Origin of the sequence: Flavilitoribacter nigricans DSM 23189 = NBRC 102662, from assembly GCF_002646595.1 — a bacterium.
GTDB classification, from domain to species: Bacteria; Bacteroidota; Bacteroidia; order Chitinophagales; family Saprospiraceae; genus Flavilitoribacter; species Flavilitoribacter nigricans.
On sequence record NZ_PDUD01000032.1, the window covers coordinates 57,672 to 115,342 of the forward strand.

Sequence of the window (57,671 nt, forward strand, 5' to 3'; positions counted from 1 at the left end):
ATATGTTGCCCAAGCCACCTTCCGGCCGGGCCTCCTGGTTTAGTCAGCCCTACGATGATCTGCTGGAACTGGAAGTCTGTGCGAGATCCGGGTTCCGGCCGGTAGAGGGATGCCCGGTGGATACGGTCTGGGCTACCGCCAATGGCCGCCGGGTACCGCCCTGCCCATACCATAAGACCATTCATCTGGATCCCGGCCGGCAGTGGCGGGTGAATGCTTCCTGCATCAATCCGGCCGATATCGTGCACGTGCCCTGGCTGGTGTTGCCGCCGCTGGAAGGGCATTACTACCGCTCCAAACATCCCGACTTTAGTCCACTGCCGCCATTCCGGCCGGATTGTCGCAGCACCGATGAGGGGCAACCCATGCAATTGATCTATCCCAAACAACCTACCCGGATCTACGTTCCCGTGGATCTGGACGGATCGCTTTCCCGGACGGTTTTTGCCGTTGCGCACAATGATCCGGGGGCAACCATCCACTGGCATATCGACGAACAATTCATGGGGAGTACGGAAAACTTCCACAGCCTGGAACTCAAACCCGCTCCCGGCCCCCATCTGCTGACGCTGGTGGACGAACGGGGCAATCGGCTGGAACAGCCCTTTGAGATCATCGGCAGGGAAGAATAGGGGAGAGGCTCCGGTTATTCAGGCTTGCAGGGATTCCCCGGGAGGTTTTCTTAATGGCAATGTCAATTGCAATTATAACATGAATCATGCGAATTAGGGGTTAAAAGTCCCCTAGGAGCGAGAGATAGGTAGCCCGTCCTATAATTTGGGAGGTTCAGCGTGCCGTAGGTACGCAATATGGTTTTACATGGCGTACCTACGGCACGCTAAGCCGGGAAATGGTCATTTTGCTACCTACATCTTGTGCCTAAAGGCACATTGATTCCTGATTCGCATGATTCACCCCGAATTTTATAGAAGGCGGCGTATGACCTCAGAGAGAGGTCAAATATTCGTATAATTTAGCTGGATTAGCGTTTTCCGACCTCATCGAGGTCGCACATTTACCACATTGCTCCATGTTGTGCGACCTCCCTGAGGTCGAAACCAGCATTTCGACTATTTTTCTACGAATGTTTAACCTCTACGAGGTCATTTTTGAATCCTGAAAAAATTCAGGATGAACTCATATCTTAATGGCAATGTCAATTGCAATTACAATAGCAAGGTAAAGGTCGCGAACTGGTTCCTTTTCCCAATTTTGAATCATTGAAATGGCCATTGGAATTGAAATTGCTATTTCCCAAAACGCTATTCCAGTTTTCTGAAATCCACGTAACGATCCCCGTTAATCCGGATCTCACCGTAGCCGTATGCTACCGTTGTCACTCCGGTAGTATCCAGGTGGGCGATCGGTTCGTTATCCCGGAGGAAGGATTCGAGCGTAGCGATAGAATAGCCCTTTGACCGGCGAACGACCTTGAGCCGCTGGCCCTGGTTGGGAGCGATCGGGATGGAACCACAGTAAATGAAATTTTTGTCTTTGGCGTACGGGTAACCGATCTCTTCAAAAGTAGCCGGATCGGCCTGACCGATGGGAAGGTGCAGGAAATAAATCCGGTCCTTGTCGGCCGTAAAGATCCCGCTCGGGAGCAGGCGGTAGCTGGGTGCATCAACGCCGGGCAGTACCAGGCCCTGATAAAAGACCTGATCTTTGTCTTTGGCGAATGCCCGCTGGCTGAGGATCTCGAAGGTTTCCGGATCTACCTCCAACGGTTGAACACGGCGGCCGTGCCCTTCATCGATGGTGACGTAAGACCACTGACCATCCACTTGCCGGTAGCCGTTCTCGCAGCTCATCAGGGACAAAATGGTCAACAGGAATAAAACGGATTGCAGGAGGGGTTTCATAAGTAAATTTTTAGGATCGCAAAGCCCGAATGCCTTTAGCAAATGGGCGGTGTATAAAAACGTGTTGCCACAGTGCATAGTGTACCCATGCCCGCAGGGAGAAAGAGCCGCAATAGTCTGTTTTAAACCCCGTCCTGGGGCCTAAATGTTCTGATAAGGTCTTAAGGAAAATTTACCCGGCAGCGTAGGCTGCCGGGTGCCGGTCTATTCTTTACTGTTGATGTATTCGATAAATTCGGTGAAAATGGTCTCGAATTCCGCCTCGGTCTTGGTGGAGGTGTAATAGACGGATTGATCATTATTGAGATCAATATGGCCATTCTCGTCAAAAGGGCCGATACAGCCCAGGTAATAAGCTCCTTCTTCTTCGGAAGCGCATTTCATAAAGACCATATTCCCGGGCTTCACCTCATTGGCCAAAATTTCCCGGACGAGTGTACAGTCTTCACACCAGTAATCGTAATTGCTGAAGAAGTGGTATTTCATCACCGCTTCGGCCACTTTCTCTTTGTCATTCCAGCGATCCGGTAATTCCCGGTCGAAAGTCGACAGTCCTTTCAGGATCCAGTAGCGGTAGTAGGAGCTTTCCATGACCGTATCCATCAGCGCCTGGGGAAGTGGTTCGTCTTTGGCGATGCGATTGTAGATCACCCGGTACTTGCCGAATATATCGGTAGATCCGGAGATCACTTCGTACAGCTTTTCGGCGGTTTCCCGGTCGCCTTTCTCCCGGATGTAGTCCATCAGGTAGCCGTCAATGCTGGCGGTGGAATCGGCCTCCAGCGTAACGTAGAAGCTGTCGATACGGGCGTACATGCGGGGGTGGTACCAGGCCAGGTCATTTTCCAGGAATGGATAGTTTGTTTCCTGTTCCAGCCAGTGGGCGATCAGGGCCAGTACTTCGGAGGTACCGATATCCTTTTCCGCCAGTTTTTTCAATTGTGGATAATATTGCTGCATCAGTTCCAGGGAATCGGCGAAGGGTTTGAACAGATCGGAGGAGAGTTGCTGGGGTGACTCCATCTGTTTCATCAGACCGATCATTTTGGGCATACTGGTTGGCGAACTTCGCTGCCCCAGGCTCTCGAGGATGATGGCTTTGACGTTGCCGTTGTCGGTAGCGCTGTAGTATTTTACGAGTTCGTCCTCTACTTCTTCCGATTCAAAATTGTGCAGCATGGCCACCAGAATATATTTGGCGTTGTATTCATCAATCTCATTCAGCAGAGGTTTCCAAAGCAAAGGGTAGACCAGGGGGAGGTCCGCCTCCGTAAAGTTTTCGTAGTTATTGAAGGCCTGCAGGGCATTGCTAAAGGTCAGGCTGTCCTTGGATTCCAGGTCCTGCAGAATGAGGGGCGCTTTCCGGCTCGTCAGGGAAGTACCGGAATCCTCATCCAGTTCGAAGCGGATGGTCCCCAGCAGATCGTCTACATAGGAAGAAGTCTGTAATGGCTGGGGCGCAACCAGTTCCAGGGAGGTAAAGGTGTGATTGCAGAAGATACCCATTACGGTGCGGTAGTAGAAGGTGGAGTCGTTCTGGTACCGGACGATGTAAGCGGGGCAAACATCACCGTATTTAAAGGTTTTAAATTCCAGGATGGTATCCGTCAGTTCGCGGTCTACTGCATTATCGAGCGTAAAAATGGAGTCGGACAGATTGAGTTCCTGGTATTTGCCGTAAGGCTCAAATTCGAGCATCAGGGTGACGCCGGAACCGGTATAATTAAAATCAAAATTTTCCACCCTTTGCTCCTCTTCGGTAGTTTGGTACTGATAATTTGCCGCGGGAGCTTTCATGGAAAAGCGGGCGTCCGGAAAAGTGAAAGTATTCGGTACGTTATATTTTGGTTCCGAAAAAGCGATGTTCTCGAAAAAATCCTCATTGACCTCGTGACTGGGAGATTTCTGCACCCAGATATAAAGCATGGCTCCCCGAATGATCTCCCGCACGTAAAAGTGGTTATCAAAGCGATCCACGAGTATGGCATCCATCCCGAGATGCTCATCCTTAGTGATGAATTTCTCTTCACTCACTTTGGCGTTGTAGATCGACCCCAGACTTTCCATGGTGGCCCGGAGATCAGAATAAGGCTCAACGTAGGTGATCCCCGGCGGCATACAGTGGTACCGGACCATATATTCATCCTCCGTCTGCGGATCTTCGTAGACCTTATACCGCAGCAGGATGTCTCCCCGCTCGGCGTAATGCTCATTGGTGACCGGATTATCGGAAAATGCGATGTCATCGGGGAAATAATATTCAAACGCGCCATCTGCGCTAAATTGTCGGTTCCACTTTTTCTCCACCGGTTTTTCCTGCGGGTAAATGACCAGCCCGTTCAGGTAGCGCTCTACGTTGGGATGATCGAAAGCGGAAATGGAAAGCCCCAGGATCATCTGCAGGGAGAAAGCATCCTCCGTGATCTGGAGACGCGCCCGGTAGGCATTCTTTTCGGAGAAATTTTCAATATCGTAACGGGTGAGGGTATCGCCTAATTCGGTTTTTATCAGGTTGAGATTGAGGGTATCCGGAAAGACGGCCGCTTTTGCGTACTCCAGGAAGGCCGTTTCGTCTTCAAGCAGGGCGATTGGAAAGATCATGGTCATATAAATCAGACCTTTGTCAAACTCCGTTGCCATGTGGACTTCCCCCTGATCGTAGAGCGGGACCAGTTCGTTGTTGAGGCTGGATTGCAGGCTAAAACGGAGCAGGGAACCGTCCAGCTGGTACCAGTCCTGCGCCTGGTGCAGAAGATAAGTGCGGTCGATGCGGTCGGTGGATTGCCCGAAATTCACCCGTCGTACCCGGTAGCCGGCTGCAGCCAGTTGGTCGAGCACATTATCCTTGCCGAATAGGTGGGCCGCGCCGACCACCGCGAAGGTGCCGGCCCGCTTCGCCAGCGCTTCAAAGGAAGTAGCCTGTATCAGATTGCGTTCGGACATCCGGTAAACATCCGCTTCGTCGTATACCTTGGGCTCGGTCATTTCCCTTAATTTATCGACATCTCCCCGGGCGTAGGTATTGATGAATTCTTCGTACCAGGGATCATCGATCTTGAACTTCTCCTCTTTTTCGGGAATACCGTCGAGAATGCTGACATGTTCACTCATATCCTCGAGCCCGTGACTGGACAAGCCCAGGTTCATAGCCGTTCGGAAAAGGTAACAATCCACTACGGTCGGCTTGCCGTACATATCCATCTCATCGAAAATGTTGCTGTCTTCCGAGGACGCATTTTCCTCAGTAGTATCCGTTTCTGCTTCGTCTTCTCCCTCCACGCCGGCCATGAAGGACTTGGCCAGGATCTTGATCAGGAAGGTATCTATTTGCTGAAAGTTGATCTCTCCGGCAAACTGCTCACAGGAGCTGAGTGCGAAATAGAGGGAATCGCCGAAATCGAAAATGCGCCGGTCATTGAGGTGAGCGGAACCGTAGAGGTAGGAGTTGGCGGGCAGTCCGTTACCGGAGATCTCCCAGAGCATGCTTTGCCGCTCACCGGCATTCTGGGAATAGATACTAGCGATAAAGGCAAACTGGAGCAGGATCAGAGACAGGTATTTCATTGATGTTTGGGATTTGGAATGATATTCAGGACAAATTTACACACTCCGCCGCATTGGATCGGGCAGATATTTGAGTTTTGGTCCGTCGACGCTCCTTTTTGGTCTAAAAGCTATACATCCGATCCGGTGCGCACCAATTGTCGGTGCAGCCCGGGAGGATCGATACGGCCTGGCAGTAGACTATTTGCAAACTACTCCTGCAAAGAAGGTCGGTCCTTACGGTGATTTTCGAACATCTCCACTGCACTTTTAACCATGCCCATGAATCCAATGCCCAGAACGATCAGGCCGAAGGACAATTCCTGCAGCACTTCGTGGGGAGAGGCGAGGTAGCCGATCAAACCGAGCACAATGAATACGAGGGTGGCGACGGACATAAAGGTCAAAAAGGTTTTTCCTTTTTTGGGATTTTCCCAGATCCGGCGCGAAGCTTCATTTTGAACTTTGGTGGTATCCTGGAGGGTGGAAAAGCTGATGCCCAGGCCCATGAAGATGAGTAAATTATTGAGGTTGTCCCACAGGGTATCGAAACCGACGATATAGGGCAGGACGGCGTAGTACAACCCAATGAGCATGAGGGGATACTGGAGATAGCTGATCTTGTGGAACAAATCTTTGGCGTTGATCATAGGTTCACCTGGTTTAATGCTGAAGTGATGCGGGAGCGCGAGGCTAAAGTTACAAAACGCATCTTTGGCCGGCAAGTCGCTATGGGATTTAGAGTCTATCCAAAAACCATCTATGGAACCTCATTTCCTCCTTCCGTAGTGCTGCTACGAAACTCGAAAGTGACTTCGTGAGCACCCAACTCTGGTCATTGCCGACAGCAAAAACGGTTTCTGGACAGGCGCTTAACCCATTCACGACAAATACGGGGCCATTCACGAAAATGCGGACGGCAGACCGGCTTTTTAAGTGCACCTTCCATTATTTCGAAGGGAAAAAGAGCATTATGAAAAGAAAGGTATTTCTGAAAAGAGCCTGGTCGACCCTGGCCGGTGGAATGTTGTTCTCCCCGGCACTGGTTGCCGCCAACCGGGCCAATGAAATTTTTGAAGCCGCTGAGATCAAGGAATTTGTGCGGACGGCCCACGTAGACTTCAATGCCTGCAAAAAGATCATCGAGGCCAAACCTTTATTACTGAATTGTACCAATCAGAATAAGAAAGGCGACTTCGAAACGCCACTGGGCGGAGCGGCACACATGGGCCGGAAGGATATCGCCGATCTCCTGCTGAGCAAAGGGGCCCGAATGGACCTGTTTATCCACGCTTTTCTGGGGCACGCCGATCTGGTCCGGAAAATGATCGGTGAGTATCCGCATCTGCTCCGGGCTCCCGGGCCGCACGGTTTTACCCTGCTGCACCACGCCCAGGCCGGCGAGCACCAGGAACTGGCCGACTGGATCACCGAAGCCGGGCTGACGGAGACCTTTTTTAAAGGCGCATTCTAGCGCTCCGGTAAAGGGGAGATCTTCCAATGTGCCCAGGTAAGTGCAGCGCACCGGACTATGTTCAAACCCATTGGATGAAAACAACCCAGAGCTACAGCGTAGCGATCTGATGGATCGACAGGGATAATCAGCAGAACGGTGCGCTGTACCTGAAAACATCGATCCGGTGCTGTTGCCTGGTGCCGATTGGAAAAAACGCGTTCAACGACGGACTCCGTGGATCCGGCGGAAAATGAATATCTTTAGAAAATGAAAGAGATCACTACCACTCTGATGGCGGAAAGGAAGTACTTCGTTTTCAGCCTGCTCTACCTGCTGGTCATCGGAGTGGTGATGATGGCTCAGAATTACATTCGTTACGGCTGGCACGATACCTATAATCCCTGGCCGACTGTAGTGTTCCTGAGTATTGGGCTGATCCTGTTCATTGCCGTTGCCCCCATTTATTATCTGGGAATAGAATGGATCCGGGAAAAATACCCCCACCGTTTCTGGCTGCCGGCGACCGCCTGGATCCTCCTGACCGTTTTGATCTTTTATGCTTTTTCCAGCCTCCTGCTATACCTGACCACCCTGGCGGAAGTGCCCTTCAAAGGGAGTTACGCCCGTTTCTATTTTGGCCGGGCCGTCGTCTTTCATCTGTTGTACTTACTGGTAACGGCTTTTTATTTACTACGAAAAGAGCGGGGCACAGAGCCCAAACACATCTCCGGTACACTAGGCCGGAAAAAAGTGACCATCAAAGCGGATCAGGCCAAATGGATTGAAGCGGATGATCATTATCTCAAGGTCCACCTCGCCGAAGGCGTGATCCTGACCCGCTCCACCCTGGATCAGATGACCGAAACGCTGAATCCGGACTTCATCCGCATTCACCGCAAGTACCTCGTCAACCGGCAGCAGGTGATCGGTAAGGAAAAGAATAAGCGCGATGAGTACCTGATCCTGTCCACCGGAGAACGACTGAAGGTAGGCCGCTCGTACCTGCCGCTTGATCTGCAGTACGCCATAGATTAGAATGCCAGATCATATAGAGGCTGTCCCCGCTAGCGGATCAGCGCCACATCTCCCTGGAAGACTTCCGTCTGCCCGTCCACAAACCGTATCTGGGCCACGTACACGTACACCCCGCTGCTCAGGTCCTGACCGTTGAGCGTACCGTCCCAACTGCGGATCGGATCATTGGGCAGCAGATCATTATCCTGATAGACCAGATGCCCGTCGCGGCTGAAAACCCGCAGGGATTCGATGGCCACAATGTCATTATCGCCGTAGATAAAGAAGTAATCGTTATTGCCGTCCATATTCGGACTAAAGGCATTCGGGATATACACCCGCCGGCGCTTGTTCACCTGTACAAAGACTACCGCTTCCGCCCGGCACAGGGTTTCGGTATCTTCTACCCGAACGCGGTAATAGCTACTGATCTGCGGAGAGACCGTGGTATTGGAACCCGCCAGGGTATTGTCGTGATCCCACTGGTAAAGTACGTTGGCACTGCTGCTGAGGGCTGCTAGTTCGATGCTGTCTCCAAGATCCAGTTCGATGGTTTCGCTGCCGAGGCTGACGGTCAGTTCCGGCGGCGTCTGGATGGTAACGGGAAATTGCTGTTCACAGCCACCGCCGTCCTGTACGATCAGTACATAATCTCCGCCGGGCAGGTTGCTGATTGCCGGGGTCCGGAAAAACCGGTCGCCATCAACGGAGAAAAGATAATCGCCCAGTCCGCCGTTTACTTCATCTACGTAAATGATCCCGCTTTCCGGAGCATCGAGGCAACTGATATCGCGAGTACTCAGACTGGCGGTGATCACGGGCGGCTCTTCCAGTTGGAAGGTATCCGAAGTGATGCAATCTCTTTCGTTGCGGATCTGGAGCGTATAGGTGCCGGCACCGAGCTGGTTGATGCCGCTGGTGGTGGCGCCGTTGCTCCACTGGTAATAAAGATCCTGATAGGGCCCTTCCACCAGCGCCTGCAACTGTCCGTCCGTTTCACCACCACAACTGACGGGAGCGATCTGCCGGATCTCCAGTTCCAGAGGCGCTGCCGGTTCGGTGATCTCAATTTCCGTGACCGATTCGCAGAATAGGTCGCTGGTAACGGTCAGCTGGTAGAAACCGGCCGGCAGTCCGGACTGGCTGGACGTAGTGGCGCCGTTACTCCAAAAATAATCCGCCGCCTTACCGTTCTCGATCCTGACCCCGACCTGACCATTGCTGCCCTGATAGCAGGAAACTTCCTGGAGCAATTCGGCCGTGGCCGTAAAGGGTAGCGGCTCTTCCAGGGTGGCGGAGAGCGTGGTCTCGCATCCGTTGGCGTCCGTTACGGTGAGCGTATAGGTGCCGGCGCAGAGGTCCTGCAGCTGCTCGCTGCGGGCTCCGTCGTTCCAGCTCAGGTCGTAGGGCGGCGTACCGCCGGTAACTTCCACCGTAAGGCTGCCGCTACAATCTCCGGTGCAGGTGATCTCCTGCTGATCCAGTAATCGGGCCTGCAATTGGGGCGGTTCGTTGACATTGACGGTAAAGGTGCTGTCCCGATAACTGTCGCGGATCGTGAAGGTGTATGCCCCCGCCGGTAGATCCGCGATCCGGATCTCCTGGAAATTGGTATCGATCACGCCGTTGCCGGATAAGGCTCCGTCGGCGCTGCTCCAGTCAAAAGTATAGGGTGGCAAGCCACGGGCGGCACTGAGGGTGATCACGCCGTTCTCATCTCCAAAACAGGCCACACTGGTATCCTGGTAAATGGGGGACACCCCGGTAATGTATTCAATTTCAAAACAGGCTTCGTACTGGCAGCCGATGGAATCGACAACGCTTACACAACACTGGCTGCCGCCTATTAATCCGGTAGCTGTATCGCCGGTCTGGCCGTCACACCAGGTGATGGTTGGTGTACCGATACCACCGCTGACGGTGACCCGGGCTTCCGCATCCGCCATACCTTCGCCGAAAGCGTAGCGGGTTTGCTGGAAGTCGATTGACAGGGGTTCGGCCACGGTGAGATTGGTGTAGACAATACTATCACAGCCTTCCCGTACCCGGAGCGTATCGATATAATTGCCGCTGGTATCGTAAGTTTTAAAACCAACGCGGATGCTTTCTCCCGCACAGATCATGGTATCTACCTGGACTACCGGCGTAATATCGCCCGCATCGGAAACCGACAGTTTGAAGATCCCGCGGGCCTGATAACCGGAACCATCGACCAGGATGAAATACCGACGCCCACCGAAAAGGCAGCTTACTTCCATCGATTCGTCGTAGTCTCCGGGCTGGTATTGACTTTTGATGTGCCGTAATCCGCCATTGCAAACGCCGCTCACCGCCTGGTAAACCGCCAATTGCGCATCCAGCGGTTGAATGAGCTGATCGCTCAGCGCGTCGATCCGGACGTGGCCGGAAGCCGGTGCTATAAAGCTGTACCAGACTGAGTGCTGACTGACAAAAGCAGACACGTAGGGATCTGCGAAATCCGAAGCGCAGAGGTTGGAGCGAAAACCATCAGTTTCGACAATGCCGTTTTCGGGAACAACACCAAGATCCTCAAAATCACAGCGCAGGTCGCCGCCTTCTTGTACCCCGGGATCAATGATCCGCAGGCTGAAGGGACCTTCGATGGATTCATTACCGAAGGTGCCGCCGTCGACCAGCAAATAATACCGGGTATTCGGCTGGATACAGGTAGGTCGGAGCTGGACGTTGAAACTGCTGTTATCCGAATTGGTGGCCAGCAGGGTAGGAGTGGCCGTACAATCTCCACCGGGAAACTCGTACAGGGCAGCCTGGGCGTCGAATTCGTCACCTGTATTTAAGGGATCACTGCGTACGTCGATCAGTAGAATATTGCTGGCGACACTATCGGTGGTAAAGCTGAACCAGACGCCCCGATCATTGATGAAAACGCCGGCAGCCACCACGTCGAAGGGATTCGGCTCGTCGACATTGGTCGCGCAGTAGTTATTGTAAACGGGATTAATGAGGTTGCCGATCGAATTGTTGAACCGCACCGTACCCAGATCGATGGCATCACAGATCAGGTCATTGGTGGCGGGCGGATTGAGGCTTTCTACGGCCATCGTGAAATTCAGGGTACCGGTCACATCACCACCGGCGGGCAGGGCCAGGGAAAGGGACTGGGGCTGGCCGGGAGCCGGCACGGTAAAATTCTGGCAAATGGTGGCTTCACAATCCGGATTGATCTCACAGCTCGCCGGTGCCGGAATGAGCGGATCGTTCTCGAAGCCGTGAAAGCAAACTTCGATCTCCGTGGGAAGATCGGCCGGGCAGGAGACGGTCTCGATGTATTGCTGATTGGGCAGCGGCGAAAAGCAGGCGCCGTTTTGTGGGTAATACTGGTAAGGCTGTCCGTTTACCTGCACACCCCACATCGGTTCGGGGTTGCCGAACAGGTCACCGCAGGTCAGGTCGATGGTGGCACTGTCCACCTGCAGCACGAGGCCGGTTTGGGCACTCATCCGAAAAACAGAGAGGCAGACAATACTCAGGATTGACAGAGCAATAAACGTACTTCGCATCATGAACTTTGGTTCGTCAGTTATAAACTACTATCCGGCAAAGCAAAACACCGATCTATCTACCTAATGGGCCGTAATGCCGGAGGAAGCCGTTTGTCCGGGTACGGCGATTATCGATCAACGTCTAGTCATTTCTTTATACAACGTCAAACACTTAGACGTCTCTGAAAATTTACCGGGTTGGGTATAGGGCGGGCACGTGTGCGAAGGGAAGTTGAATATAAAAGTACGACGGACACGAAAATGAAAGCGGTACAGAAAATCCGAACGGACTATTATCTTCAGCTTTTCCGTGCAGCATTCATTTTCATGCCGGAGTCAAGTTGCTATGGTTATTAACGAAGAATGGCCTGGCTGTATTACAATACCGCTTTAAACTGCTCCAAAAAGCGTACATCATTCTCGAACAGCAGGCGGATATCATTGATCTGGTACAACAGCATGGCCTGGCGTTCGATTCCCATACCGAAGGCAAAGCCGGAGTATTTCTCCGGATCGATACCGCAGTTGATCAGCACCTGTGGGTCCACCATTCCGCAGCCCAGGATCTCTACCCAGCCGGTATATTTACACACATTACATCCTTTCGCATTGCAGATAAAGCAGGTTACATCCATTTCCGCACTCGGTTCGGTGAACGGGAAATAAGATGGGCGCAGCCGGATATCGGTTTGCGGTCCGTACATTTCACGGGCGAAATACAGGAGGGTTTGTTTGAGGTCGGCGAAGGATACTTTCTCGTCGATGTACAAACCTTCCACCTGGTGGAACTGCGCGTGGGCGCGGGCCGAAATGGTCTCATTCCGGTAGACCCGGCCCGGAGCGATGATCCGGATGGGCGGCTGCTGGTTTTTCATGACCCTGGCCTGTACCGAAGAAGTATGGGTACGCAGCAGCATACTGGTACTGTCCTTGAGGTAGTAGGTATCCTGCATGTCGCGGGCCGGGTGATCTTCGGGCGTATTCATGGCCGTGAAATTGTGCCAGTCGTCCTCGATCTCCCGCTCTTCCGCCACCACAAAGCCGATGCGTTCGAAAATGCGTACGATACGGTTCCAGGTAGCTGAGATCGGATGGCGGGCGCCGAGTACCAGCGGATCACCGGGAGCGGTGAGGTCCAGTTGCTGGGCGCTGGCCTGTTCGGCGGCGGATTCCAGTTCGATCTTCAAAGCGGCGTATTTACTTTCCGCTACCTGCTTGGCTTTATTGACCAGCTGGCCGTAATCGCGTTTCTGCTCGTTCGGCACATTGCGGATCTCTCCCATCAGGGGTTTCAGAATATTTTTGGAACCCAGGTACTTGATCCGGAACTGCTCCAGCTCGTCCATATTGGCGGGCTGGCTGTTTTCCATATCGGCGATCAGGCCGTTCACTTTATCGAATACTTCCATGTCTGTCTGATTGAAGCGCAAAAGTAAATAATTTTTTGGGATTCGGTGCGCCTGGTCCGGGCTTCGATAGAACGGAAAAACGGATGGCTTCCGACCTTACGGCCGGGCTTCCCCGGAATTAACCAGATTGGTGTACAAAAGATTCCGATGATCGGCTACCGGCCTGCGTAGTAAGTATCCAGTTCCGGTTTCGGATAATTGAAACGGAAATAGAATCCAGCCAGCACCCCGAAGACGAAACCGCCGATATGAGCCCACCAGGCAACTCCCTCACTCTGCACTGTTTCGACGTTCAATGCGGCCGTTCCGGCCAGCCACTGCTGGGTGATCCAAAACCCCAGAAAAAGGATAGCGGGCACCCGGAACACAAAGAACAGGAGCAGCATTTTGATCTTGGAAGTCGGGAACATCACCAGATAAGCACCCATGATGCCGGAGATGGCCCCACTGGCCCCGACGGTCGGTATCTGGCTGTTCCAGTTGAAATAAATATGGGCTGCGTGGGCGGCCAAACCGGCCATCAGGTAGAAAATGAAGAAGTGAAAATTGCCGATCGTCGCTTCGATATTATCGGCAAAGACCCAAAGGAAAAGCATATTCCCGATCAAATGCGCCCAACCGCCGTGCAGGAACATACTGGTGAACAGCGTATATAGGTCCTGACCGCTGGTCGTTTCTTCCGGAATGGAGCCGTATTCATAAATAAAGGACTGCAACTGCGCCGGAGGCAGGGAATTCTGAAATAAAAATACAATGATATTCAGGGCGATAAACCCATAACTGAAAATGGGAAAATAGCCTCCTTTTACTTGATCATCTCCAATTGGAAATAGCATGAGCGGGTATGTTTGTTCGCAATTTAAGTTAACGAGTCGTTTGTGCCAAGTTTATGGGGGGACAAATGTTGGGGGATGGTTGATGGTTGAGGGTCGAAGGTTGACGGTCGATGGTCGATGGTCGACGGTCGACGGTTGATGGTCGACGGTACGGTTGACGGTTGATGGCGATTATTGAGATGCCAACCTCAACACATCCCACTTCAACACCGCAACACCTTCCTCCCCTGACATCTGAATCCTCGCACCTGACACCTCCGACCTGACCCCTGACCCCTCCAACCTGACCCCTGATCCCTCCAACCTAATCCCACATAAATTGTCCACCCATCCTCCCGGATTTAGGATAAAATGTGCATTTTTGAGCCTGATTATTGATCACAACTCTCGATGCATGTACGCCCAAGCGGAACAAAAAAGACTCTACGAACAATCCAAACAATATCTGGACGGAGAAAGTGCTGTACACCAGCAATCCGATGACCTAAAAGTGGAAAATCTGCGCCAGCTGATCATCTACCACGAATGGCGTTATTATCTGCTGAATGATCCGGTGGTCAGTGATTATGAGTACGATCTGCTGTACAAACAGCTGGAAGCCATCGAGGCCGAGCATCCGGAAATGATCACGCCCGATTCGCCGACCCAGCGGGTATCGGCGGACCTGACGGCCGACTTCCCTTCCGTGGAGCATCTGACGCCCATGTTATCGCTGGCCAACTCCTACAATGCGGAAGATCTGAATGAGTTCGACCAGCAGATCAAACGTTTTCTCAATCTCCCCGAAGACGAGGACATCCTTTACGCGGTGGAGCCGAAATTTGACGGTGGGTCGATTGCGCTGGTGTACGAAAATGATCTGCTGGTGCGGGCGGCTACCCGGGGCAACGGTACCCTGGGAGAGGAAATGACCGCCAACGCCCGGGCCATTCGCTCCATCCCGCTGAGTGCGAAATTCTCAAAATATCAGCTCGGTAAAGTGGAACTGCGCGGGGAGGTCATTATCCGGAAGGATGTGTTTACCAAAATGAACAAAGCGCGGGGAGAAGCGGGGTTGACCCTCTTTGCCAATGCCCGGAATACCGCTACCGGCGGCCTGCGCATGAAAGATCCGAAAGAGGTAGCACAGCGGGGATTGGAAGCCTTTATCTATACCCTGGGCTACGGGACCGATGCGGAGGGAAATAATCAACTGGATCGTTTCGATACCCACTACGAGAGTCTGGATATGCTGGCCGATCTTGGCTTTAAGGTGCCGAAGGACGGCGATGAACGCAAATTGTGTAAGAACATCGGCGAAGTGGTGGCGTTCTGCAAATCCTGGGAAGCGCGCCGGGAGGGATATCCCTACGAGATCGACGGAATGGTGGTCAAGGTAAATGACCGGATATTGCAGGAACGCACGGGCTCTACCAGCCATCATCCGCGCTGGGCGATCGCCTACAAGTTCGCGGCCAAGCAAGCTACCTCCCGTTTGCTGAAGGTAGACTACCAGGTAGGTAAGATCGGGACCATCACCCCGGTGGCAAAAGTGGAACCCGTGGCGCTGGCCGGAGTGACGATCTCTTCCATTTCCCTGCACAACGAAGATTTTATCAAAGAAAAAGATCTGCATCTCGGGGATACCGTGCTGATCGAGCGGGCCGGGGATGTGATCCCTTATATCGTTAAAGCCATGCCCGAATTGCGGGACGGCAGCGAAACACCCATAGAATTTCCACGCTTCTGCCCGATCAATGATACCGATCAGCCGGTGGAACTGGAACGAACCGAAGGAGAAGCGGCCTGGCGTTGCCCCAATTGTGTGTGCGGTGCCCAGGATCTGCAACGCATCATCTTTCACGTTTCCAAACCGGCCATGGATATCGACGGCTTTGGGAAGCAGATCGTGGAACGGTTTTACGATCAGGGCTGGATTAGGACCATGGCCGATGTATACCGCCTGGATTACGAGCAGATTGCTCAACTGGAAGGTTTCGGCGAGCGCTCCGCGGAGAACCTGCGGCAGGCTATTGACCAGGCCAAACAAAATCCGATCTACCGGCTCCTGCACAGCCTGAGCATTCACCACCTGGGCAAAAAAGTCTCCAAACTACTGGCGGCAGAGATCGACCACGTGCTGGATCTGCAGGAGTGGACCGAAGAAAATTATACCCACATCAAGGACGTCGGGCCCAAAGTTGCCCAAAACGTGATGGCCTATTTCTCCGTACCGCGCAATATCGAGATCCTGCGCGAAATGGAAAGTCTGGGCGTCAACCTGAGCCAGACCGAAGACGATCAGCCGAAAGCGGCCGTGAGTGAAGGGCCTTTTGTCGGAAAAACGATCCTGTTTACGGGGACGCTGCAAAACATGAGCCGTAAGGAAGCCCAACAGAAGGCCGAAGCGGCCGGTGCCAAAAATATCAGCGCCGTGAGCGGCAACCTGGATATTTTGGTGGTGGGCGAAAAAGCTGGTTCCAAATTAAAGAAGGCCCAGGCGCTGGGGACCGTGGAAATCATGACGGAGGAAGAATTCCTCGCCCGCGTATAGTACAGGACGCAGCGAGAAAGTTGATCGGAGGTATTGCCTTATCTTGGCAAGAGATCAAAAGCCATTCGATATGCGCTATCCTTTCCTGTTTCTGCCATCTGCTCTGCTTTTTTTATCTGCCTGCGGTGATCCGGGTATCGAATCCGGGACAGGGACGGCCGTCGGCACCTATACGAATCCCGTCGGTGACAGCATCCGTATGGGAGATCCTTATGTGCTGCTGCACGAGGGTACCTATTACCTTTACGGCACGGCTGGGAAGGACGGATTCAAATGCTGGTCTTCCGGTAATCTGCGCGACTGGACCTACGAAGGGTACGCCTTTAAAGAAACCACGACTTCTTTCGGTCAGTCCAACTACTGGGCGCCTGAAGTCATTCATTACCGGGACAAATTCTATCTCACCTACAGCTGTAAACCAAAGGATACGGGCGCCTACCCGGATATGATGCTGGTCTGTCTGGCCGAAAGCGATTCGCCGACCGGACCCTTCACGGACAAATACGCGCCCTGGATCGATCAGGGCTACAGTTGTATTGATGCCCATATCTTCGTAGACGAAGAGCAGCCCTACGTTTATTTTGACCGGGTCGGCTACGTCGGCGACTGGCCGGACGGCTATATGTTCGGGATCATCTACGCCATGCAACTGGATCGGGACAATCTGCAACCGAGCGGCGATACCGTCAGGGTCAGCGAAGCGGAACAGGACTGGGAAAACCCGGATAGCGATTTTTCCAGATGCAATGAGGGCGCTTACGTTTTTAAGGAGCGGGATACCTATTACCTCACCTATTCGGCCAACCACTGGGCCGATCCGGACTACGGCATCGGCTACGCTACGGCGCCGACACCGATGGGTCCCTGGACCAAAGCTCCGGACAATCCGTTGATCGGAAAGGATTCACTACGTGGGATCTTCGGACCGGGCCATAATTCCTTTACCAGTTCTCCGGATGGAAAGGAGACATTTATGGTCTACCATACTCACGGATCCTTCGAGGATAAGGAGCGCACTGTAAATATCGACCGGATAAAAATAGACGATGCGGGAGCGCTGAGGATCCTGGGGCCAACCCGGACGCCCCAACCGCTTCCTTCGGGTATTCGCTAAACGTGTGCAAGCCCTGGGCTTTGGTCTAAAATAATATCGGGCCGGTAGTTGGAACCGTATCTTGGCAACATACGGCAAAAATATCATCATGACACCGGATAAGTTTACCGACCAATTGATCGAGGCCTTCTTACGAGAATTTGACGGTCGGCTGGCGGCAGTCGCGCTTTACGGCTCCAAAGTGGAACCGGAATTCACCGATCGCTGGTCCGACACCGATCTGATCTTGGTTTTCCGACCGGAGGAGCAACCGAAATTGCGGGCATTAAACGAGCTGGTCAGTAGGTTGGGTAGGATACTGGGCCGGGAAGTCCACCACCAGACGGGAAAGCTCGTTGCCCGGTATGTTATACAATCCGGGCCGACCATCGAAGCGCTTGATCTGAGTGTTTTCGGCTACGATCAATGGTTGGCGGAAAAGACGGTTTCGCCCGGTCCGCACCGGCTGCTTTGGGGAAAGTTTCCGGAGAGAAAAGGAGCGCTTGATGCCGATGGATCTCCGGCACCTTATTCGGCAGCGGCCATCGACGCCAACTGGTTTTTGTATTACGAGTGTGTGAAGAAACTAAAGCGGCGCGATAATCTGATCGGACTGCACCTCCTGCTGAAGCTGATGCAGGAAAATCTGGTGCTGGAAATGATAGCGCGGGATGAAGAAACCGGGACCAATATCCACCGCTTCGGGGGAAATGAACCGGTGCGCTGGCTGAGCGGTTTGCACAAATTAGAAGCGGACAACACCGCCCTGCTCCTGGAAAATCTTCGACAGTTGAGTGCCTGGTACGATCAGCAGCTACTGAACCGGATCCCGGATTACGAAAGCCGGTTCAGCGCCTTTGTGGAGTATCTTGAGGTAGAATAAAAAAGCGCTATTCTTTCTCCTGACAATTCTCTTTCTTCCGCGTATCCGTGATCTGGAGGATCTTCCAGCCGTCCTCGGTTTTGGCTACCTGAAAGGCATTGACCCCACAGTGCGACATTCTTTCTCCGAGATAAAAAGTGTAGGGCGTCCAGACGGTGGCCAGATTGTCTTCGATCATCACCTCGTAACCCCAGATCTGCTCGTCGTACACCTGCTCGTGGGGCGTACCGATGTTGGTGATGAATTTTTCCAGATCGGCCGTTTGGATCTGCGGTTTCCCCTCCTTATCGGTAAAAGTAGTTTGTAAGCGGGCGGTAGGATGAAAAGCGGCCCGAACCATGCTACTGTCGCCGGCCCGCATTCCGTCAAATAATTTATGGATCGGCGCGAGTACGGCTTCTTCCGTTTCGGATTGTGCGCTTAGAGTGAAATTGGCTACGATGAAGAGCGCTAAAGTGATGAGTATGGTTTTGAAATTCATTTCGGTATTGATTTGGTCCTTTAAAGGTAAGCTAATCCCTCTTCCTAATCAGACAATTGCGGCCGGGTATAGACAAAACCCGGTCTGAAACCGCTCTAGTTATAAATTTTCCGGATATCCTATAGGAAAGAAAGGTGCCCTAACTTCTTAACTTTCCATTGGCTGCAACAAAAACCTGGGCCGGATTCACATTGAGGTGAATCCGGCCCGGTTATCTTAAGGTACTCTACAAATGATCCTGACCTCGGTATTATCTGGCTACAGTCTCAGATCCACTATCTTTTACGATGATCTTCCAGATAAACTTATCATCCCGCATTCCGGTAGGGATTTGTTTGGATTCCTCCACCCCAATAGCACCACTTTCCAGGGTAGTCAGGTACTTTTTGGTGCCAATATGATAGATATAAACCTCATCCCCACTGTAAATAGTCGCGCCGTTTTGGGCGCCTACCTTTTGGATCGTCCACTGCGCCCAGGCATCATGATCCCAGAAGTGAGCAAACGGAATAATGCCTCCCAGTTTCAGGAATCGTTTTTTAATCCAATCAGCATTTTGTTCTTTATCCCTGTTTCCCTCGGTCCAGTGGGGCATCAATTCATCTTCCTGGAACATAATGGTTACATTATTATTTTGTACCAGGTTGGCTGGCGAATATGGATTGAAGGTAAATCGCCCGGCCACTCTGAAATCCCCAATGTTTTCTGCAACATACATTATTGGATAGTAAGCTTGCGGAAAAGGTTTGAAGATTGGCCGGGTCAGGTAGCGACCGTCATTTGATTTAAGTACGAAAGTACTGTTCTGTCTGATGACCGGTGCCGGTTCCGGAAGCGGAGTACCATGGTCTTCCAGGTACTTTTTCATCGCAGTTTTCAGCTCATTTCTTCTTACATCCGTAGCGGCTAATTCGGCGATAGGTTGGAGACCGTGATCACCAAAATCCGCTAAGGTCATTTGCTGACGGATCGTATTACGCCAGTTGGTGTAGAACTGGCTATTGTTTTTATCTCGCTCAATAGCTTCTGCCAGAGCAGGGTCCCCGCCAAAAACCTGGACCGAAGCATTTTTAGTAAACTCATCTTGATAAGTCTTATTGGCTGTTCCTACGCTACCTTCTCCGGAAACTGTGCCGTAGGAAGCTTTAACGGAAGCTTCAAAGTCCGATTCATCCGTAAACTCGCTCCGGTTAATGTACGTGTTAAAGGCTATTCTGGCCCCGATGAATGCCGATTGGATAAAATGAGTACCGTATTTGTCGAACAGATCATTGGGGGCCATATAGTTGATATCATTTTTTACTTCCGGTAACAGGGCGGTGCGATCGGGATCGATATCCAATCGGTAATAACCAATGACCCGGTTCCAGGTAAAAAATGAATTGTCCGATCTTTGGGTAGAACTGGAACTGAAACTGGTACTGATACCCGCTGAGAAAAGTCCGTAACTGCCTTCAATGGAAGCCGCTGCGGATAAACTATTGCTGTATTGTCTGATCGATCTACCCTGTGCCATGCGACCTTCGAATTTTCCGGTTTCCTGAACGCTTGCATATCTGGCCAGTTCCTGAGGAACGAATAAAGGCCGGGTGGCATAATTTAGATCAGCGTAACCTTTTTCCGCCCGGTAGCCTTTGCCCACACATTTTTCCAGCATGGCCTGCTGCTCGGCAGTCAATAGATTGTCGTTTTGAGGGGTATTTTCAACTACAGGAAGAAGCCTGAATTGTTGATTACCGGCACCGGTCCGGCTCCATTGGTGCAGCACTGCTCCATTTTCCCGGGAAACCCGGCTGACATCCAGATATTTTCCGCTGTGCCTGGCGCGAATAAAATAGACTCCGTTTCCGGCCGGCTCTAATTTGAATTTTTGATTATCACCGTTCCAGTATTCCCATTGGTGGAATACCGCTCCGTCTGATTGGGAAACCTGAGAAACATCGAGCAACTTTCCACTGCTGCGCACCACGATGTTGTAATAGCCGTCCTCTTTTGGGACAAATTTGAACTGTTGGGTAGTCGCACCGGTTTTATCCCACTGGTTAATGAGGACGCCATTATCATTACTATTTCTAGCTAGCTGCACCACTTTGCCGCTGTGAACGGCTTGCAAATAATAATAGTTGGAAGTAGATATCTGGGCGGTGCCCGAGGTACCGGCAAATAGAAGGATAAAAATACCGATCAGGTGGCTGAGTCGTAAAACAGTTGACCCGTTCCGGCTTTTTCGATAAATAAAAGGATAATTCGGAAGTGATCTGAAAATCTGGTGATTTAAGATTGGAGTTTTCATTTGTGAATATTTTGGGTGAAAAAATGAAATTGCCTGTTGGCCTTACAAAGATGGTGGCGATAGGGGCAGGGCATACTTCACCTATTCCTCAAATCTCTTCACGGATTTAACAGGGGCCGGGAAAAAGTAGCACTTATTTCACGTGGGGAAAATTATTTTGGTTTGAAGGAGCTGAATTTCAGTTACTTGCGTGTAACATTGGGTGGGTGGCCAAATTCTTCGGAATAACTCCTTGAAAAATAGTTCGGGTCTTTAAAACCGACGTCATACGCGATTTCGGAGATGTTCAGGTCGGTTGTCTCCAGCAAATGCCGGGCCTTTTGCAAACGTATGGACCGAATAAATTGGGAAGGAGTTTTGCCGGTGAGGGCTTTCAGCTTTCGGTTGACCTGCATATTGCTGAGTCGGGCGGCCCGGCAAAGGTCAACTACCCCCATAGTGGGGTCATCGAGGCGTGTTGCTACTACCTGTTGCAGTTTTTGCAGAAAAGTATCTTCAAGATTTTTGCGGGATGGATCTGATTTTGCGTCAGACAAATGCTTCATATCGGCATATCTTGCCCGCAGGGTTCGCCTTAAGTGCAAAAGCTTTTCCAGCCGCACCATCAATTCCTCTTTGTTAAAAGGTTTAGTCAGATAGGCGTCGGCTCCCATCTCCAACCCCTTTATCCGGTCCTCCGGACTGGCTTTAGCCGTGAGTAGAATAATGGGAATATGGCTGGTTCGTTCGTCTTGTTTTAATTCCCGGCAAACTGCATAACCGTCTTTTTCCGGCATCATCACATCACAGATGATGATATCCGGTATATTTTCAAAGGCCATTTCGATGCCTTGCTGGCCATTTCTGGCAGTTGCAATTTGATGATCTTTTTCCAACAGACTTTGGAGATAACTGACCACATCATCATTATCTTCAATGATCAGTAATTCATCTTTTTCCCCGGTAGTAATCCGGTTTAGACCAGGCCGGCCGGTCGTATCTGCCTGATCCTTTGCCAGGTCAGCTTGTATCAGGTTGGATGCTGGTGTTGAAAAAGGGGCATTTTTGCTGATCGGAATAAGAAAAGTGAATTCGCTGCCATCTCCTTCCTCGCTTTGCACGCTAATCGCGCCATCCATTAAGCCTAGCAATTCTTTAGTAAAAGCCAGACCTATGCCGGAACCCTGGTGAATTTTGGCGCTATTGGTCGCATCCTGAAAAAAGCGGTCAAAGATCTGAGAGATGGATCCGGCGGGGATACCAATGCCGGAATCCCGGACTTTTACCTGCAGGTGCTGCTTTCCATGTTGTTCTGTTTGACAAACATGCACAATCACCTTGCCGCCTTCTTCCGTGAATTTTAAAGCATTGGATAACAGATTATACATGACCTGCTGGACTTTTTCTTCGTCAAAATCCATGATCAGCTCTTTCTCTTCGGAATAGAACACCAGCTTGATCCGCTTACTTTCGGCCAGAGAGTAAAATGATTCGGTAAGGTATTGTAAAAAGGGAATGATGTCGGCCTGCAGATTATTCAGCCTTAGCGTGCCAGCTTCCAGTTTGGATAGATCGAGCAGGCGGTTGACCAGTCCCAGGAGGTTTTTGCTGTTGCGCCGGATTAAAGTTCTTTCTCTTTCATTGCCTTTAATCTGGTCGGCACTTCCCATGATGACCGTGAGCGGCGTGCGAAATTCGTGTGATATGTTGGCGAAAAAATCTGATTTCGCCTGATTGATCTCTTCGATGTACTGCTTTTGTTTTTCCTGCAACCGCATGCGATACCCGAGCCCATTGGAAAAAATGAGAATTTCAATAACGATCCCGATCTCCGTGAAATAATTTCTGGGAAAAGGCAGCGGTTCGATCAGGTCATAGGAGGAAAGTAAAAAAAAGGTAGTGTTGAGCAGAACGCCTAATACAAGGAAAATGCTCCCTAAAATAAAATAGTTGGCCAGTCGGTCTTTCGTTTTAATAATGGCAATGATGTAATAGAGCCCGATTGCCAAAGTCAGGACCGGGAAAATGCGCCCGATCGATAGGGCCAGATGGCTTCCCCATATCCAGTAGATCAAAGCCAGGAGGTAGCCGGAAATCCCCAAAAACCATAAAAACCGGATTAAAAACTGATCCAGTTTAGGCAGGAGCTGGCTTAAGCCGACAAAACTTCGCATGAATAAAAAGTAGAGAATGGTCACTGTTAGGGAAAGGACAAGGGATTCCTTAATGAGCGCATGAATTTGCTGGTGTTCGGTAAACAAGAATATTTGCAGGACGCCCGTCTCGTTCAGTAAAATAACCGAACATAAAAAGGTGTACAGCGCATACCATAAAAAAGCTTTGTCCCCTTTTTGCAAGAAGATCAACAGGTGGTATAAACTCAGGATCAATAAAGCACCGAACAAGATCCCCTGCCACAGCAGATAATGCTCCCGATGAGCGGTGGTTTCCGTATCCCAGGTATTAACGGGCCATAAACTCAGCTGCGGCCTGATCATTTGATCGAAAGGAATATTGGTACGTAAGAAAAATTGGTGGGTTCCGGAGGATAGAGCAAGTTGGGTCTGAGCACTAAACCCAATACCTTCCAGGATCTTTCCCCTTAGAAGTTGCCGTTGACTAAAAGGCAAGGAGGTTCCGGCCAGCGTGGTATCCAGCGCAGGATCATTATTCAGGCGATGATAAACAGTGACCTCCGGCAGATCGTGTAAATACAGTATAGCATTAACTTCTTTGGGGTTCTGGTTGGCTAATACGAAGCGGTACCAAAGGTTTCCCTGGCGGGGATTTACCTCTGAATTCGCCTCCCATTTGCTCCATTGTTCAGGAATTTCTCCGGCGGGTGAATAGGATACGAAAAGATAGTTTTCAAGATCTATAACGGTATCCCATTGCTGATCGATCCGCAAAATGGGACTGGATATCGTATCATTAGCAGAATTCAACAGATTTTGCTCCTGGGCGAATAGCCCGGAAGTCACAAAACCAATAAGCAGCCCCAGCAGTGTTAGATGACTCCTCAAAATGTCTCGATTGTGCCCGAAATAAGCAATACCTTCAAATCCTGTGCGAAATTCGCCAGGTCTAATATAAAGCTACTGGACAAAAGAAAAAATATGAGTAAAGTCCAGGAGAATGGAAGACAAGTCGAAGGGGCGAAACGCAACGCTCACACTCCCTGCCTCTTAGTCTCTCCATCTTCGCCTGATTAGTGCAAAAGGTCCAGTAGTGTAGTCTAATATACCGAACTATAGCTGCAATCCAAGTTTTCCAGTAGTATACCTCTTCCGGCCGGATCATCAGTGGTGCCGTTTCAGCCTAGGTAGGAAGCACCGGTCAATACCATCTTATTTAATTTGCAAAAACTGTGTATCAGAAGGCAAAAATAATACTATATTGATCGAGTCTCATGATTTAATTTTGCTCATGTCCAGATGATGAAGGCTTTGTTTTTGTACGGGAAAAAATTAGCTTCACCGTCTTCCTTTTACCAAATGCCAGCTGGTGTATCCTCTGCTGGTTCAAGAATATTTTCAATGAGAATGGCTTTTAACCAAATTCTGCTAAAGCTGCAAAATGCTTTTCCTTTCTTCCTTATCTTAGGCTTACTCAGTTGCCTGTCTTCCGGCTGCGAAAAGGCATCGGACCGGCACCTGAGTCTGCACGAGAACGACCACATCGTCCTGGTGGGGAATAACCTCGGTTCCCGGATGCTCAATTTCGGTCATTTCGAAACGGAGATGTACGTCCGTTATCCGGACAGTTCCCTCGTGATCCGCAATATGTGCGATGGCGGTAACACGCCCGGCTTCCGGCCGCACTCCGGCCGGGTCTCCCCCTGGGCATTCCCGGGCGCGGAGAACTTCCAGACGGAACTGGCGCACAAATCCGGCAGCCAGGGTCATTTCGAAACGCCCGACGAGTGGATCACCCGACTGGAAGCGGACATCATCGTCGGTTTCTTCGGATACAACGAATCCTTTCAGGGAGAGGAAGGCCTGGAAAATTACAAGGCAGAATTGGCCGCCTTTATTGAGCACACCCTGCAACAAAAATACAACGGGCAGTCGGCGCCCCAGCTGGCTCTGGTTTCCCCCATTGCCTTTGAAGACCTTTCCGACCGCTACGATCTGCCCGATGGGGTACAGGAAAATATCAACCTGCAACTATACACAAAAGCGATGCAGGAAGTAGCAGACAGTCATCAGGTCCTCTTCGTCGATGTGTACACGCCGAGCAAGGCATGGATCGCGGATGCGGAGGAACCGCTGACTACGGACGGCTTCCAGCTGACCGATGCCGGCTACGAAAAATTAGGCCCCTATCTGGTCGACAAACTCTTTGGCGATACACCCGCCCGGGCCGAAGAGCACCGGGAGATGATCCACGCGGCGGTGATGGAAAAGAACTGGTTGTGGCACAATGATTACAAGATCCCCAATGGGGTACACGTTTTCGGCCGTCGCTACAACCCTTTCGGGCCGGATAACTATCCTGCCGAACTGGCCAAGATCCGGGAGATGACCGCTATCCGGGACCAGGCCATCTGGCAGGCCGTACACGGAGAGAAAATGGATCTGGCCGCCGCGGACGCCAAGACCAGCACCCTGCCGCCGGTTGAGACCAACTATACGCCGCAAAATACTAAAAACGGCGACCCGAATTATCTCTACGGGGAAGATGCGCTGAGTAAATTCACTATGGCGCCGGGTTACCAGGTCGAGCTTTTTGCCTCGGAAGAAGATTTTCCCGATCTGGCCAATCCGGTACAGATCGCATTTGATAATCAGGGCCGCTTGTGGGTAGCCGTTATGCCGAGTTATCCGCACTACAAACCGGGCGACCAGCGACCGGACGACAAACTACTTATCCTGGAAGACACCGACGGAGACGGTAAAGCGGATAAGCAGACTATTTTCAAAGGCGGTCTGCACCTGCCGACCGGTTTTGAATTTGCTCCGGAGGGGGTATACATTGCTCAGGGTACCAACCTCATGCTGTATACCGATACGGACGGCGACGATCACGCCGACACGGAACAGATCATCATGAGTGGTTTTGACGACCACGATTCCCACCATGTGATCAGTGCCTTTACGGCCGATCCTTCGGGCGCCTTCTTTATGGGTGAAGGGGTATTCCTGCATACCAATGTGGAAACGCCCTACGGACCGGTACGGGGTACCAATGGCGGCTTTTACCGCTACAACCCCCAGCGCCGTCATCTGGAGCGGACCGCTCAGATCCCCATTCCCAATCCCTGGGGGATTGCGGTTGACAAATGGGGACAGCCCTTCTTTGCCGAAACCTCCGGACCGGATATCCGCTGGATGACACCGGGTACGATCAAACCGCTTTACGGCGTTTCCCACAACAAGAGCTTCAGCCTCGTAGAAGAAGAACACCGCGTACGTCCGACCTCCGGACTGGAATTTGTTTCCAGTCGTCATTTTCCGGATGAAGTGCAGGGCGATATGCTGGTCAACAATACCATTGGTTTTCTCGGAATGAAGCAGCACCAGGTCATTGACGATACGACCGGATACCGGCTGCATTTCCGGCATAACCTGATCCAGTCCTCCGACGGGAATTTCCGCCCGGTGGACATGGAATTCGCTCCGGACGGATCGCTTTATCTGGTAGACTGGCACAATGTGCTCATCGGCCACATGCAGCACAACGCCCGGGATCCGCTGCGTGATCACCAACACGGCCGGATCTATCGGATCACTTATCCGTCCCGGCCGTTGGTGGATCCGGCGCCCGTCGCGGGCGCGTCCATTGAGCAACTGCTCGAAAATTTAAAACTACCCGAATACCGCACCCGTTACCGCTCCCGCCGGGAGTTGCGCGGCCGTGATGCCGACGAAGTGCTGCACAGTCTGCGCAAATGGGTGGATAACCTGGACCGCAACGATCCACAGTACGAGCACCATATGCTGGAAGGCATGTGGGTGAGCTGGGGCCTGAATCGCATCGAGCCTTCTCTGCTGAAACGCCTGTTGAAATCTGATGATTACCGGGTGCGGGCTTCCGCCGTACGTACGCTTCGGTACGTTGGACATCAGATCCCGGAACAAACCGATCTGCTGATCGAAGCGGCCCGCGACGATCACGGTCGCGTCCGGATGGAAGCCGTCGTAGCTGCTTCCTGGCTGAAACCCGAAGCCGGTGCGGCCGTGCTGGATGCCGCTGAAGGAATGCCTATGGATAGATGGCTGGAACCTGCCTTCGCTACGGCCCGGGCTCACCTGAACGGGCGCTCGGTAGAACAGGTAGCCGAGGAAGCGGTGAAAACCAATCTTAAAGGAACTGATCTGGCGGCCTTTACAAAAGGTAAGGAAATTTACGAGCGGGAAGGATTCTGTGCTACCTGCCACCAGGAAGACGGGAAAGGACTGGATGCTTCCGGATTCCCTCCACTGGCGGATACCAAATGGGTACTCGGTGACGAAGAACGTCTTGTGAAAATTGTTTTGAACGGATTGTACGGACCAATTGAAGTGAAAGGCAAGACCTACCCGGGGCAGGTACCCATGACGCCCTACCGCGGATTACTGAATGATGAAGAAATCGCAGCTGTACTGACCTACGTGCGTAATGCTTTCAACAATGAAGCTTCGATCATCAAGGCGGAAACCGTTAAAAAAGTACGAGATGCAACCGCGGATAAAACCGGCTTCTATTCCCCGGAAGAACTACTGAAGGATCATCCTTTGTAGAGAGTTCCCGGTAGTGAAGCGTTCGGATCCCGAAGATATTGCTAAATTCAGGGCCGGATACCGGATGACCGGTACCGATATACTGTAAACCACTAATAAAAAGAAAGATATGCACCTAGCCATTCACAACTGGATGCGCGCCGAACCACTGGAAAAGACCATCGACCGTATCGCCAGCCAGGGATACCACGCTCTGGAGATCCAGGGTACCCCGGATCAGTACGATACCAAATACGTGCGCCAGTTATTGAAAAGTAAAGGACTGAAATGTTGGGGATCTGTAACCCTGATGATGGAAGAACGTAACCTGCTGGCCAAAGAAGAAGCCCAACGCGCCGCTTCCATTCAATACGTAAAGGATGTAATCACCATGGTGAAGGAACTGGACGGACATATGGTGTCCGTAGTACCGGGTACCGTGGGTAAGATCGTACCGGATTCCCGCCCGGAGGAAGAGTGGGAGTGGGCCGTGGAGTCGATGAAAGAATGTTATGACTTCGCCGAAAAATCGGGCCTGCTGCTGGGCATCGAACCGATCAACCGTTTTGAGACCTATTTTATCAATCGGGGAGATCAGGCCCTGGCGCTGGCGGAAGCCGTCGGCCCCAATTGCGGGGTTTGCCTGGACGCCTTCCACATGAACATGGAAGAGGATGATTCCGTCGCCGCGATCCACCGCACCAAGGAACGCCTGGTAGGCTTCCACGTGGCGGACAACAACCGCATGGCTCCGGGTATGGGCACCATCGACTGGCCCAAGATCGTATCTACCTTAAAAGAAGTGGGCTACGATGGCGCTTTATCCGTCGAATTCTGTCCGCCGCTGGATCGTACCCCCGCTACGCCTTACCCCGGCAGTATCGATGAAAACCCCGAGGGATTGTCCCCCGAGCAACTGAAATTCCTGGAAGACCACGGTAGTTCCGCTTTTACGGAAGAGTTCTACAGCATGCTGACCCAAAAGTCCATCGATACTTTGCGTCCGCTGTTGTAGGCTGGTCCCTGTCCCGGGGAGATTACCACAAACAACCTGTTTCCTTTAAATCAATTCTATTCTATGGCATTAACAGCAAGCCAGGAAATATCCGGCCGGGAGCCGGATCTACAAGAAAAAAATATGAGAATAGCCAAAGTAGAAGCTTTTTGGCTGAGGTGTCCAATCCCGGAAGCGAAGCAGCACCGTTCGGATTACGGATTGCTTACGGCTTTCGATATGACCCTGGTCGTGATCACCACGGAAAGTGGATTGCAGGGCTTTGGAGAAGCGAAGGCAGCGGTAGGTTCCTCGGGCGTTTGTGCTTCCATCGTAAGCTGCGTGGAAAATGAACTGGCACCGATACTGATCGGCCAGGACGCCAGGAATATCAACGAGCTGTGGGAACGTATGTACAACGGCGTTCGCGACCACTACGCCATAAAGAGGGGTAGAGTGTTCCCCATCCTGGGTAACCGGGGGCTGACCGTTTCCGCCATGAGCGGTGTGGATATGGCCCTTTGGGATATCCTGGGCAAATCGCTAAACGTGCCGGTGGTACAATTGCTGGGCGGAGCCATCCGCGACCGTATGGAGGCTTACGCCAGTGGCGGCTGGGCCGGAGCGGATGCGATCGGCGAACAGCTGCTGGGGTATACCGCCAAAGGCTTTAAGGCGATCAAAATGCGCGTAGGCGTGATGGACGAAACCGTCGATTACAGTATCGAACGGGTGAAAGCCGCCCGGGAAGCACTGGGGCCGGATATTAAGATCATGGCCGATGCCCACGGTACTTTTTCCGTACCGGAAGCCAAGCGTTTCTGCCGGGGAGTAGAGGACTGTAATCTCTACTGGATGGAAGAACCCATCTCGCCCGACAATAAGAAAGGAACGGCCGAAGTACGGGCAATGACCACCATCCCGATCGCAGCCGGTGAAAGTGAATTTACCCGTTTCAATATCCGCGAACTGATCGAGTTGAGCGCGGTGGACGTCATCCAGCCGGATTCGGCCATCATGGGCGGGATCACGGAAAGCTGGCGGGTAGCGGCGCTGGCGGCTGCCTACCAACTGGAACTGGCACCGCACTGCTGGGGCTCGGCCCTGTCCTTCATGGCCGGTGTGAATATCGCCTTCGCCAGTCCTTCGGCGGTAGTCATCGAATTCTCCTCCGGAGGTAATCCGATGATGTACGACCTGGTCGAGGAGCAAATCCAGGCGGTGGACGGACAGATCCTGGCCCCGACGGATCCCGGTCTGGGGATGACCGTAAACTGGGATTTTGTTAAGGAGTACAAGCAATAGTTAAGTCATTAGTCGTAAGTTTGGAATCACCGGATCTTCGGACCGGACTTCAAAGTACGATCACTAATACCCTTCAACAGCAATGCCTGGCCGGATCAGATCGCATCGCCAATTAGGTGATCTTCTGGCCAGGCATCTAAAATCAACGTATCATGCCAAAACTAACCAAGATCAATCATGTCACCCTGGTGGTAGATCAGTTGGAAGCTGCCGCTGAGTTCTACGAAAAAGAAATGGGCCTGGAAGTCATTGCTGCCTTTGTCTTTGACTATCCAACGGCATTCTTCAAGATCAATGAGGAAGAACAGCTTCATCTTACGGAGTGGGAAGATGCCCAATCCTTCCGGGGGCACATCTGCCTGATGGTCGACGATTTCAATCCTTTCTTCTGGCGGGTGAAAGAGCTGGGCATTATCGATATCAAGCCCTGGGGTAAAGTGCGGCAATTGCCGGACGGCGCCATGCAGCTATTTATCCGCGATCCGTCGAATAACCTGCTGGAGATTTCTTCTCCTCCCGGTTATGAAGTTGATCCGGCTATCTTTGAAGACGAGCTCTACCAGGAAGGCCTGTATGTTTCCGGCCGTAACGATTTCCGTGGTTACAAAAGCGAAAACGCCACGCTCTACCACGGTAAGGCCAATTAAAGAACAGGTGGTAAGCTGCCTGCGCGGGAGGACGGCGGCATAGTTTGAGCAGAATAGTAGCCCGGAAGTCTTTAGCAGATATCCTGTCGGGCTTTGCTCGCGCGCCCGCCTCCCAAATCATAGAAGCATCCATTCATGAAGAAGAACGTATTATTACTGGAATCGGTCAGCGATCACGCCGATCTGCTGCTGAATAAGCATTTGAACGTACTGGTCGCAGAAACGCCGACTTCCGGCATACCTCTGGCCGAAGCGAATCCTGTCCACGCGATCGTAACGCGCGGTAAAGGCGATGTGAGTGAGGCTCTGATCGCCGCCTGTCCGAAGCTGGAAGTGATCTCGCGTTGCGGAGTAGGCCTGGATAATGTCAATGTGGATGCCGCCACCCGGAAGGGGATCAAAGTGGTGAACGCGCCGGGGATCAACGCCGATACCGTGGCGGAGCACGCCCTGACCCTCATGCTGGCGCTGCAGCGACAGTTATTCTCCACCGTCCACGCCGTCAAGGCCAATAACTGGGATATCCGGAAAACCTACGACGGGGACGAGATCCGGGGAAAGACCCTGGGTATACTCGGACTGGGCAATATCGGTAAAAAGGTAGCCCGGCTGGCCTCGGCTTTCGGGATGTCCGTGGTGTACTGGGATGCCCATAAGCAGGAAGGGGTAGACTATCATTTTCTGCCGCTGGAAGAATTGTTATACCAGTCGGATATCATGAGCCTGCACCTGCCTCTGGTGCCGGGCACCCACCAGCTGATCGACGAAAAAGCTTTCGGCCGGATGCGGCCCAATGCCATTTTGATCAATACTTCCCGCGGCGAGGTGATCGACCAGCAGGCACTGATCAAAGCGCTGGATCGTAAACTGATCGCCGGTTTCGGAGCGGACGTGCTGGCGGTAGAGCCACCGGCCACCGATGATCCCCTGCTGCAAATGGACAATGTCCTGATCACACCGCATTCCGCCAGCCTCACCGCCCGTACCTACAACGAGATGTGTGTGCTCACCGTACAGAACACGATTGACCTGCTGGATGGAAAAGCCATTAACCAAAAGTACATTTTCAACCATAAAGAATTATGAGACCAAACCAACTTCAAACCTGGATTGCCCTGGCCGTATTATTAATACTGGCGGCCTGCGGCAGTTCCAGTGATGTCGATCAGGGAGAAGAAGTCGTAAGCCAGGATGACGGTCCTGTACTGTGGATCAATTACGCCGCCGAGAAACCGGTAGATCCACCGAAAAAGATCGTGCTGGTCAGCGGTGATGAGGAATACCGCTCGGAAGAAGCGCTGCCCCAACTGGCGAAGATCCTTTCGACGGAACACGGCTTCGACTGCACCGTACTGTTCGCGCAGGATACCGCCGAACCGGGAGTCGTCGATCCGAACTTTACCGGGAATATCCCCGGACTGGAAGCTTTGGATGGTGCCGACCTGATGGTGCTATTCACCCGCTTCCGCAACCTGCCGGCGGATCAGATGATGCATTTCGAAGAATATCTGAAGGCGGGAAAACCGGTGATCGGTATTCGTACCTCCACCCATGCCTTTAATTATAAGGATACGACCCACCAGTATTACCACTGGGGGAATTATTACAAAGAAGAAGGTTCGCCCTGGAACGGTGGTTTCGGCCGGCTCGTTCTGGGAGAACGCTGGCATACGCACCACGGACACCACAAGCACCAGAGTACCCGCGGCCTCATCGCCGACGGCGCTGCCGGTCATCCGATCACCAGCGGACTGGAAAGCGGCGACATCTGGGGCCCTACCGATGTGTACGGTGTGCGTTTGCCCCTGCCGGGAGACGCCCAGCCGATCATCATGGGACAGGTAGTGGACCGGGACGGCGAGTTCAATGATCAGGATGCTTTCTACGGGCTGCGTTCAACGGATATGAAAATCGCGAACAACAATCCGGCCGCCAAGGAACCCTATAATCCCAACGATCCGATGATGCCGATCGCCTGGACCAAATCCTATCAGTTGCCGGGCGGACAGCAGGGCATGGCCTTTACTTCCACGATCGGCTCTTCTACGGATCTGACCAACGAAGGTGTCCGCAGACTACTGGTAAACGCCAGTTACTATCTGATGGGACTGGAAGTACCCGCATCGGCCAAAGTGGATCTCGTAGGGGATTACGAACCTTCCGCCTACAACTTCCACAAGGATGAGTACTGGGATGCCAAAAAGATGAAGATCGAAGATCTGGTGGAATAAGAGCCTATCCAGCAACCATCCTTTGGTCTTAAAATAACCAGATTTGGGTTCTCACTAAGTCATTTTCGACATCAAAAACGGCTTATGGATAGGCTCTAAGTATCGGGGCCCGGAGATCATTCCGAATTTTCTGGCATATTCGGAAGAATCAAAAGGTTTATATCAGGAGCCTTAATACCAAATAATTGCGGGTTACGGGTAAGCGAGTTGGCCAAACCGCTCGCAACAAAAGCCAAAGCATTGACTGGTAGCAATCATTCGCTGGTAGAGCTCGACTTTAGCATTTTGACATTGGGTTCAATCAATAATGAAGAAAAAGGTACATTCTTGGCAATCTATGGCCAGGGCTACGCCCTTCGCTGCAAAATAAAATATTTCCGCAGCTACGCCGCTGAGGATTATAAGAGCATCGCCCTGAAATATTTATAGGGCTGTGGTTCGAATCAGATCGGTGAAGGGCGTAGCCCTGGAGATATCCGACTTTTTCGGATGCTACTCCCCAGGTTCGAAGGCGCACCTGGGCTCCAATGTATTTTCATACATCCGCTATAAACCCGGATGTGCATAAATTAAATAATGACTTTACTGAGCATTTGATAGCTCTCATTTATAGAACTGCTTAAAATGCTAAAGTCGAGTAGAGATCATGTGAAAATCGGGATAATTCCTGCCAATCCAGGGCGAAAAGTCCCGGAGGGACGTGATAGAGGTAGCCCGTTCGATAGTTCGATAGGTTCAGCGTGCTGTAGGTACGCCATGTGAAACCATATTACATATCTACGGCACGCTAATCCGGGAAAGGATCATTTCACTCCCTATATTTTAGGCCTAAAGGTACCTTCGCTCAAAATTTACTCCTGATTCGTATAATTCCGGTTTTCTCATTCCCCATTTTCCCGCAAATAATCTGTCCGGCCGACACAATCAAAAGCCTTAAAATTCTGTTATATTAGTGTTTTGGCCGACATTTACCGGCCTGCACTAATTAGTCTATGAATATTTACGGTCAAAAGTCGGGCTGGCGTATCTACTTAGCGATCTTCGGGTTGATCATTGTAGCTGTGTCGCTATATTTTTCCAATCACCTGGCGAAAGAACTACGCGTATCCGAGCGGCAGCAGGCGGAAAACGTAGCCAGTGCTTATCTGGCCATTTCCGATGTGGACGATGAGGAAGCCCAGTATGTCGACTTCACTTTCTTTTCCAATGTACTCAATACGAATAAGACCATTCCGTTGATCATCACCGATGAACGGGACAATATATTCTGGACGAAAAACTTCGGAGAGGCGATCGATATGGAGACCTATATGCACAGTACTGAAGGTACCGAGCTCCGGGAATCCACCGAAAAGTACCTGCGGGAAGAGATGCAGAAACTGCGCGAATCCGGTTTCACGCCCATTAATGCCTCCGGCAACTACATCTGGTACAAAGAATCGAAAGTACTTACCCAACTTGAATATTTCCCACTGGTCCAGTTTTTACTGATCGCTGCCTTCGTTTTCTTCGGCTATCTGGGCATCAATGCCGCCCGCCGGAGTGAGCAAAACCGCGTCTGGGTTGGTATGGCCAAAGAGACGGCCCACCAGTTGGGGACGCCCATATCCGCGATCATCGCCTGGATGGAGCACCTAAAAATAATCCGGGAGAACGACCGGGAAGTGCTGGGCGTCGTGGATGAGCTGGGGAAAGATATCCGCCGCCTCGAACTGGTGGCCGAGCGTTTCTCCAAGATCGGTTCCGAGCCGAAACTGGAGCCGATCAATGTATTCAAAGAACTGGACGGTTGCCGCTCCTATATGGAAGTTCGCGCGCCGCGTAAGGTCAGTTTCCATTTCCCGGATGCCAATGCGGAGGCTTTATTCGTTGATATTAACCCGCCGCTGTTCGACTGGGTCGTGGAGAACCTGCTCCGGAACGCCCTGGATGCAATGGAAGGCAAAGGTAAGATCGGCGCCGAGATCTATCAGGAAGGCGATCAGGTGTGTATCGATCTTTGGGATACGGGTAAGGGTATTCCTTCCAATAAATTTAAAACGGTATTCCAGCCGGGATTCACCACCAAGAAACGGGGCTGGGGGCTCGGATTGTCACTGGCCAAACGGATCATTGAAGAATACCACCGCGGTAAGATCTTCGTGAAAAAATCCGCTCCGGGTGAAGGTACGACCTTTACGATCCGCCTGCCCAAAAGCAAAAATATTCCCACCAGTAAGCAAAATGTACAGGGGCCGCGCGCCGCTATCGTATCTTAAATAAGCCATTACAAGCTCAAGCTCCTTAAAAACATGACTCATGCGAATCAGGAGTTTATAGGTAGCCCGTCCAATAATTTGGGAGGTTCAGCGTGCCGTAGGTACACAATATGGTTTTACATGGCGTACCTCCGGCACGCTAAGCCGGGAAATGGTCATTTTGCTACCTACATTTTGTGCCTAAAAGCACATTGATTCCAAGTTTAACCCCTGATTGGCATGAATCAACCCGAATTTTTAAAAGGCAGTGTATGATCTCAGAGAGGTAGGGTTGTACAATATGCCACACTAATCATGCGGTATTTTTTAAATTTCTCCGTACTTTTTTATGCCAAAAAAGAGTACCCAAAAGGCCGGGCAAAATTATCTTTCCCACGAAGCAAGCACCCCCACCCACCATTTTGCCAGCTTCCCAACCCGCACCACGACATCTGATTGCACTAAGTTGAACGAAAAGTATTTATAAAAAATGCACGCAATTTCTACCCCTCAGATTGTACTACCTCAGAGAGGTCGAATATTCGTAGAATTTAGCCTGGATAAGCGTTTTCCGACCTCAGGGAGGTCGCACATTTACCACATCGCTCCCTGTTGTGCGCCCTCCCCTGAGGTAGAAACCCGCATTTCGACTATTTTTCTCCTAAAAAAACAGGCTTATCCAACCGTATCGGTCCGATAAACCTGTGACTTTCATTCCAAATTCGATATCCAAAAATTTCGTACGGCTTCGGTGCTCAGGGCTAAAACCCCGGTAAGCAGGCAGGTTGAGAGCCGCAGGGATCTTTAGCAAAGATCCGGATGTTGCGGCTCCGAACGACCTGATGCCTTTGCAGTGAGATAACGGGGTTTAGCCTCTGATCCCTCGCATCATTCCTGAGAGACTGTTTGAAAACCTCTCACTGGGTTACAAAACGCGGCTTTTGCCGCCACTTTGCACCTATTTTTAACTCCGTAGCTGGGCTATGCAGTGAAAAATAGCTTTCAATTGACGCCAAAATCCGGGTTTTTCTCCGGCAGCAGAAGTTTGCAAACAGTCTCTTAGAATACTACATTTGCACCCAATGTCCACCCCATGGTTTGGGGATAATTAAAGAAGGAGATCTCTCCCGGAATGACGTAGGTATTTTCCACCGAACCGACGCCCACTTCCGGATCTCCGGTATAGTGCGGAGCAAAAGTGAGCAGATTTGTACCCTGCACGAACAGGCGGATCTGCTGGAAATGGAGATTCTCCACCAGCCGGGCCGGAAGGGAATATCCGAGATTGACGTTGCGCAGCCGGATATAATCCGCCTTTTGCAGGAACCGATCGGATACATCCACATTGTTGTTGATGCTCGGCCGGGGCAATACGTTAACGTCTCCCGGTGCTTTCCAGTAATCGAGCGCCCGGACGTCGTGCTGACTCCTGCCGCGTGCACCGTCACTGAGTACGGCGTTTTCGTTGAAATTATAGGTATAGTGCCCCGCTGCATAGTAGAAATTGACGGTCAGATCAAACCCTTTCACATTGATATTGGTACCGAAAGAACCGAAGTACTTCGGCTGGGGAGCCTTCCCGTCCAGCGCTACAGCGTCATCCGCGCTGTACACGTTGGTCACGTTACCCTCCGCGTCCAGATAGAGCGCATCTCCGTTGATGGGATCCACTCCGGCGTAGCGGTTCAGGTAAAAATTATTCACGGGCAGCCCTTCCCGGAGCAGGGTAATGCCACTATTCACATCGATGATGTCTTCCCCACCGTTCTTGAGGTTGATGATCTCATTTTTATTCGTGGTGAAGTTGGCGAACAGGGCAACATTGAAATCCTGCGAGCGGATCACTTCACCCACTACTTCCACCTCCAGACCGGAATTCAGCATTTCACCGATATTGGCCAGGCGGCTGGTCCAGCCGGTAGTGCGGGATAGCGGTTCCGGGAACAGCAGATCGGAGGTCCGGCGATTGTAGTAATCAATGCTACCGGAAAGCCGGTTGTTGAAAACCCCAAAATCGATACCCACGCTGTAGTTGAAATTCTCCTCCCATTTGAGGGTTTGGTTCGAGAGTTGATTCGGACGCGAAGCCGTCAGGTCATTATAGCTGATGAAGTCATAATTCCCCTGCCAGTAGAGATTGTTGATCCCGGGTTCGTTACCGGAAGTACCGGCGGAAAGCCGCAGTTTCAACTGGTCGAAACCGGCATCGGCGAAGAAATCCTCGCTCGCGACATTCCAGGCCACACTACCGGCATAGAACACCCCAAACTTATTTTGCGAACCAAAGCGGGAACTACCGTCCCGGCGCAGGCTGAAGGAAGCCAGATAGCGGCTGGCAAAATTATAGCGGACTTCTCCAAACTGCGACCACAGTGCCCATTGGTTGCGGGCCGTATTACCGCCGGTGATCTCCGCCGCATTATCCTGGGTGCTAAAATTAGCCGATGGGAAACCTTTGCCGTTGATCTGGTAGGATTGCAGATCGCGCTCGTAGTATTCCGTACCGATCAGCGCATTGAACTGGTGCTGGCCGCCCAGCGTGAAATCGTAGGACAGGGTATTGAACCAGTTGTAGAGGAAGCGGTCCGAACCGTTGTCGGTCTTGATGCCCGGAGCGTTCGGGTCGCCGATGTAGCCGTCCAGAATGGAGCCCGGTTTGATATAGGCTTCCCGCCGGTATATCTGGTAGTTGCCGCCCACCTGGGATTTGAAGGTCAGTTTGGGCAGGATGCTCGCCTGCACGTACACACTGCCGATGGCATTGGCCTGCTTTTTATTCTCGGGATTGTTCAGGAGCGCTTCCGTGATGCTGAATCCCTGCTGGGTGCGGTTGTAGACCGGATTCCCGTTTTCGTCCAGCACGGTGTTCCCGTTTTCATCCAGTACGAATTCCGGCTCGTAGGGGTTGTACGTATAGATGGCTACAAAGGGATTTTGTACGTTGTAGACATCCCGTAGCTCGTTGTCGTCGGTCCGGCTAAGTGAGAAGGTATTACCCACTTTCAGCCAGTCGGTCACATCAAAATCCATATTGAAACGCCCGGTCAGTCGTTCGAAGCTCGAACCCACGGTAATGCCCCGCTCACTGTAGGTGCCGAGCGAGAAGTGGTAGTTCGCGCGATCACTACCGCCGGAAATAGACAGATCGTGGGTACGCACCAGGCCCTTCCGGGTCAGCACATCTTCCCAGTCCGTTTCCAGAAAACCCAGATCATCGCGAATGGCCTGGGCTTCTTCCTCCGTCCGGATCCCCAGCGCTAATTCGTAATCGAGCTTCTGATTGCCGTTCATCAGCGTCATTCCATCGTCGGTCTGTTGTTTTTCCCCGTACTGGAAATTGTATGTGATCTGTGGTTTGCGATCCCGCCGTCCTTTTTTGGTGGAGATCAGGATCACGCCGTTGGAAGCCCGGGAACCGTAGATGGCCGTTGATGCAGCATCCTTCAGCACAGTTACTTTACTCACGTCGTTCGGGTTCAGAGCGTTGTAATCCGCCTGGGTGACCTGGACCCCGTCGATGATGAACAGGGGTTCGTTGGAGGCATTTACCGATCCGACTCCCCGGATGCGAATAAATGCGGCTCCCCCGGGGCGTCCGTTCTGACCGACGACCTGCAAACCGGTGGAAGTACCCTGCAGCAAATTATCGATCCCGCCGATCGGCTGAGCCGTCAGTTGATCTCCTTCCACCACCGATACGGAGGAGGTGAGGTCGGAACGCTTGACGGAATTGTAACCAACTACCAGCACCTCGGATAGTTGCGCGATATCGGCGCTGAGGTTGATATCGACCACACTGGAGGCACCGATCTCCACTTCCTGTGGAGCGTAGCCGGTGTAGGAAAATTCCAGGATCTCCCGGCCGGCCGGGACGATAATGTTGTATTGACCATTCAGGTCGGATACGGTACCTACAGTGGTGCCCTGCACGAGCACGGTGGCTCCGATGAGCGCTTCACCGGTTTCCTGATCGTAAATGGTTCCGGAAATATTGCGTTGGGCAAGCGCGGTACCCATAGCGGTACCCACTAGCAGAAAGACCAGCAAAAGTCTTTTCATAATGATAACAGTTTAGGTGATAGAAATGGTAAAGGGTAGCGGGTATTGGGTAGTGAGATACCCGGTGCGACCGGAAGACAAAGGATGCTGTCTCCGATGCAGGTGATCTCCATACTCAATACGCAAAACCCGATACGGGAAATTCAACAGTCTTGCGAATTGCTTTGCCGCTAGTGAGAGGTGATTGTTGTTGCTGCCGGTATCATCGGTGAAGCACCGGACCGGCTATTTTGTCGAACTAATGAATGGAGCTTTTTTGAGAATTTTCTGGTATAATCCTATCGTTCAGAAATACGATACTGCTGCTTTTTTGGGCTTCACCTACACAGAACCTATACAGTTGAGTAGGGAAGCGATAGGTGTTATTTTATAAAATAAATATTTGTAAAAAATTGATAATCAAAATTATAAAAAATTAAAAAGATTCAATTTAATACGAGCTAGGTATTTACCCGATCTCTGCTTTAGAATTCCTCTTCTGTCAGATGACTGACAAAGGAAGCGTTGGAACTGCCCGAAACACCGGCCGGTGTCCCGGACAGTTCCGGGAGCGTGCAAAAAGTGCGTCCTGCTGAATGCGTAAATGTGCACCTGGATATAGATGGATCCGTCACATCAATGTCCGCATCGGCCTTCTCACACCGCTCCCGGTGATACTTACTGTTGTAAGGTCAGGCTTACCGTTCCGGTGTCCGAATAGCCGTTGCTCCAGGTATAGGTGATGGCTCCGGAGCATTTTTCGTAGGTGCCCGAGCCGGATACGCTGGTACCGAATGGCTCACTACCGCTGATGGTGACTACACTTCCGTCTACGGTAAGGGTGACCGGCAGGGGCAGATCCGCCGTTACCCCGTAAACATCGTACCATTCCAGATAGAGACCGGCACTGAAATCGCTGACTTCGTAGGTGCCGTCGCCGTTGTCGGTGATCGTGACCACGGAAGCGTGATTGGCCACCTCGTCCGGGCAGCATCCGTCCGTAGACTGGCCGGTCGTCAGGGACACATAGGTGCCACCGACCGGTATCCGGGTACATTCGTTCTTAATAGTCAGCAGGTAAGTGGAATTATTACCATCCGGTCCGGGGAAGCCCGCAACTCCGTTCTGCGGATTGGTCAGCGTGATCTCCAACACGGCGTCACTTGCACTCGGTTGGTTGTAGACCGGCTGAATGCGGATCACATCCTGGTAACCGCTGCCGGCATCAAACGAAAGGGTATTGCTACTGTTGAGGATCTCGTAGTCCGTGCCGGCTGCTCCGCCGGAGATCTCAAATTCTACACTGCCGCTGGAACCGTCCGTAGTGGAATAACGCACGGGGATCTCGATCGGCATGGGATCATCCTCAAAAATAGCCGTACCGGAAGAGGTAAAGCGGTAGAAGTTGTCTCCGGTGTAGGGCGTTATATCGTATTTGGTTTCCTCACAGGCGGAAAACCCGACAAGCAGGGCTACCAACAGGAGGAAAGAAATGCTATTCTTTAAAGTCATTGTGATTTCTTTTAATGCTTTTAGAGGTTAAGAATGGAGATGCCGGGTAGCAGGTAACCTGATCTGCCCCCCGACATCTCCGGAGCTTTTTAGTAACCCGGATTTTGTTGCATATTCGGGTTGGCGTTCAGTTCCGCCTGCGGGATCGGAAGCTGGAAACGTGGATCGTCGGCCGGAAGTAATAAGGCATCCGCCGGCAGGGTTACTCCGGTACCGTCGGCCAGATCTCCGAAGTTGGAACGGTCTACGGGCAGTCCCTGGCGTTTCAGGTCAAAGAAACGGTGGCCTTCGAAAGCCAGTTCCAGTCTTCTTTCCAGCTGGATGGCATCTTTCAGCGCCTGACCGGTCTCATTACCGGAGGTGAAATCCGTATACCGCTGGCTGCGTACTACATCCAGATCGGCGAGTGCTTCCGCGTCCATACCCTTCTCGGCGTAGGCTTCCGCGCGATTGAGGTAAACCTCGGCCCACCGCAGTACCTTGGTATCAACCACGTTCAGTGATCCGGTTTCCCGGCCGAAGTACTTGGCGATGTGGTTGAACAGTTTGTCCGCAAAGGGCGTAGTGGAGAAATAGGTGGTAGTCCGGATGTCATTTTCCTGATACAACTGGAAGAAATCGTAAGCGGCCACGTATTCCGAGCGCACGCCGGTAGTACCGGTCTGGCTGTATTCCACCCCGATGGAGGTACCGTCGGCTTCGGTATGGCGGATCTTAAAGGCCACACCTTCGTCGGTCGCATCCGTCCAGATGCCGGGGAAGAGGTCAATACTGCCGACACTCGGATCGCTTCTCAATGCTGCAGATGCGGCGTTGATCGTACCGTCGTAATCCTGGATATACAGATATACCCGGGACAAGAGTCCGTTCACAGCATCCGCACCCAGGCGACCGTCTCCGTTGTTGTCGGCAATAAGGTCTTTAGCCCGTTGAAAATCGGCCAGGATATTGTCGTAGGTTTCCTGTACGGTCGGACGTTCCGGTACCAGCGTTACATCGGTGGAGGTTACGTAGGGAATACCCATGTCCGAAGCACCGTCCTGGGGGAATTTGGCGTAAACCCGGGCCATGTCGAAGTGCGACAGGGCGCGTAGTGCCAGCGCTTCTCCTTCAATATTGTTCCGGAAATCGCCTTCGTCCAGATTTTCCAGGTTTTCGAGGATGGCATTGGCCCGGTAGATCGTACGGTAGGCCTGATCCCAGAGCAGTCCCCAGGTATTGTTCCCGGAATAGTTCCAGTAGTGGATCGATTGCTTGCTGGTCCGGCCTTCCGAACTGATGATCAGGTTGTCCGCCAGAATATCCGGAGTACTGATGTACCAGCCGCCGTAGTAGCTACCGCCCCGCATGGAGCTGTATACCCCCCGGACGGCGTTAGTGAAATCCGATGGGGTCTGGAGGGCCACCTCGGTCTCCAGGGCGTTGAACGGTTTCAGATCCAGATTCTGATCACAACTGACCAGAAAAGAACTCACTATTAATAAAGCCAGAATTATTCTTTTCATGCTTTTGTTTTTTAGTTAAATGAAGTAGTGGCACCGGGTTACGGACATAAGACCGGCCGTTGCCGGAGAGCGATCGCGTCCGGAAGCGGGATTCGGTCTGTAATACCGACTCGTGTTTCACTACTGTTGATCTGGGCGGCGGTACCGGATGGTCAGCAGTTGGGTATGTTGCCGGGAAGCCCTTGCGAGAGCGCTTTGGTACCCGTTTCATACTTTGGTGCTGCCGGGTCCGCCGACCCGAAAAATTTATATGCAAAGCAAGACTGTTCAATGATCGGGTAGCAGTGCGACATCCGGGCCGAAACCGGCGGACTCTGCTACCGTTGCAGTGGTCCCTTAAAAGACCACGTTTACGCCGAACGTCCAACCCATAGTCTGGGGATAGGAGTACAGCGTAGCCTCACCCAATAGGGTTAGGTTGGATTCTTCCGAACCACGGCCTACCTCGGGATCACCCCGGAAATAGGGGTTATACGTCCACAGGTTGGTTGCCTGCAGGAATACCCGCAGGTTCTGTACATAGAATTTCTGCGTCAGTGTACTGGGCAGCGTATAGCCAACCGAAACATTCCGCAGGCGGATGTAGTCGGTTTTCTGCAGATAGCGGGTCGTGGTATTGGTATTATTATTCCGGCTTGGTTTCGGCAATACACCGGTATCGCCGGGTTGTTTCCAGTAATTGAGCGCGGCTACATCCTGATTGTCATTGAAATTGGCACCGTCGCTGATGTTGTCGCGCAGCATGTAATTCAGACTGTAAGCACCGTAGGAATAGTAGAAGGATGCGCTCACGTCGATACCGTAGACGTTCAGGTTGGTCCCTACCGTACCGAAGAGTTTTGGCTGGGGCGACTTGCCTTCCAGCGCTACAGCATCATCCGCACTGTAAACATTGGTCACGTTACCGTCCTTATCGAAATACAGCTCGTCTCCGTTGGCGGGGTCCACACCGGCGTACCGCACCAGATAGAAGGTGTTGGCGGTCAGTCCTTCGCGCAGCAGGGTGAGGCCGCTGTTGCCGTTGATGATATCTTCACCGCCGTTGTTGAGGCTGGTGATCTCGTTCTTATTGGTGGTCAGGTTGCCGAACAGGGAAACGGAAAAGTTATTGCTCCGTACCACATCGGCCACCAGTTCTACTTCGATACCGGAGTTCAGCATCTCACCGATATTGGCCAGGCGACTCGCCCATCCCGTGGTGCGGGACAGCGGCTCGGGGAAAAGCAGATCGTAGGTTTTCCGATTGTAATAATCCACGCTACCCGAGATGCGGTTGTTGAGAATACCGAAGTCGATCCCGGCGCTGTAGTTGAAGTTCTCTTCCCACTTGATCGTTGCGTTGGACAACTGATTCGGGATAGAGGTGGTGCGATCCGTGTAGCTGCCGAAACCGTAGGTTCCCTGCCAGTACAGGCCGGTCGGTTCGTTACCGGACGTACCGGCGGACAGGCGCAGTTTCAGCTGGTCGAACAGGCTGGAATTGGACATGAAGTTCTCACTGCCAATGTTCCAGGCTATACTACCGGCGTAGAAGAAACCGAATTGATTTTCAGAACCGAAGCGGGAGCTACCGTCCCGGCGCAGACTGAAAGTGGCCAGGTAACGGCTGTCGTAATTATAGCGCACTTCACCGAACTGCGACCAGAGCGACCATTGCGTCCGGGTGGTATTTCCACCGGTGATCTCCGCCGCATTATCCTGGGTAAAGAACTGCGCGGAGGGGAAACCTTTGCCGTCTACCCGGTAAGAATCGAAATTCTGCTTGTAGTATTCCGTACCGATCATGGTATTGAACTGGTGTACACCGCCCAGGTTAAAGTCGTAGGAGAGCGTGTTGAACCAGTTGAAAATGAAGCGATCCGAGCCGTTGTCGGTCTTGATACCCGGTGCATTCGGGTCTCCGACGTAACCGTCGAGGATCGATCCCGGCTGGATGTAGTACTGACGGCGGAAGATGCGGTAGTTACCACCGGCCTGGGTTTTGAAACGTAGTTTATCCGTAATGCTGGCTTCGGCGTAGAGGTTGCCGATGGCGTTGGTCCGGGTAGCTTCTTCCGGGTTATTGCGCTGGGCCTCGGAAATACTGAAACCTTCGTGGGTGGTATTGTAAACCGGTTCGCCGTTCTCATCCAGACGCAGCGTACCGTCGTCTTCGTAGACAAATTCCGGCTCGTAGGCATTGTAGGCATAGACGGCTACAAAGGGGTTTTGGACATTGTAGCGGTCGCGGAGCTCGTCCTCTTCGGTCCGGCTCAGGGAGATGGTGTTACCCACTTTTAGCCAGTCCGTTACATCGAAATCCATATTGAAGCGGCCGTTCAGGCGGCTGAAGTCGGAGCCGATGGAAATCCCCTGCTCATCATAGGAGCCCAGAGAGAAGTGATAATTGGCATTTTCGCCACCTCCGGAAATGGACAGGTTATGCGAGCGGACCTCACCGGTGCGCAGCAGCACGTCTTCCCAGTTGGTTTCTTTGAAACTGCGCTGCTGGCGCAGAGCATCGGCGGCTTCGGCCGTTCTGGCTCCCAGTGCCACTTCGTAATCCAGCTTCTGATCGTAATCCATCATGGTGAAGCCGTCGTCCGTACGTTCTTTCTGACCGTACTGGAAGGTATAATTGATCGTGGGTTTGCGATCTCTGCGCCCCTTCTTGGTGGTGATCAGCACCACACCATTTGATGCTCGGGAACCGTAGATCGCCGTGGCAGCGGCATCTTTCAGGACGGATACTTCTTTAATGTCGTTAGGGTTGATGGCGTTGTAGTCATCCTGGGTGATCTGGATACCGTCTACAATGAAGAGGGGAGCGTTGGAAGCATTGACGGAACCCTGACCGCGGATGCGGATATAGGCCGATCCGCCGGGGCGTCCGTTTTCGGCAACTACCTGCAGACCAGGTGATTGCCCCTGGAGGAGGTTGTCGATGCTACCGATGGGCTGGGCCTGCAGCTTATCTCCGCTAACGGTAGTAACCGAGGAAGTCAGGTCCGATTTCTTTACGGAGTTGTAGCCGACAACAATTACTTCGGAAAGCTGAGCGATATCTGTACTCATGGTTACATCCACAACGTTTGAGCTGCCGATCGCAACATCCTGGGTGGCATATCCGGTGTAGGAAAATTCCAGGGTGTTACTGCCGTCCGGCACCCGGATGGAATAATTGCCGTCAATGTCGGTGACGGTACCGGTGGTGGTACCTTTTACTAAAACAGTTGCACCGATAAGAGACTCTCCGGATTCGTCAATGACTTTCCCGGATATAGTTCTCTGAGCTAATGTCAGGCTCACGGCCGATGACACCAGCAGTAGGACTAGTGCGAGTTTTTTCATAAGAAATAACAGTTTAGTGATATAATTATATGCTTCTTAATTGCTGAACTAGTGTTGAAAAGAATGGAGAAGAGTGATTATTTTTCGGCCTGTTCTCGCCATTAAAGATCGGATTTCGGTACCTTCCTGCTGCGTAAATTCGCTAAACCTACCCAAGAACTACTCATTTGTGTAGGGTTTGAATAGTATTGTATATGTTTTTATTTATTTCTTAAATAATTGAAAAATAGTTTATTGAATATTTAAAATTATTTATATTATAACATTGTATAGTTTTATTTGATGTGTAAGTGAGTAAGTGTTCCTTTGTCAGATGGCTGACAATGGACCGGGCCGCATTACTTTTGGTATTGGTTTTTCTTGACGCTTAAATGAAGAGGAAAGTAAAAATCCATTGTACTTTTGCAACTTTAGCTACGCTAAAGGCATTCTTAATACGAAAGTCGGGAATATAAGCTCCGGCAAATTCTGGTAAAATTTTTCTTCCTGGTGAAGCCGATAGAAGCGATAAAAAATAATACGATCACGATCAAAAAGCAGGCGGAGGCACCGATCCCCACACCCTGGGGTTTATTCAATATGATTGCCTTTTCCGGCAAGTCCGATGACTGGATGCCCCATTTCGCATTGGTTCATGAGCATTTTGATCCGGATCACCCCGTGCTGACCCGGGTCCATTCCGAGTGTATTACCGGTGACCTCTTTGGCTCAGCGCGTTGTGAATGCGGTGAACAGTTGCACAAGTCCATGGAGTTGACCGCTCAGGCCGGCGGTATCGTATTATATTTAAGACAGGAAGGCCGTGGTATCGGCATCATCAATAAGCTAAAGGCCTACAATCTGCAGGATCTGGGGGACAATACCATTGAGGCGAATGAACACCTGCACCTGCCGATCGATGCGCGCAGCTACGATGTAGCCGTACAGATGCTGCAGACCATTGGGGTACGTCAGATCCGCCTGTTGACTAATAATCCGGCAAAGATCGAAGCCATTGAACATTCTCCCATTGAAATGCTGGAAATAGTACCGCTGATCATAGATCCGAAACCGGAAAATGTGGAATATCTGCGTACCAAAAAACGCGATATGGGCCATCTGATCAACTGGCCGGATAATAAAGAGTAGTTACCAAATACAAGGTATAATTGACTGACAAAAAGGTCGTTATCCCTCCGTGCCCCAACTGCTAAACTTTCCAACCTCCTAACCTACCAATAACGATGAGCAAGACAGTAAAGGATGCGCAGATTCTGGTCACCGGCGGCACCGGACTGGTAGGTTCTTATCTCATCCGTTATCTTTTGCAAAGTGGGTATACCCGAATTCGTGCGCTGTGTCGGCCGGATAGTAAATTTGATCTGCTGGACGGGCAGGAAGATCGGGTAGAATGGGTGGAGACCGACATTCTGGACATCATCGGGGTGGAAGAGGCCATGGCGGGTGTACAACAGGTCTACCATTGCGCCGCCCTGGTATCATTCGATAAGCGGGAAAAAGACCTGATGCTTCGTACCAACCGGGACGGAACGGCCAATATCGTCAATGCGGCCCTTTACGCCGGAGTGGAAAAACTGGTGCACGTCAGCTCCGTAGCCGCCATCGGTCGGGACAAAAAGACGACCTGGGTCGATGAAAAGACCAAATGGGCACGCAGCCCGGATAATACGCACTACGCGATCAGCAAATTTCAGGCGGAACAGGAAGTATGGCGGGGCCAGGCGGAAGGCCTGACCGTGGCGGTCGTTAATCCGGCCATCATCCTCGGTGCCGGCTATTGGGATAAAGGATCGTCGGAGTTTTTTAGTCTGGCCTGGAAGGAGTTCCCTTTTTACCCGATAGGCGAGAATGGCTTCGTGGACGTCAGGGACGTGGCCCGTTTCGCGCTTCGCCTGATGGAAAGCAAGGTGCAGGGAGAGCGATTCATTCTGAGTGGGACCAATCTGGCTTTCCGGGAAATGCAGGAGACCATGGCCCGGGCTATGGATCGCAAACCGCCCCGCTACCGATTCTCACCTTTTCTGGGCCGCTGGGCCGCCCGAATGGAGTGGTTGCGCAACAAACTTACCGGAAAAGAACCCCTGATCACCCGGGAAAACGTCAAGATGACCTCCCTGATCTACCATTACCGGAATGATAAGTCTCGCCGTATGTTTGATTTTGCGTATATCCCCTTCGAACGAACCATTGAGGAGACTTCGGATTTGTTTAGAAAGAACCAGGAAAACGGATCCGCTCCCCGAGTATTGCCGTTGGTCCCGGTCGACCAGTGACCCTTATTTTCAGAACACCATCATTACATTATGCAGCCAATACAAATCGAAAATCAACAATTCACCGCAACCATAGACCTGCACGGCGCCCAACTGGCCTCGCTGTTGCGTAAAGAAAGCTCAGAAGAATTCATCTGGCAGCGCGATCCCGCTTACTGGGCGGAATCAGCACCGATCTGTTTTCCGATCGTCGGTGACCTCAAGGACGGCACCTACCACTACGAGGGAAAAACCTACCGTATGAAAAAGCACGGGGTGGTGCGCTATGCCGATTTCAGCCTGAAAGACCGGCAAACCGATGCCTGTACCCTGTCAGTAAAAGCCGATGCGGACACGCTGGCGTCCTATCCTTTTCAATTTGCGCTGGAAATTAATTTCAGATTGACTGATGAGGGAATAGTAGTGGCTTACACCATTCGGAATGAAGGCAATAAGGATATGCCCACCGGTCTGGGTTACCATCCGGCTTTCAATATCGACATCGAAAATTTTGAGCACAGCGATTATGAGATCAAATTTTCCGAAAAGGAGACCCTGGACCTGTACTGGCTGCAGCAGGGCGTACTCGAACTGAAAACCGAAAAGTATCTGCAGAACGAGGATTCCATCACTCTGACGCCCCATATTTTTAACGATGATGCCCTGATCTTTAAGGATATTAAGTCTCAGAAAATCAGCCTGAACCGCAAGGGGACGGACTGGCAACTGGACATGTATACCGGCGGCGCGCCGCATCTCGGAATCTGGGCCAAACCGGCGGCGCCCTACGTTTGTATAGAACCCTGGTACACTTACCAGGATAGTGCAGATGTGAGTGGGGATCTTTTTGAAAAACCGGGAATGTTCGTCCTGAAACCGGGCGAAACCTTCGAAAGCCACTACGAGCTCCGGGTTTGATATAAAAGTACCGGAACTTACCGATCCAATCGTTTGGAGATAGCCCTAATACGGAGAAAGGGGATGCAAGCTGCATCCCCTTTCTCTATTTACCGGTATTCCGGATCTCTTCAAAGCCGTAAATAAACCGGACTAACTTTTCTCCACAAATGGAGGGCGTTGCACCACCGCCTTCAGGCGTTTCTTGCCGGCAACTACAGCAATCTCCGTTCCCGGCGCGGCAAATTCCTTTTGCACGTAACCCAACCCGATCGGAACATCCAAGGTGGGGGACTGCGTACCGGAAGTAACTTCGCCGATGGCATTGCCTTCCAGATCTTCTATGCCGTAGCCGTGGCGCGGTACCCGGCGGTCTTCCACCTTGAATCCAACCAGTTTTCGATCCACGCCTTCTTCCCGTTGCTTAATAAAGATATCCCGTGAATTAAATTCCCCTTTTTTGGTCTTGGTGATCCAACCGAGGCCGGCTTCAATGGGGGAGGTTTCATCAGTGATGTCGTTGCCGTACAGGCAGTAACCCATTTCGAGGCGAAGCGTATCGCGGGCCCCGAGTCCGATCGGCTGAATATCATAGGCTTTGCCGGCTTCGAAAACGGCGTCCCAGAGTACTTCCGCATTCTTGATGTCCACGTAGAGCTCAAAACCTCCGGAGCCGGTATAGCCCGTGGCGGAGATCAGTACATTATCGATACCGGCCATGGTACCTTTGGTGAAGGTATAATAAGCCAGCTCACTGAGATCGATATCGGTCAGCTTTTGTAGTACTTCATCGGCTTTGGGGCCCTGTACCGCCAGTAATGCCGTTTGATCGGAAATATTGATCAGGCGGGTATCGAAAGAATTGTGCTTACTGATCCAGTTCCAGTCCTTTTCAATGTTGGAAGCATTCACCACCAGCATGTAAGCCCGTTCGCCTTCGGCGCAGTTGTCTTCCGCCAGTCGGTAGACGAGCAGGTCATCCACAATGCCGCCATCGGTATTCGGCAGGCAGGAATACTGGGCCTGACCGATCTCGATCTTGGAGGCATCGTTGCTGGTAACCAGTTGAATGAGGTCCAGCGCTTCTTTTCCTTTGACAATGAATTCCCCCATGTGGGAAACATCAAAAACGCCAACATTAGTCCTCACGCAGTGGTGTTCGTCCTTAATGTTGCTGTAGGAAATGGGCATATTGTATCCCGCAAATTCTGCCATCCGAGCCCCCAGTGCCAGGTGCTTGTCGTTGAGTGGCGTATTCTTCATGGTTTATTCGGTTTACGGTACATTGGTACCTGCTAAAGCGCCCCGGGAAGTGACCGGAAAACGGATACGCAGGTGCCTTCTAAATCATTCAATGGTGATCCGGGTGATATCATCCCCGATCTGCAGGCGATGGACAATATCCATGCCTTCCGTTACGCGGCCAAAGATAGTATATTTCCCGTCCAGGTGAGGGGTAGGGGAGTGGGTAATGAAAAACTGACTGCCTTCCGTATCCTTTCCGGCGCTGGCCATCCCCAGGACACCTTCCTGATCGTAATACAGCTGGCTCAGTTCGGAGCGGATGGTGTAATCCGGTCCGCCGTAGCCGTCGCCGTTCGGGCAGCCACCCTGCACCACAAAGTTGGGTACTACCCGGTGCAGTTCCACCCCATTGTAGAAACCATCCCTGGCCAGTTGCACAAAGCTGGCAACAGTACCCGGCGCTTCGATGGGGAACAGCCGGAGCTTGATCGTTCCTTTGACGGTCTCCATGATCACATTGAGCCGGGTACTGTCCAGATCGTTGAAAACGGTCCAGTCGATCGGATGGTTGTATTCCACGGCCTGGGGATCGCCGGGCCGGCGTCCGCGCAGGAAGGCGATGGTCTCGGACAGGGTGCGGTAGGTTTCGATCTGACCGGGCAGCGGGATCTGACGCAGACTCCGCTGGAGCACACCGATACTGTCGGCCAGGATCGCCCGGAATTCCCGGGCCGGATTATTGAGCGCCGAGGCTGCCTCGGATACCATACCCGGATCACCACTGCGGATAGCGGCTACAAATGTACCGGCCAGTTCGCGGGTGACCCGGCGGCGGGACGCACCGAACAGTCTATCGAAACTATCCAGGCGGGCAATACCGTTCAGCGCCCGGATACCGGCGGTACGCACTGTAGCCGATGGATGCACCAGCGCTTCCCGTTGTACAAATTGATAATTCCAGCCGAACTCAGCCAGAGCCGAAAGGGCATCGGCTTTTTCGAAGGGGTCATTGGCCCCGACAAAACGCCGGCGCAGTTCGGAGTTCATGCTGTTACGGTAGTCTTGGTAGTAGACCGGCAGGTGGTGATTGGCGGCTTTGTAGAGTGTGGTCTGCACCGGCCAGGCCAGGGAATCCTTGGCCCAGCGCCAGTAGAGGGTCGCATCGTCGGCCTGTCCGTAATCCAGAAAATACTGGGCGGCCCGCTGGGCGACGTGCAGATTGGGATCCCGCAGCGCTACGGCGGGCATGGCCTTGGCCGCATCGTAATCGAAATTACCGAATGCCCGGAGGATATTGCACCGCACCCGGTAATCCGTATCGATACTCATTCTTTGTTGCAGATAACTCAGGGCTTCGGGCGTTTTGCATTTTCCGAGGCCGATGACGAGGGACATCCGGATATTGGGATTGGTCTCGGTGGAGATCGCCTCGATCAGACTGGTGGTGAAAGGCGCCAGTTCCAGATTGACGGCCCGGGCCAGATAATTGGCGGCGTAAATACGTACGGGTTCCGGATAGCGGCGGTTGGAGGCTAGGGCAACCATCCGGGCGGTACCCTCGGGCAGGACGATCTGGCGGAGGGCGAAGCGGTAAATTCCACGTACCTGTCCCAGTAGGAGTGCGGTATCCGTCGGAAGGTAGGTCGTCACGGTACTCAGGGCACGCAGGTTGTCGGCATTGCCGCATTTACCCACGGCTTCCAGAACGCTGCTGTTGAAGTAGTTGAAATAACCCGCGGTATCATTGGCTTCGAAGGCTCCGATCAGTTCATCCGCAGAGTTGGGGCTGCCGATCTGCCCGATAGCGTAGGCCGCCGCGGCCCGGACCGCTTCGATCGGATCTTCCAGCAGGTAGTATAAGCTGTCGAGGACCGAAGAGTCCTGAATGGAGGCCATTGCCATAGCCGACAGGTAGCGATAAGTGGGATTGGCCGCATCGAAATAAGTGAGCAGGCTATCGGTCGCACGCTGATCCTGCAGATCGTGGATCTGCTGAAAGAGGGAATCCTGCGTACTGAGATGGATCTCATCCATAGGGCCGGTTTCCGGCGGCAGGCAGCCGATCAACAGGAGCATCCCAAATATTGTACCGGGTACAACTAAGCGGTTCATGTATTAAACGTTTGGTACGTAGCGTAGTAAGCTGTGGTGATCAATCGGAAATTTTGGAGTTGTACAGTTATGGGATTATGCCTATGGGCTTCATACTTTCTGCCTCCGGTGTCGAATGAGAAAAACAAAAGCGACCGAAGACGATATCAACATCACGATCAGATGGAAAACCGGTATGCCGGAACGGTCCCTGATGGTGCTCCAGAGGGAAAGCAACAGGGCAATGATGAGCAAACCACTCAGCAGCGTCAGGATATTGGCCGTCAGCGGGTTGCCCGACCGGAACGGCGGCACGGTGATCACAAACAAGCCGCCAAAGGCTACCGGTATCAGCGCCGTTGAGGTCTCAGCCGTCGTCGATGCATAGGCCCAAAGGCCTATAACGATCAGAATGATACCGTTAAGCAGGTTGACGTGATGGGTTTTCAAAAGACTTTATTATTGCTGCTGGATCTGGATCGTATCCCGGGCGGTGCCGAACTCATCTCCGAACTGATCTTCGGAAAATTCGTCTTCAAATTCGTCCCCACCTTCGAGTGGTGGCAGATCACCGCTGTATTTTCCACAATCCAGCTCAATGCCGAGATCTCCCGGTGGTCGGTAGAAACGATCTTCAAAGTTGTAGCCGCTGGCCGGTTCTTCTTCCAGCCTCTTTAAAAAATTCTTGACGAGGGGTTTAGACATGAAAGAACCCTGCCCGTAGCCGATACTGCGGAAACTGATCCAGCGATCTTCCCCACCCGTCCAGGTGCCGACCACCAGGTTGGGCGTGATCCCCACGAACCAGCCGTCGGCGTAGTCGTTCGTGGTACCGGTCTTACCGCCGACATCACTCTTCAGGGAACCCTGCAGGGTGCCGGAGTAACGCAGCATTTCCACCATGACGTAATTGGAGTTCGGCGGCAGCGCCTGTTGCTCCGTGGCAAAGCTTTCGTATAGGATACGGCCATTTTTATCCTCGATACGAGTGATAAAGGTAGGCTTATTGAAAATTCCGTTATTGGCAAATGTGGTATAGGCACCGGTCAATTCCAGTACCGACATATCCGCTGCCCCGAGCGCAATGGAAGGTACGCGCGGCAGGCGGTAACGGCCGTTGGCGTATTTATCGTTCTTATCGATCCCCATGCGGTGTACCAGGTCCAGTACCGGATTCACACTACCCAGCTGTTTCATCAGGAAGGCGGATACCGTGTTCTTGGACTGGCGCAATCCTTCCTTCAGGGTCAGCAACTGGCCGGAATAGCTGTCGTGCGAGTTGCGGGGTGTCCAGGGTTCGTTCAGGAAGAATCCCTGATCCTGCGGCGTGATCGTGACCGGCAGATCGTACACCTGGAAGCAGGGCGAAAAGCCTTGCTGGAAAATGGCGGTGGCGTAAATGAAGGGTTTGAAGGTAGAACCTACCTGCCGGTTGATGTTAACGTGGTCAAACTGGAAATACTTGTGATCAATACCGCCGATCCAGACTTTAACGTGGCCGGTTTGCGGCTCTACGGCGACCATACCCGTCTGGAGGAACATCCGATGGTAGCGGATGGAATCCATCGGGCTCATCGTCGTGTCCTTCTCCATTTTATCGTTGTAGGCGAAGACGGTCATTTCGACGGGCTTTTTGAAAACGTCTTCGACCTCCGTCTGCAGTTTATCCCACTGGGTGGCCAGTTCCTGGAAATGCGGACTGTTCAGTACTTTCCGGTACTGAGCGGCCAGTTCCGTACTGATCATTTTTTGGGAGACCAGGCGGGTGATCGTTCCTTTTTTCCGGGATTCTTCCACGATGCGTTCCACTTCGCGGTCGTCATCGTGGAAAGTGAGGTCGAGTTCATCGTTGAGCTTGGCCAGTACGCCGGACAGGTGTTTGGTCCGCAGTGACTGGTAGCGATCGGAACTGCGCATCAGCCGGGTGAGCATCATCTGCCGGATCTCGACGGGCACCTCGGTCTCCGAGCCGCTGGAGTATTTCCAGGGGTCGTGCCACTTCCAGGTTTCCCAGAAGGCTTTTTGGACCACCGGCATACGCTTACGCATTTCCTCTTCCGCAATGCGCTGCATGACGGGATTGATGGTCGTATAGATACGGAGACCATCCTGATAGATATTGTATTTACTGCCGTCGGATTTCTGACGACCCGGCTGGGCCAGTAAATCCTTTACTTCTTTAGCGAGTTCCATCCGGAAATAGGGGGCCGGACCGTCAATGTGGGTCTGGCGGGTAAATTTGATGCCCAGGTCCGTCTGGCGCAGCGAGTCGTACTGCGCCGCCGTGATGAAACCGTTCTTCTCCATCTGTTTCAGTACGACCATCCGGCGGTGTTCTACCTTTTCCGGCCAGCGCAGCGGATCGTACAGGGAAGGGTTTTTCAGCATGCCGACCAGCGTGGCGGCCTGCGTGAGATTCAGGGAATCCTGATCTTCGTCAAAATAGATCTTGGCGGCCTGCTTGATCCCGAAAGCACCGTTGACGTACTCAAATTTATTGAGGTACATGGCAATGATCTCCTCCTTGGTGTATTTGCGCTCCAGCCGAATGGCAATGATCCATTCTTTCAGTTTCTGGAAGATCCGCTCTACTGTGGAGCTGGCACTTTTTTCGGTGAAAAGCAATTTGGCGAGCTGCTGGGTGATGGTACTGGCACCGCCCGCGCTGGACTGACCCATCAGGCCGGTTTTTACGATCGCCCGGGCCAGGGCTTCAAAATCGATGCCGGTATGTTCAAAATATCTTTCGTCCTCGGTAGCGATCAGGGCATTGACCAGATTCGGGGAAAGTTCATCGAAGGTGACCGGGATCCGGTTTTCCGTATAATAAGTGGCCATGATCGATCCGTCATCGGCGTAGATCAGGGAAGCCTCATTACTTCTGGGATTTTCCAACTCCTCAACGGAAGGAAGATCGGTGAAAGAAAGTACGATGAAAACCAGCACACCCAGGGCGATACCGGCAAAAACAGCCAGCCACAACCACTTGACGATCCGGACGAATTCCGGGCGCTGATTGTCTCCGAAGAGGAACTGATTGATCTTGTCCATAAGCTCGGTCAGGATTTTGAAGGTCAAAGATAACAATATTCTATGACCCACCGATGAAACTTTTTACCCCTTTAAACGCTTTTATTAAAGTATGGCCTGCCAGTTGGTTGGCCGGAAATGTATTATTATCTTTGTTTTATGGATATCAAAGCTGGAGTACTCAATAAGGACGAAGCCGAAAAACTGGAAAGGATTGCTTATATCCTCAAAACAGTTGCACACCCGTTGCGCCTGGGCATCGTACACTTATTAGAAAAATACCCCCGCCTTTCGGTTGGGGAGATCTGCGAAATGCTGGATAGCGAGCAATCGCTAACCTCTCACCATCTGCAAAATATGCGTTTAAAGGGATTACTCTCGGTAAAACGCGAAGGTCGCAGCATGTATTATTCACTGAAAGAAAGAGATGTTTCTCTGATCATTGAGTGTCTGGAGAACTGTCAGTGTAATATGTAGTATCCGGCTGGCGGCCGCCGGCCGCCCCAAATCAATCTATGAGCGCTTCCAAAGTACCTGGTAAAGCTTCGGCTATCCTGCAACTCACCTGTCCCCGCTGTCGACAGGGCAAGCTTTTCCATACACCCACCACTTCCTTTCGCCGTCCCTTCGATATGAAGGATCACTGTGAGGTCTGTGAACTGGACTTTATGCCAGAACCCGGCTTCTACTACGGTTCCATGTACGTCTCCTATATGTTTGTCGGTGGTTTCAGCCTGGTCTTTATCGCCGTTTTCCACTGGGTATTCGGCTGGAGTATGACCGCTTCTTTCGCGGCGCTGATCGCAATTGTAGCCATTTTTATGGTCTATATCTTCCGCCTTTCCCGTTCCTTCTGGTTGGGTGTACACGTCAAGTACCGGCCGGAAACCCGGAACGCCAAGTAAGTACGGCACCTTTCCCGGTTGCCGTTTCCCGAATTTATCCAAGCTCGACTTTAGCATTTTCAAGGATAGGATGCAGTGCTCTCGCAAAGGTGTAAGCTAATTTCAAAACACACTCTCTTAATCTCCAGGGCTATGCCCTTCTCCGATCTGATCTCAATTATATAGCTACAAATATTTCAGGGCTACGCCCTTACCCATGGCAGTGGCGTAGCTGCGAGAATATTTGTAGATCAGTAACGGATTTCACATCGAAGGGCGTAGCCCTGGCCATATATGAATCTGAAATGTCCGTTTTCCTATTCTATTTACTGGACACAATATAAAATCAGCTAAAGTCGAGCTAAGAGATTGTTTGACAAGCTCTCACTGGATTTTCTCCGGCAGCAGAGGTTTTTAAATAGTCTTTTAGGATTTACAGAACTGGATCTCCAGGCCGTCGTAAGCCAGGGCTACACCCTCCGGTAGTTCGGCGTTCACTATTTCGTGCAGGCCCATGCGGTGGCTCATGTGGGTCAGGTAAGCCTGTTGCGGTCGGATCTCGGCAATGAAGGCCAGCGCTTCTTTCAGATTCAAATGGGAATGGTGTTCGCTGTGGTGCAGGGCATTGACGACCAGCGTGTGTGTACCGACTATCTTCTGTTTTTCCTCCTCACCGATGGTTTTCATATCCGTGATATAGGTGAAATCGTCCACCCGGAAACCCAGTACCGGCATGCGCCCGTGGAGGACAGCGATTGGTTGGAAGGTCAGAGATCCGATGCTAAAGTCGTCCTTTTCCGAAATGGGAATGGGTTTCAGCATGGGCGCTCCGGGGTAGGGGTTGGCCGCAAAAACGTAGGCAAAGCGATTTTTCAATTCTTTGATCACCTGTTCGCTGGCGTAAACCGGCATATCCGCCTTATTCTTGAAATTGAAGGGCCGGACGTCGTCCATGCCGATGATGTGATCGTTGTGTTCGTGGGTCAGCACCACCGCATCCAGATGATCGGTCTCCGAACGCAGCATTTGTTGCCGAAAATCCGGACCGCAATCGATCACCACTTTGGTCGCTCCCTTAGTAAGCAGTACGGAAGTCCGCAGCCGGTTGTCGCGGGGATCAGCCGACCGGCATACCTCGCAATCGCATCCGATCACGGGTACTCCCTGGGAAGTACCGGTGCCTAAGAATGTTACGGTAAGTGGTGTAGCGCTCAAATTGTGGTGCTTGAATGATGCGGAATAGGTGATACTGGTAGTTAGGAATAAAACGAAACAATTTTCAACGGGCCAAAGTTTAGCCGGTTTTCGGACTACTCTTCCTCTTCGTCCTGGGCCGTACTTTGTTCGATCTTTTTGAGCAGTTTAACCGAAGCTTCGCTGAGTTTTTCTTCTTCGACCTCCAGATTTTGCAGAATATCGAGCAGGCAGTTCATCCGCCCCTCCACGTCGAAGAACTTATTGATGACGGCTATTTTTTTGTTTTCTACAATACAATACCCGGAGTTGAAGTTCCCCTTTTCGTAACGAACCGTATATTCTAGTTCATTCATCAGGGCCTCCAGTTTTTTGAGACTGTGTCTGGTATATTTTAACATGGATCCGGCTAACTATTATCTTTGTGGTAGTACCTTCCGGAAAGCGGTAACTTGGTGCCGGCTTTCGGAAGCCGCTACAAAAAAAGCAAAACTATGCAAAAAAGGAAGGTATTCCTCCTAATGTTCGCTCTATTGATCGGGAGTTTAACAAGCGCTACGGCCCAACGGTTCAGAGCGTCCCTGATCGGAGGTTTCAATATGGCCCAACTGGATGGAGACGATCTGAGCGGATTCAATAAGATCGGGCTGAACACCGGAGCCAAGGTGGCCG

Annotated in this window: 38 protein-coding genes (2 of these 38 cut by a window edge); 19 read left to right on the forward strand and 19 right to left on the reverse strand. The window is 52.0% G+C overall.

All coding sequences use genetic code 11. The features are described 5' to 3' along the window. Positions 1 to 632: the end of a penicillin-binding protein 1C gene (gene pbpC, locus CRP01_RS27135; RefSeq protein ID WP_099153201.1), read on the forward strand. Its footprint begins 1,792 nt before the window's first position; 632 of the gene's 2,424 nt are visible here — the last part of the coding sequence; the start codon falls outside the window, past its left edge; the stop codon is at positions 630 to 632. A 630-nt stretch (positions 633 to 1,262) separates the two neighbouring features. On the opposite strand, the gene CRP01_RS27140 is transcribed toward pbpC, so the two are convergent. The 3 genes from CRP01_RS27140 to CRP01_RS27150 form a co-directional block, all read right to left on the reverse strand. Beyond that, entirely contained in the window at positions 1,263 to 1,862 is a 600-nt protein-coding gene (locus CRP01_RS27140; protein ID WP_170110556.1) for a DKNYY domain-containing protein, read from the reverse strand. Between the two features lie 204 nt (positions 1,863 to 2,066). After that, positions 2,067 to 5,426, reverse strand: coding sequence for a TraB/GumN family protein (locus CRP01_RS27145; RefSeq protein ID WP_099153203.1), 3,360 nt, complete (start codon positions 5,424 to 5,426; stop codon positions 2,067 to 2,069). Positions 5,427 to 5,617: 191 nt separating this feature from the next. Continuing rightward, positions 5,618 to 6,055 (reverse strand): hypothetical protein, encoded by a 438-nt coding sequence (locus CRP01_RS27150; RefSeq protein ID WP_099153204.1) that lies wholly within the window; start codon positions 6,053 to 6,055, stop codon positions 5,618 to 5,620. A 323-nt stretch (positions 6,056 to 6,378) separates the two neighbouring features. Between CRP01_RS27150 and CRP01_RS27155 the strand changes: the two genes are divergently transcribed. Together CRP01_RS27155 and CRP01_RS27160 are read left to right on the forward strand one after the other, a co-directional pair. After that, positions 6,379 to 6,879, forward strand: coding sequence for an ankyrin repeat domain-containing protein (locus CRP01_RS27155; RefSeq protein ID WP_143473549.1), 501 nt, complete (start codon positions 6,379 to 6,381; stop codon positions 6,877 to 6,879). 249 nt (positions 6,880 to 7,128) lie between these two features. Next, a complete protein-coding gene (locus tag CRP01_RS27160; protein WP_099153206.1) occupies positions 7,129 to 7,896 on the forward strand; it encodes a LytR/AlgR family response regulator transcription factor in 768 nt (255 codons plus the stop codon). Between the two features lie 29 nt (positions 7,897 to 7,925). On the opposite strand, the gene CRP01_RS27165 is transcribed toward CRP01_RS27160, so the two are convergent. The 3 genes from CRP01_RS27165 to CRP01_RS27175 form a co-directional block, all read right to left on the reverse strand. Further along, entirely contained in the window at positions 7,926 to 11,420 is a 3,495-nt protein-coding gene (locus tag CRP01_RS27165) for a T9SS type B sorting domain-containing protein (protein WP_099153207.1), read from the reverse strand. Positions 11,421 to 11,776: 356 nt separating this feature from the next. After that, positions 11,777 to 12,808 (reverse strand): phenylalanine--tRNA ligase subunit alpha, encoded by a 1,032-nt coding sequence (gene pheS / locus CRP01_RS27170; RefSeq protein WP_099153208.1) that lies wholly within the window; start codon positions 12,806 to 12,808, stop codon positions 11,777 to 11,779. Between the two features lie 155 nt (positions 12,809 to 12,963). Then, positions 12,964 to 13,644, reverse strand: coding sequence for a rhomboid family intramembrane serine protease (locus tag CRP01_RS27175; RefSeq protein ID WP_099153209.1), 681 nt, complete (start codon positions 13,642 to 13,644; stop codon positions 12,964 to 12,966). 394 nt (positions 13,645 to 14,038) lie between these two features. On the opposite strand from CRP01_RS27175, the gene ligA reads away from it, so the two are divergent. The 3 genes from ligA to CRP01_RS27190 all read left to right on the forward strand — a co-directional run bounded on the left by ligA (position 14,039) and on the right by CRP01_RS27190 (position 18,153). Next, complete coding sequence (gene ligA, locus CRP01_RS27180; RefSeq protein ID WP_099153210.1) at positions 14,039 to 16,177, forward strand: NAD-dependent DNA ligase LigA; 2,139 nt, start codon at positions 14,039 to 14,041, stop codon at positions 16,175 to 16,177. Between the two features lie 70 nt (positions 16,178 to 16,247). Continuing rightward, positions 16,248 to 17,291 (forward strand): glycoside hydrolase family 43 protein, encoded by a 1,044-nt coding sequence (locus CRP01_RS27185; RefSeq protein WP_099153211.1) that lies wholly within the window; start codon positions 16,248 to 16,250, stop codon positions 17,289 to 17,291. 88 nt (positions 17,292 to 17,379) lie between these two features. Beyond that, positions 17,380 to 18,153, forward strand: coding sequence for a nucleotidyltransferase domain-containing protein (locus CRP01_RS27190; RefSeq protein WP_143473550.1), 774 nt, complete (start codon positions 17,380 to 17,382; stop codon positions 18,151 to 18,153). A gap of 7 nt (positions 18,154 to 18,160) precedes the next feature. Here the strand turns inward: CRP01_RS27190 and CRP01_RS27195 are convergent, their stop codons facing one another. The 3 genes from CRP01_RS27195 to CRP01_RS27205 form a co-directional block, all read right to left on the reverse strand. Continuing rightward, positions 18,161 to 18,634 (reverse strand): nuclear transport factor 2 family protein, encoded by a 474-nt coding sequence (locus tag CRP01_RS27195; protein WP_099153213.1) that lies wholly within the window; start codon positions 18,632 to 18,634, stop codon positions 18,161 to 18,163. Between the two features lie 250 nt (positions 18,635 to 18,884). After that, complete coding sequence (locus CRP01_RS27200) at positions 18,885 to 20,927, reverse strand: RICIN domain-containing protein (protein WP_099153214.1); 2,043 nt, start codon at positions 20,925 to 20,927, stop codon at positions 18,885 to 18,887. 182 nt (positions 20,928 to 21,109) lie between these two features. Continuing rightward, the gene (locus CRP01_RS27205) at positions 21,110 to 23,929 is read right to left on the reverse strand and encodes a response regulator (protein WP_143473551.1); all 2,820 of its coding nucleotides are present in this window, start codon (positions 23,927 to 23,929) and stop codon (positions 21,110 to 21,112) included. Between the two features lie 519 nt (positions 23,930 to 24,448). On the opposite strand from CRP01_RS27205, the gene CRP01_RS27210 reads away from it, so the two are divergent. From CRP01_RS27210 to CRP01_RS27245, 7 genes are all read left to right on the forward strand, one after another. After that, complete coding sequence (locus tag CRP01_RS27210) at positions 24,449 to 27,628, forward strand: PVC-type heme-binding CxxCH protein (RefSeq protein ID WP_099153216.1); 3,180 nt, start codon at positions 24,449 to 24,451, stop codon at positions 27,626 to 27,628. A gap of 109 nt (positions 27,629 to 27,737) precedes the next feature. Next, positions 27,738 to 28,622: a sugar phosphate isomerase/epimerase family protein gene (locus CRP01_RS27215; protein ID WP_099153217.1), complete on the forward strand. Its 885-nt coding sequence runs from the start codon at positions 27,738 to 27,740 to the stop codon at positions 28,620 to 28,622. A 123-nt stretch (positions 28,623 to 28,745) separates the two neighbouring features. Next, positions 28,746 to 29,906 (forward strand): mandelate racemase/muconate lactonizing enzyme family protein, encoded by a 1,161-nt coding sequence (locus CRP01_RS27220; protein ID WP_099153291.1) that lies wholly within the window; start codon positions 28,746 to 28,748, stop codon positions 29,904 to 29,906. Between the two features lie 152 nt (positions 29,907 to 30,058). Further along, complete coding sequence (locus CRP01_RS27225) at positions 30,059 to 30,553, forward strand: VOC family protein (protein ID WP_099153218.1); 495 nt, start codon at positions 30,059 to 30,061, stop codon at positions 30,551 to 30,553. Between the two features lie 135 nt (positions 30,554 to 30,688). Then, on the forward strand, positions 30,689 to 31,639 hold the full coding sequence (locus CRP01_RS27230; protein ID WP_099153219.1) for a 2-hydroxyacid dehydrogenase: 951 nt from the start codon (positions 30,689 to 30,691) through the stop codon (positions 31,637 to 31,639). After that, positions 31,636 to 32,784, forward strand: a complete 1,149-nt coding sequence (locus CRP01_RS27235) for a ThuA domain-containing protein (RefSeq protein WP_099153220.1) — start codon at positions 31,636 to 31,638, stop codon at positions 32,782 to 32,784. The genes CRP01_RS27230 and CRP01_RS27235 overlap by 4 nt, the downstream gene beginning before the upstream one ends. A gap of 992 nt (positions 32,785 to 33,776) precedes the next feature. Further along, on the forward strand, positions 33,777 to 35,042 hold the full coding sequence (locus CRP01_RS27245; RefSeq protein ID WP_099153222.1) for a sensor histidine kinase: 1,266 nt from the start codon (positions 33,777 to 33,779) through the stop codon (positions 35,040 to 35,042). Positions 35,043 to 36,080: 1,038 nt separating this feature from the next. Here CRP01_RS27245 and CRP01_RS27250 read toward each other — a convergent pair. The 4 genes from CRP01_RS27250 to CRP01_RS27265 all read right to left on the reverse strand — a co-directional run bounded on the left by CRP01_RS27250 (position 36,081) and on the right by CRP01_RS27265 (position 45,406). Further along, positions 36,081 to 39,080 carry a SusC/RagA family TonB-linked outer membrane protein gene (locus CRP01_RS27250; RefSeq protein ID WP_099153223.1) on the reverse strand — a complete coding sequence of 1,000 codons (3,000 nt, stop codon included), beginning with the start codon at positions 39,078 to 39,080 and terminating at the stop codon, positions 36,081 to 36,083. A gap of 657 nt (positions 39,081 to 39,737) precedes the next feature. Beyond that, entirely contained in the window at positions 39,738 to 40,571 is an 834-nt protein-coding gene (locus tag CRP01_RS27255) for a hypothetical protein (RefSeq protein WP_099153224.1), read from the reverse strand. 89 nt (positions 40,572 to 40,660) lie between these two features. Beyond that, positions 40,661 to 42,076, reverse strand: coding sequence for a RagB/SusD family nutrient uptake outer membrane protein (locus tag CRP01_RS27260; RefSeq protein WP_099153225.1), 1,416 nt, complete (start codon positions 42,074 to 42,076; stop codon positions 40,661 to 40,663). Positions 42,077 to 42,412: 336 nt separating this feature from the next. Next, positions 42,413 to 45,406 carry a SusC/RagA family TonB-linked outer membrane protein gene (locus CRP01_RS27265; RefSeq protein WP_099153226.1) on the reverse strand — a complete coding sequence of 998 codons (2,994 nt, stop codon included), beginning with the start codon at positions 45,404 to 45,406 and terminating at the stop codon, positions 42,413 to 42,415. 489 nt (positions 45,407 to 45,895) lie between these two features. Between CRP01_RS27265 and ribA the strand changes: the two genes are divergently transcribed. From ribA to CRP01_RS27280, 3 genes are all read left to right on the forward strand, one after another. Further along, positions 45,896 to 46,534, forward strand: coding sequence for a GTP cyclohydrolase II (gene ribA, locus CRP01_RS27270; protein WP_233752770.1), 639 nt, complete (start codon positions 45,896 to 45,898; stop codon positions 46,532 to 46,534). 95 nt (positions 46,535 to 46,629) lie between these two features. Further along, on the forward strand, positions 46,630 to 47,679 hold the full coding sequence (locus CRP01_RS27275; RefSeq protein ID WP_099153228.1) for an NAD-dependent epimerase/dehydratase family protein: 1,050 nt from the start codon (positions 46,630 to 46,632) through the stop codon (positions 47,677 to 47,679). Positions 47,680 to 47,709: 30 nt separating this feature from the next. Further along, entirely contained in the window at positions 47,710 to 48,576 is an 867-nt protein-coding gene (locus CRP01_RS27280; RefSeq protein WP_099153229.1) for an aldose 1-epimerase family protein, read from the forward strand. Positions 48,577 to 48,708: 132 nt separating this feature from the next. Here the strand turns inward: CRP01_RS27280 and gcvT are convergent, their stop codons facing one another. From gcvT to CRP01_RS27300, 4 genes are all read right to left on the reverse strand, one after another. Continuing rightward, positions 48,709 to 49,818 (reverse strand): glycine cleavage system aminomethyltransferase GcvT, encoded by a 1,110-nt coding sequence (gene gcvT / locus CRP01_RS27285; protein ID WP_099153230.1) that lies wholly within the window; start codon positions 49,816 to 49,818, stop codon positions 48,709 to 48,711. An 84-nt stretch (positions 49,819 to 49,902) separates the two neighbouring features. Continuing rightward, positions 49,903 to 51,912 carry a peptidylprolyl isomerase gene (locus CRP01_RS27290; RefSeq protein ID WP_099153231.1) on the reverse strand — a complete coding sequence of 670 codons (2,010 nt, stop codon included), beginning with the start codon at positions 51,910 to 51,912 and terminating at the stop codon, positions 49,903 to 49,905. A gap of 90 nt (positions 51,913 to 52,002) precedes the next feature. Continuing rightward, the gene (locus CRP01_RS27295) at positions 52,003 to 52,341 is read right to left on the reverse strand and encodes a hypothetical protein (protein ID WP_099153232.1); all 339 of its coding nucleotides are present in this window, start codon (positions 52,339 to 52,341) and stop codon (positions 52,003 to 52,005) included. Between the two features lie 9 nt (positions 52,342 to 52,350). Further along, positions 52,351 to 54,942, reverse strand: coding sequence for a transglycosylase domain-containing protein (locus CRP01_RS27300; protein WP_143473552.1), 2,592 nt, complete (start codon positions 54,940 to 54,942; stop codon positions 52,351 to 52,353). A gap of 138 nt (positions 54,943 to 55,080) precedes the next feature. Between CRP01_RS27300 and CRP01_RS27305 the strand changes: the two genes are divergently transcribed. Together CRP01_RS27305 and CRP01_RS27310 are read left to right on the forward strand one after the other, a co-directional pair. After that, positions 55,081 to 55,398 carry an ArsR/SmtB family transcription factor gene (locus CRP01_RS27305; RefSeq protein ID WP_099153292.1) on the forward strand — a complete coding sequence of 106 codons (318 nt, stop codon included), beginning with the start codon at positions 55,081 to 55,083 and terminating at the stop codon, positions 55,396 to 55,398. Between the two features lie 38 nt (positions 55,399 to 55,436). After that, entirely contained in the window at positions 55,437 to 55,826 is a 390-nt protein-coding gene (locus CRP01_RS27310; RefSeq protein ID WP_099153234.1) for a DUF983 domain-containing protein, read from the forward strand. Between the two features lie 405 nt (positions 55,827 to 56,231). Here the strand turns inward: CRP01_RS27310 and CRP01_RS27315 are convergent, their stop codons facing one another. Continuing rightward, positions 56,232 to 57,020, reverse strand: coding sequence for an MBL fold metallo-hydrolase (locus CRP01_RS27315; RefSeq protein WP_099153235.1), 789 nt, complete (start codon positions 57,018 to 57,020; stop codon positions 56,232 to 56,234). Positions 57,021 to 57,115: 95 nt separating this feature from the next. Continuing rightward, entirely contained in the window at positions 57,116 to 57,355 is a 240-nt protein-coding gene (locus CRP01_RS27320; RefSeq protein WP_233752771.1) for a hypothetical protein, read from the reverse strand. 138 nt (positions 57,356 to 57,493) lie between these two features. On the opposite strand from CRP01_RS27320, the gene CRP01_RS27325 reads away from it, so the two are divergent. Beyond that, positions 57,494 to 57,671, forward strand: the 5' portion of a protein-coding gene (locus CRP01_RS27325; RefSeq protein WP_143473553.1) for an outer membrane beta-barrel protein. Its footprint extends 416 nt past the window's final position; the window shows 178 of its 594 coding nt (coding positions 1-178); its start codon is at positions 57,494 to 57,496; the stop codon falls past the right edge of the window.

Bases quoted from the DNA above. Each gene is read 5' to 3' on its own strand.
- CRP01_RS27160 (WP_099153206.1), top strand. From the start codon at position 7,129: ATGAAAGAGATCACTACCACTCTGATGGCGGAAAGGAAGTACTTCGTT.
- CRP01_RS27140 (WP_170110556.1), bottom strand. From the start codon at position 1,862: ATGAAACCCCTCCTGCAATCCGTTTTATTCCTGTTGACCATTTTGTCC.
- CRP01_RS27260 (WP_099153225.1), bottom strand. From the start codon at position 42,076: ATGAAAAGAATAATTCTGGCTTTATTAATAGTGAGTTCTTTTCTGGTC.
- CRP01_RS27165 (WP_099153207.1), bottom strand. From the start codon at position 11,420: ATGATGCGAAGTACGTTTATTGCTCTGTCAATCCTGAGTATTGTCTGC.
- CRP01_RS27230 (WP_099153219.1), top strand. From the start codon at position 30,689: ATGAAGAAGAACGTATTATTACTGGAATCGGTCAGCGATCACGCCGAT.
- CRP01_RS27190 (WP_143473550.1), top strand. From the start codon at position 17,380: ATGACACCGGATAAGTTTACCGACCAATTGATCGAGGCCTTCTTACGA.
- CRP01_RS27250 (WP_099153223.1), bottom strand. From the start codon at position 39,080: ATGAAAAGACTTTTGCTGGTCTTTCTGCTAGTGGGTACCGCTATGGGT.
- CRP01_RS27220 (WP_099153291.1), top strand. From the start codon at position 28,746: ATGAGAATAGCCAAAGTAGAAGCTTTTTGGCTGAGGTGTCCAATCCCG.
- CRP01_RS27210 (WP_099153216.1), top strand. From the start codon at position 24,449: ATGGCTTTTAACCAAATTCTGCTAAAGCTGCAAAATGCTTTTCCTTTC.
- CRP01_RS27305 (WP_099153292.1), top strand. From the start codon at position 55,081: ATGGATATCAAAGCTGGAGTACTCAATAAGGACGAAGCCGAAAAACTG.
- CRP01_RS27320 (WP_233752771.1), bottom strand. From the start codon at position 57,355: ATGAATGAACTAGAATATACGGTTCGTTACGAAAAGGGGAACTTCAAC.
- pheS (WP_099153208.1), bottom strand. From the start codon at position 12,808: ATGGAAGTATTCGATAAAGTGAACGGCCTGATCGCCGATATGGAAAAC.
- CRP01_RS27255 (WP_099153224.1), bottom strand. From the start codon at position 40,571: ATGACTTTAAAGAATAGCATTTCTTTCCTCCTGTTGGTAGCCCTGCTT.
- CRP01_RS27155 (WP_143473549.1), top strand. From the start codon at position 6,379: ATGAAAAGAAAGGTATTTCTGAAAAGAGCCTGGTCGACCCTGGCCGGT.
- CRP01_RS27195 (WP_099153213.1), bottom strand. From the start codon at position 18,634: ATGAATTTCAAAACCATACTCATCACTTTAGCGCTCTTCATCGTAGCC.
- CRP01_RS27185 (WP_099153211.1), top strand. From the start codon at position 16,248: ATGCGCTATCCTTTCCTGTTTCTGCCATCTGCTCTGCTTTTTTTATCT.
- CRP01_RS27275 (WP_099153228.1), top strand. From the start codon at position 46,630: ATGAGCAAGACAGTAAAGGATGCGCAGATTCTGGTCACCGGCGGCACC.
- CRP01_RS27310 (WP_099153234.1), top strand. From the start codon at position 55,437: ATGAGCGCTTCCAAAGTACCTGGTAAAGCTTCGGCTATCCTGCAACTC.
- ligA (WP_099153210.1), top strand. From the start codon at position 14,039: ATGTACGCCCAAGCGGAACAAAAAAGACTCTACGAACAATCCAAACAA.
- CRP01_RS27245 (WP_099153222.1), top strand. From the start codon at position 33,777: ATGAATATTTACGGTCAAAAGTCGGGCTGGCGTATCTACTTAGCGATC.
- CRP01_RS27280 (WP_099153229.1), top strand. From the start codon at position 47,710: ATGCAGCCAATACAAATCGAAAATCAACAATTCACCGCAACCATAGAC.
- CRP01_RS27175 (WP_099153209.1), bottom strand. From the start codon at position 13,644: ATGCTATTTCCAATTGGAGATGATCAAGTAAAAGGAGGCTATTTTCCC.
- CRP01_RS27235 (WP_099153220.1), top strand. From the start codon at position 31,636: ATGAGACCAAACCAACTTCAAACCTGGATTGCCCTGGCCGTATTATTA.
- CRP01_RS27145 (WP_099153203.1), bottom strand. From the start codon at position 5,426: ATGAAATACCTGTCTCTGATCCTGCTCCAGTTTGCCTTTATCGCTAGT.
- CRP01_RS27150 (WP_099153204.1), bottom strand. From the start codon at position 6,055: ATGATCAACGCCAAAGATTTGTTCCACAAGATCAGCTATCTCCAGTAT.
- CRP01_RS27290 (WP_099153231.1), bottom strand. From the start codon at position 51,912: ATGAACCGCTTAGTTGTACCCGGTACAATATTTGGGATGCTCCTGTTG.
- CRP01_RS27300 (WP_143473552.1), bottom strand. From the start codon at position 54,942: ATGGACAAGATCAATCAGTTCCTCTTCGGAGACAATCAGCGCCCGGAA.
- CRP01_RS27225 (WP_099153218.1), top strand. From the start codon at position 30,059: ATGCCAAAACTAACCAAGATCAATCATGTCACCCTGGTGGTAGATCAG.
- CRP01_RS27265 (WP_099153226.1), bottom strand. From the start codon at position 45,406: ATGAAAAAACTCGCACTAGTCCTACTGCTGGTGTCATCGGCCGTGAGC.
- CRP01_RS27200 (WP_099153214.1), bottom strand. From the start codon at position 20,927: ATGAAAACTCCAATCTTAAATCACCAGATTTTCAGATCACTTCCGAAT.
- gcvT (WP_099153230.1), bottom strand. From the start codon at position 49,818: ATGAAGAATACGCCACTCAACGACAAGCACCTGGCACTGGGGGCTCGG.
- CRP01_RS27215 (WP_099153217.1), top strand. From the start codon at position 27,738: ATGCACCTAGCCATTCACAACTGGATGCGCGCCGAACCACTGGAAAAG.